Source organism: Pontibacter liquoris (assembly GCF_022758235.1).
GTDB classification, from domain to species: domain Bacteria; phylum Bacteroidota; class Bacteroidia; order Cytophagales; family Hymenobacteraceae; genus Pontibacter; species Pontibacter liquoris.
Window position 1 is genome coordinate 2707052 of the sequence record NZ_JALEBG010000001.1, and the last position, 57671, is coordinate 2764722.

Annotated in this window: 38 protein-coding genes (2 of these 38 running past the window's edge); 25 read left to right on the forward strand and 13 right to left on the reverse strand. The window is 52.6% G+C overall.

The features are described from left to right. Positions 1-258 carry the end of a penicillin-binding protein 1A gene (locus LWL52_RS11275; RefSeq protein ID WP_242919856.1) on the forward strand. 2220 nt of this gene lie to the left of the window's left edge, so 258 of the gene's 2478 nt are visible here — the last part of the coding sequence; the start codon falls outside the window, past its left edge; its stop codon occupies positions 256-258. A gap of 26 nt (positions 259-284) precedes the next feature. Here the strand turns inward: LWL52_RS11275 and LWL52_RS11280 are convergent, their stop codons facing one another. Then, a complete protein-coding gene (locus LWL52_RS11280; RefSeq protein ID WP_242919858.1) occupies positions 285-1619 on the reverse strand; it encodes an NAD(P)/FAD-dependent oxidoreductase in 1335 nt (444 codons plus the stop codon). 239 nt (positions 1620-1858) lie between these two features. Between LWL52_RS11280 and LWL52_RS11285 the strand changes: the two genes are divergently transcribed. The 5 genes from LWL52_RS11285 (at position 1859) to LWL52_RS11305 (ending at position 5734) form a co-directional block, all read left to right on the forward strand. Further along, entirely contained in the window at positions 1859-2425 is a 567-nt protein-coding gene (locus tag LWL52_RS11285; RefSeq protein WP_242919860.1) for an RNA polymerase sigma factor, read from the forward strand. After that, positions 2403-3704, forward strand: a complete 1302-nt coding sequence (locus tag LWL52_RS11290; RefSeq protein ID WP_242919862.1) for a hypothetical protein — start codon at positions 2403-2405, stop codon at positions 3702-3704. Before LWL52_RS11285 ends, LWL52_RS11290 begins: the two co-directional genes overlap by 23 nt. A 146-nt stretch (positions 3705-3850) precedes the next feature. After that, positions 3851-4246, forward strand: a complete 396-nt coding sequence (locus LWL52_RS11295) for a hypothetical protein (protein ID WP_242919864.1) — start codon at positions 3851-3853, stop codon at positions 4244-4246. Beyond that, positions 4224-4823 (forward strand): YceI family protein, encoded by a 600-nt coding sequence (locus LWL52_RS11300; protein WP_242919866.1) that lies wholly within the window; start codon positions 4224-4226, stop codon positions 4821-4823. The genes LWL52_RS11295 and LWL52_RS11300 overlap by 23 nt, the downstream gene beginning before the upstream one ends. A 2-nt stretch (positions 4824-4825) precedes the next feature. Continuing rightward, positions 4826-5734 carry a DUF5777 family beta-barrel protein gene (locus tag LWL52_RS11305; protein WP_242919869.1) on the forward strand — a complete coding sequence of 303 codons (909 nt, stop codon included), beginning with the start codon at positions 4826-4828 and terminating at the stop codon, positions 5732-5734. 17 nt (positions 5735-5751) lie between these two features. On the opposite strand, the gene LWL52_RS11310 is transcribed toward LWL52_RS11305, so the two are convergent. Next, on the reverse strand, positions 5752-6702 hold the full coding sequence (locus LWL52_RS11310) for an NADP-dependent oxidoreductase (RefSeq protein WP_242919871.1): 951 nt from the start codon (positions 6700-6702) through the stop codon (positions 5752-5754). A gap of 17 nt (positions 6703-6719) precedes the next feature. After that, on the reverse strand, positions 6720-6896 hold the full coding sequence (locus LWL52_RS11315) for a hypothetical protein (protein ID WP_242919873.1): 177 nt from the start codon (positions 6894-6896) through the stop codon (positions 6720-6722). Between the two features lie 43 nt (positions 6897-6939). On the opposite strand from LWL52_RS11315, the gene LWL52_RS11320 reads away from it, so the two are divergent. The 4 genes from LWL52_RS11320 (at position 6940) to LWL52_RS11335 (ending at position 11982) form a co-directional block, all read left to right on the forward strand. Beyond that, positions 6940-7866 carry a glycosyltransferase gene (locus tag LWL52_RS11320; RefSeq protein WP_242919875.1) on the forward strand — a complete coding sequence of 309 codons (927 nt, stop codon included), beginning with the start codon at positions 6940-6942 and terminating at the stop codon, positions 7864-7866. Between the two features lie 22 nt (positions 7867-7888). Next, positions 7889-8578, forward strand: coding sequence for a class I SAM-dependent methyltransferase (locus LWL52_RS11325; RefSeq protein WP_242919877.1), 690 nt, complete (start codon positions 7889-7891; stop codon positions 8576-8578). 22 nt (positions 8579-8600) lie between these two features. Next, the gene (locus LWL52_RS11330; protein ID WP_242919879.1) at positions 8601-10277 is read left to right on the forward strand and encodes a DUF6044 family protein; all 1677 of its coding nucleotides are present in this window, start codon (positions 8601-8603) and stop codon (positions 10275-10277) included. A 160-nt stretch (positions 10278-10437) separates the two neighbouring features. After that, positions 10438-11982, forward strand: a complete 1545-nt coding sequence (locus LWL52_RS11335; protein ID WP_367615711.1) for a malate:quinone oxidoreductase — start codon at positions 10438-10440, stop codon at positions 11980-11982. An 82-nt stretch (positions 11983-12064) separates the two neighbouring features. Here LWL52_RS11335 and LWL52_RS11340 read toward each other — a convergent pair whose 3' ends face one another. After that, entirely contained in the window at positions 12065-12862 is a 798-nt protein-coding gene (locus LWL52_RS11340) for a Mut7-C RNAse domain-containing protein (protein ID WP_242919883.1), read from the reverse strand. Positions 12863-12868: 6 nt separating this feature from the next. Further along, positions 12869-13633 carry an oxygenase MpaB family protein gene (locus LWL52_RS11345; RefSeq protein WP_242919885.1) on the reverse strand — a complete coding sequence of 255 codons (765 nt, stop codon included), beginning with the start codon at positions 13631-13633 and terminating at the stop codon, positions 12869-12871. A 350-nt stretch (positions 13634-13983) separates the two neighbouring features. On the opposite strand from LWL52_RS11345, the gene LWL52_RS11350 reads away from it, so the two are divergent. From LWL52_RS11350 to LWL52_RS11370, 5 genes are all read left to right on the forward strand, one after another. Beyond that, on the forward strand, positions 13984-14658 hold the full coding sequence (locus LWL52_RS11350; RefSeq protein WP_242919887.1) for a hypothetical protein: 675 nt from the start codon (positions 13984-13986) through the stop codon (positions 14656-14658). Between the two features lie 239 nt (positions 14659-14897). Next, entirely contained in the window at positions 14898-16202 is a 1305-nt protein-coding gene (locus LWL52_RS11355; protein WP_242919889.1) for an NCS2 family permease, read from the forward strand. Positions 16203-16616: 414 nt separating this feature from the next. Further along, positions 16617-17969, forward strand: a complete 1353-nt coding sequence (locus LWL52_RS11360) for an ammonium transporter (RefSeq protein WP_242919891.1) — start codon at positions 16617-16619, stop codon at positions 17967-17969. Next, on the forward strand, positions 17956-18294 hold the full coding sequence (locus LWL52_RS11365) for a hypothetical protein (RefSeq protein ID WP_242919893.1): 339 nt from the start codon (positions 17956-17958) through the stop codon (positions 18292-18294). Before LWL52_RS11360 ends, LWL52_RS11365 begins: the two co-directional genes overlap by 14 nt. Beyond that, entirely contained in the window at positions 18287-20863 is a 2577-nt protein-coding gene (locus tag LWL52_RS11370) for a phosphoenolpyruvate carboxylase (RefSeq protein ID WP_242919894.1), read from the forward strand. Before LWL52_RS11365 ends, LWL52_RS11370 begins: the two co-directional genes overlap by 8 nt. Before the next feature lie 108 nt (positions 20864-20971). Here LWL52_RS11370 and LWL52_RS11375 read toward each other — a convergent pair whose 3' ends face one another. From LWL52_RS11375 to LWL52_RS11395, 5 genes are all read right to left on the reverse strand, one after another. After that, on the reverse strand, positions 20972-21433 hold the full coding sequence (locus tag LWL52_RS11375) for a DUF4268 domain-containing protein (RefSeq protein ID WP_242919895.1): 462 nt from the start codon (positions 21431-21433) through the stop codon (positions 20972-20974). A gap of 80 nt (positions 21434-21513) precedes the next feature. Beyond that, positions 21514-22689, reverse strand: coding sequence for a hypothetical protein (locus LWL52_RS11380; protein WP_242919896.1), 1176 nt, complete (start codon positions 22687-22689; stop codon positions 21514-21516). A gap of 230 nt (positions 22690-22919) precedes the next feature. Then, the gene (locus LWL52_RS11385) at positions 22920-27488 is read right to left on the reverse strand and encodes an Ig-like domain-containing protein (protein ID WP_242919897.1); all 4569 of its coding nucleotides are present in this window, start codon (positions 27486-27488) and stop codon (positions 22920-22922) included. A gap of 970 nt (positions 27489-28458) precedes the next feature. Beyond that, positions 28459-32358, reverse strand: coding sequence for a malectin domain-containing carbohydrate-binding protein (locus tag LWL52_RS11390; protein ID WP_242919898.1), 3900 nt, complete (start codon positions 32356-32358; stop codon positions 28459-28461). A gap of 414 nt (positions 32359-32772) precedes the next feature. Further along, the gene (locus LWL52_RS11395; protein ID WP_242919899.1) at positions 32773-35604 is read right to left on the reverse strand and encodes a Kelch repeat-containing protein; all 2832 of its coding nucleotides are present in this window, start codon (positions 35602-35604) and stop codon (positions 32773-32775) included. Between the two features lie 745 nt (positions 35605-36349). On the opposite strand from LWL52_RS11395, the gene LWL52_RS11400 reads away from it, so the two are divergent. Next, positions 36350-36565 (forward strand): Sec-independent protein translocase subunit TatA/TatB, encoded by a 216-nt coding sequence (locus LWL52_RS11400; RefSeq protein WP_242919900.1) that lies wholly within the window; start codon positions 36350-36352, stop codon positions 36563-36565. 117 nt (positions 36566-36682) lie between these two features. Here LWL52_RS11400 and LWL52_RS11405 read toward each other — a convergent pair whose 3' ends face one another. Further along, a complete protein-coding gene (locus LWL52_RS11405) occupies positions 36683-39115 on the reverse strand; it encodes a TonB-dependent receptor (RefSeq protein ID WP_242919902.1) in 2433 nt (810 codons plus the stop codon). Positions 39116-39209: 94 nt separating this feature from the next. On the opposite strand from LWL52_RS11405, the gene LWL52_RS11410 reads away from it, so the two are divergent. The 5 genes from LWL52_RS11410 to LWL52_RS11430 all read left to right on the forward strand — a co-directional run bounded on the left by LWL52_RS11410 (position 39210) and on the right by LWL52_RS11430 (position 43325). Continuing rightward, positions 39210-39365: a hypothetical protein gene (locus LWL52_RS11410; RefSeq protein ID WP_242919904.1), complete on the forward strand. Its 156-nt coding sequence runs from the start codon at positions 39210-39212 to the stop codon at positions 39363-39365. A gap of 50 nt (positions 39366-39415) precedes the next feature. Continuing rightward, positions 39416-40450 carry a sensor histidine kinase gene (locus tag LWL52_RS11415; RefSeq protein ID WP_242919906.1) on the forward strand — a complete coding sequence of 345 codons (1035 nt, stop codon included), beginning with the start codon at positions 39416-39418 and terminating at the stop codon, positions 40448-40450. Positions 40451-40452: 2 nt separating this feature from the next. Next, the gene (locus tag LWL52_RS11420; protein ID WP_242919908.1) at positions 40453-41217 is read left to right on the forward strand and encodes a LytR/AlgR family response regulator transcription factor; all 765 of its coding nucleotides are present in this window, start codon (positions 40453-40455) and stop codon (positions 41215-41217) included. A gap of 256 nt (positions 41218-41473) precedes the next feature. Continuing rightward, positions 41474-42934, forward strand: coding sequence for a sensor histidine kinase (locus LWL52_RS11425; protein ID WP_242919910.1), 1461 nt, complete (start codon positions 41474-41476; stop codon positions 42932-42934). After that, the gene (locus tag LWL52_RS11430) at positions 42927-43325 is read left to right on the forward strand and encodes a response regulator (RefSeq protein ID WP_242919913.1); all 399 of its coding nucleotides are present in this window, start codon (positions 42927-42929) and stop codon (positions 43323-43325) included. The genes LWL52_RS11425 and LWL52_RS11430 overlap by 8 nt, the downstream gene beginning before the upstream one ends. Positions 43326-43371: 46 nt before the next feature. On the opposite strand, the gene LWL52_RS11435 is transcribed toward LWL52_RS11430, so the two are convergent. Both LWL52_RS11435 and ligD read right to left on the reverse strand, forming a co-directional pair. After that, positions 43372-45135 carry a chloride channel protein gene (locus LWL52_RS11435; protein ID WP_242919915.1) on the reverse strand — a complete coding sequence of 588 codons (1764 nt, stop codon included), beginning with the start codon at positions 45133-45135 and terminating at the stop codon, positions 43372-43374. A gap of 182 nt (positions 45136-45317) precedes the next feature. Further along, positions 45318-47864, reverse strand: coding sequence for a DNA ligase D (ligD, locus tag LWL52_RS11440; protein WP_242919917.1), 2547 nt, complete (start codon positions 47862-47864; stop codon positions 45318-45320). Positions 47865-48657: 793 nt separating this feature from the next. On the opposite strand from ligD, the gene LWL52_RS11445 reads away from it, so the two are divergent. The 4 genes from LWL52_RS11445 to LWL52_RS11460 all read left to right on the forward strand — a co-directional run. Further along, a complete protein-coding gene (locus LWL52_RS11445) occupies positions 48658-51465 on the forward strand; it encodes an alpha-amylase family glycosyl hydrolase (protein WP_242919918.1) in 2808 nt (935 codons plus the stop codon). 265 nt (positions 51466-51730) lie between these two features. Beyond that, positions 51731-54304, forward strand: coding sequence for a cellulase family glycosylhydrolase (locus LWL52_RS11450; RefSeq protein WP_242919919.1), 2574 nt, complete (start codon positions 51731-51733; stop codon positions 54302-54304). 204 nt (positions 54305-54508) lie between these two features. Further along, complete coding sequence (locus LWL52_RS11455) at positions 54509-56947, forward strand: glycoside hydrolase family 2 protein (protein WP_242919920.1); 2439 nt, start codon at positions 54509-54511, stop codon at positions 56945-56947. 186 nt (positions 56948-57133) lie between these two features. After that, positions 57134-57671, forward strand: the start of a protein-coding gene (locus tag LWL52_RS11460; RefSeq protein WP_242919921.1) for a galactokinase. It continues 614 nt past the right edge of the window; the window shows 538 of its 1152 coding nt (coding positions 1-538); it begins with the start codon at positions 57134-57136; its stop codon lies off the right edge, out of view.

The following is a 57671-nucleotide window of genomic DNA, read 5'->3' on the forward strand; positions in this document are numbered from 1 at the left end:
TTTACCCGTCGCATTGCTCTCGACCCGGCCTACACGGGCTATTACAACAGCCATTTTGAGCCGCTGCCGCCCAACCTGCAAGCCAACCTGAGTTGCGCTTCCTTCCGGGCCGAACCACCCCGCGAGAACTTCCTGGAGCGGGTTCTGGACAAGGTAGCTGGCAAAGCCGCTGAAACCTTTGAAGGCTGGAAAGAACGCTGGAAGCAGCGCCGCCAGGAAAAGAAACAAAAACAGAAACAAAGGCACCGTGGGGAATAACCGTTGTGGTATAAAGCCACCTTTTGCTATTCCACTGCTTTGTGGTCCATGGTTTCTTCCACGGGGATGTTCTCCCGCTTCTTGCCCAGTATCAGGCGGTTTCCGGTATCATAGGTAAAGTAGCTCCACATCCAGTTCAGCAGCACCATCAGGCGGTTGCGGAACCCCACGATTGAGATCAGGTGGATAAACATCCAGATCAGCCAGGCCCGGAAGCCCTGCGTCTTATACTCTTTGTGCAGCAGCTTCAGGTCGGCCACGGCATGGTTGCGCCCCACAGTAGCCATCGTGCCCCGGTCGGTATATTCAAAAGGCGCCAGCGGCTGGCCGGCGATCAGCTTTCCGAGATTTTTGCCCAGCTGCTGCCCCTGCTGCATGGCCGGCTGGGCCAGCATCGGGTAGCCCTGCGGGTTTTCTTCCGTCACCATGGCGGCAATATCGCCTATGGCAAAAATATTCGCATAGCCCGCCACGCGGTTAAATACGTCTACCTGGTAGCGGTTGTCGCGCAGCAGGCTTTCTTTCTTCAGGCCTTTAATGGGATCTCCGGTTACGCCGGCAGCCCAGACCAGGGTGCGTGTAAAAAGCGTTTCGCCCGTGTCCAGCGTTACGGTAAAGCCGTCGTAGGATTGCACCCGGCGGTTGAGCCATACTTTCACGCCGAAGCGCTCCAGGTATTCCTGCGACTTCTTAGAGGCTTCCTCCGACATGCCCTTGAGCAGCTGCCCTCCACTCTGGATCAGGTAAATGTCCATCTCCCGGAAATCGAGTTCGCGGTAATCTTTCGGGAAAACGTGCCGCCGCAGTTCGCTCAGAGCGCCGGCCAGCTCCACACCTGTGGGGCCACCGCCTACAATCACGTAGTCCATCAGGCTGTTCACCTGTACCTCATCGTCCAGCTGCAGCGCCTTTTCAAAATTATCGAGGATGGTGTTGCGGAGCTCCATGGCATCGGTCACGCTTTTCATGGTGATAGCTTTCTGCTCCATCAGCGTATTACCGAAAAAATTGGATGTGGCGCCCGTGGCGATCACCAGGTAATCGTAGCGGATCAGCCCGATGGAGGTCTCCACCAGCTGGCGCTCGCAGTCCACGTTCTCCACCTCGGCCATCCGGAAGTAAAAATTCTCCTGTTCCTCAAAAATCTTCCGGAAAGGATGGATAATGGAAACAGCTTCCACACCGGCCGTAGCGACCTGGTAGAGCAGCGGCTGGAAAGTATGGTAGTTGTTTTTGTCGATGAGCACCACCTGCACCTCTTCGTTGCGAAGGGCTTTTACCAGCTCCAGCCCGCCGAAGCCGCCGCCTACCACCACCACGCGGGGTTTTCCTGTGTCTGCAATCCTGGCGTAATTTTCCATAAACGTGCTTCTGTTTTGTTAAACTTCTTCCTCGTGCATGTCTTTGTACGCAAACCTTCCGGTAAATGCGCGCATCGGCCCTTGTTGTTATAGACAATCGTATAATAATACCTTATCTTACAGCTGATTGCAATGCATTTCTAAACCGTACAAAGCAGAAAAGCCAGCTGAAAAATATTTTCTGGGCCTGGCAACCAATTGCAAATTCACTGCGTGATGAGAGCGCAAAACCTGACAGAGTGAGCGACACAACAAGCAAAGAGGTAGAAGCACTGCTTCGTGGTTGTCTGAAACAAGAACGCGGAGCCCAGGAAAAGCTGTACAAGCAATTCTACGGCTACGCCATGAGCATTTGCGCCCGCTACTCCAAGGATTCGGAAGAGGCCAGGGATGTGCTCAACGATGGGTTTCTGAAAGTATTTACCAAGCTCGAGCTGTACGACTTTCACAAGCCTTTTAAGTTGTGGCTTCGGCGCATTATGATCAATACCGCGCTGGACAATTACCGCCACAACCTGAAACACTACCACCTGGCCGACCTGGAAACGGCTGCCCCTGCCCTCGACGCGTTTGATGTGCAGCAGCAGTTTAACTATGAGTTCCTCATCAGTTTGGTGCAGCAGCTTTCACCGGGCTACCGGGCAGTTTTTAATTTGTATGTGATCGACGGGTACACCCATGAGGAAATTGCGGAAACACTCGGAATTGCGGCCGGCACTTCCAAATCGAATCTGGCCAAGGCAAGGGCACATTTAAGAGACGCATTAAAAAAAAGCAGCGTAGATGAACGCAAACTATATGTCTGACGAAGAGCTCGACGACTTGTTCAGGAAGGCTGCTGATAACACACAGCCCCCCTTCGATCCGGAAGCCTGGGCAGCCATGAACCGGAAGCTCGACGAGGTGCAACCGCCGCCGCCGAAGGGATACAAGCGCCTGTTGCTGTTGCTGGCTGCGCTGCTTATCCCGACGCTGGCCATACTTTACCTGACCGACACGCCAAAGCAGCAAGATAAAACCAGCAGTATAAGAAAAGAAGTACAGGCTTTAACCATACCGCGCGCGGGAAAGAATCCGCAACAATACAAAGCCCGGCCCGCCACAAAACCGGCAACCGCGATAAGGAAGGAGCCTACTACCTCTGGCAACGCTGCTTCCGGGAAAACAATCCCGGGAGCGGTGTTATCAGAAAGGCCAAAGCAAACACGGCCTATACATACAGAAAGTATAAACACCGGACATGCCCCTTATACCGGGGCCATACCTGTAGCGGCAGCCTTAGTACCCGATGGCCGGCAGGAGAACAATGTTCCGGCTATAATGGAGATGCTTTCCACGCGGTTTCCGGGCGTCGAAAAAAATATAACAGCAGCTTTGGCGGCGCAACATGATAGCGTTCCGGTGCCCCACCTAACTGCCGTTATACCTGCGGCTGCTCCGGATAAAGTAGCTGAAAAAGACATCAGCCAGGAGCGTGTTTTTGGGCGTGCGCTGCAGATCGCACTGGTGGTTGCCCCGGATTTTACGACGGTAAAGTTCCGCAACCCCGAGGCTGTCAGCGCCAATGCAGGCATCAGCATCAGCCTGCCGCTGACCCGCAAACTCAGCCTGGTATCGGGCGCTATCTGGGCGCACAAAGTATATGCCGCTGCCCCAAAAGATTATGCCCCCATGCCTGATTTCTGGAAGGGGAAAGTGCTGCCCAACACCATCGATGCCCGTTGCCAGGTGCTGGATATTCCGCTCAACTTGCAATGGCAGTTGCTGGCCCGGGGCAAAAGCGCACTGGCCTTGCAGGCGGGGCTTTCAAGCTACCTGATGCTGCGCGAAAAGTATACGTACCAGTATGGCAGCTCGGGATATGGAGCTTATTACAAGACCCGCGAGGTAGCAAACCAGAACTACCACTGGTTTGGCGTTCAGAACCTGTCGGTGAGCTACAGCCATGCGTTGTCGCCTGCCTTCTCGGTGGGAGTAGAACCGTTTGTAAAGATACCGCTCACCAGCATTGGCGCCGGAAAAGTTAGCCTCACCAGCGCCGGAGTTTTCCTGAGCGCCGGCTATCGGTTTGCGCTGAAAAAGTAACACCGCCCTTTTATACTTCTATAACACAGCATGACCGAGGGTCATAAGCGATCGCTATGCCCTTGCCTTCGCTTTGCTGAATCAATACATAGCTTACCCTGGATCACCTGAAAGAACCTATAAACTCTCACTTAAAGTATAACAAAATGGCACGTTTAACTTTAGCAACAGGTATAATCGTCGCGGTGCTGGGCGCTACGCTCGCAGCCTGTACCAGCGACAACGCAGAAGACTCCGATCCGCAACCCAAGCCACAGCCGCAGCCACAGCAGTGCGACACCAGCAACGTAACCTTCTCGGCTACCCTGACGCCCATCTTTAAAGCCAACTGCTACAGCTGCCACAGCACGGCCATTGCCACACATGGTGTGGTGCTGGATACCTATGCAGGCGTGAAGCGGCAGGTAGATGACGGCAAGCTGCTCGGGGTCATTACGCATGCGCCGGGTTATCCGCCTATGCCGCAGGGCGGCGCAAAACTGTCGGATTGTACTATTGCGAAAATCAAAAAGTGGGTAGATGATGGCGCGCCGAATAACTAGGTATAGTCCCGTCCGGCACCTGCAAGGCTTGTTGCTGGTGCTCTGCCTGCTCTGCCTTGCCGGTCGCGCGCAGGCGCAGGACCGGTATTCCACCAAAACGGGTCATATCGCCTTTTTCTCGGAGGCTCCGCTGGAGAATATTGCTGCGCATAACGAGCAGGTGGTTTCTTTGATCGATACCCGGACCGGCGACATTGCTTTTTCAGTGAATATGAAAGGCTTCCAGTTCCGGAAATCGCTCATGCAGCACCACTTCAACGAAAACTATGTGGAGTCAGACAAATACCCGAAAGCAACGTTCAAGGGCAGGATCACCAACTTCCGGGCCGTTAACCTGACGCAGGACAACAGCTACAACGTGCAGGTAACCGGCGTGCTGATGCTGCATGGCGTGGAGAAGGAAATTACAACGCAGGCCACGCTGCAGGTGCAGGGTAACAAGCTACTGGGCAAATCCACGTTCTCGGTTTCGCCACAGGATTTTAACATCGAGATCCCGCTGCTAGTGCGTGAGCACATTGCCAAGCGCATCGATATTACCGTGGATATGCTTTATGAACCCTACAAGGCAAAATGACCATGTATAAAAAATACGTTTTCCTCATCCTTTCCCTGTTGCTTGGGCTGGCGCTGCGAGCACAGGCGCAGGATGACTTGCTCGCGCTGGCCCAGGCGCAGGACAGTCTCAAAGCGGACCAGGTAGCCAGTACGTTCAAAGGCACGCGCCTGGTAAACGGCCATACAGTTGAAACCGAAGGCAAAGGCGAGCTTCTTTTTTTGATCTCCCACCGCTTCGGTACGCTGAACAGTGGGTCCTATAACTTTTTCGGGCTGGACCAGGCTACCATCCGCCTGGGGCTGGAGTATGGTTTGACCGACCAGCTGACAGTGGGCATCGGGCGCAGCTCCCTGGAAAAAACCTACGATGGTTTCCTTAAATTCCGGCTGCTGCAGCAAAAGGCACCCGGTGGCGGCATGCCCCTTTCACTGACCCTGTTTACCAGCACAGCCATCAGAACCCTGAAAGGGCAAACAGCCGATACTCCCGACCCCTTCACCTCCAGGCTTACCTATACGCACCAGCTCCTGATGGCCCGCAGGTTTAATGAGAAATTCTCGCTGCAGCTTGCGCCTACGCTGGTGCACCGCAACCTGGTAGCTACCCGGGCGGAGGAGAATAATGTATACGCGCTGGGTGCCGGGGGCCGCTATAAGCTGACCAAACATACCTCCTTCAACGCCGAGTACTATTACCTGCTGCCCGGCCCGACAGCCGACAATTTCCGCAACACGCTCTCTTTGGGCTTTGATGTAGAGACCGGCGGCCACGTGTTTCAGCTCATCTTTACCAATGCGCAGGGGATGATCGAAAAACTCTTCATTCCGCAGACCACCGGATCCTGGTCGAACGGCGACATTTACTTTGGCTTTAATATTTCACGGAGCTTTAGCCTGGGCGGTAAGAAAAGCTGGGAAAAAACGCCTTGAAATAACCTTATACTCGCCTACGGAACGATCACCAGCTTGCCGCGGGTGTGCAGCGAATGGGCCTGTTCCAGCGCCTGGGCAGTTTCCTCCAGCGGAAAGGTTTGGCTGACGTGCACCTGCAGCTTGCCTGCTTCGGCCAACTGGCATAGAGCTTCTAACTGGCGAGCGTTCGGCTCCACAAATACATAGGTAAATTGGATCTTGGGGTCTAGTCCCTCGCCATGGTGAAGTATGGAGACCAGTTTGCCGGATGGCTTCAGGGCCTGCAGGCTTTGGGTGAGCGTTTCGCCGCTGGTGCAGTCAAAGATCAGGTCCACGCCGTCCGGGAAGAGCTTTTTTACAGCCTCTCCTACCTGGTTGTCCCGGTAATCGATGGTATGGTCGGCGCCCAGTTCCTGCATGTACGCGTGGTTCTTTTCGCTGGCCACACCGGCCACCTGGGCGCCTTTTGCTTTTGCCAGCTGGATGGCCATACTTCCCACACCGCCCGAAGCACCAAGTATCAGCACCGTTTGCCCGGCTTGCAGGTTCCCCGCATCAAACATCGACTGGTAGGCTGTGAGCCCGACCAGCGGAATGCCGGCTGCCTCCTCCCAGCTTATACTTTGTGGCCGCTTTGCCAGGTAGCTTTCGGGCAGCACAATATACTCGGCAAACGTGCCGTAATGCACCACCGGCCGCCGGGCATAGGCATATACTTCATCGCCCACCTCAAATCGTCTGGCGCTAAAGCCCCGGTCTTCCACCACGCCGGCCATATCCCAACCAGGTATAACCGGGAAGCTAGTGGGCAGATAATCCTTTAAATAACCTTCCCGCACAGCATGATCGACCGGGTTTACGCCGGCTCCTTTGATGCGCACCAGCACCTCTCCTTCCTGTATTTCGGGCACATCTATCGTAGCCAGGCGGATAGTGTCGGGGCCGCCAAACTGATCGTATAAAGCTGCTTTCATTTGCTTTGCCATAAGGTTCTGGGTTTAAATTATTCGGTAAGCGCCGTACTTGCCGGCGCTCCTATACTTACCCTCATGCAGTTCAAATGGTTCTGATGCAACTGCCCGTGGCCGCTAAGCGCATGATTCCGATCCGGTTGCGGATTGCAGCGGGCAGCATAGGTATTTTCCATACTTAGCCCAGCCAGAGCGGCTGTTTTGCGCATGAATAGTTTTGCATATCTTTGGCTTAAACTTCCAGGCACCTACATGCAACCGGAGCACCAGACAAGCTATAAGTATGTGATCGTATCGCCCTGTTTTAACGAGAACAGTACGGTCATTGCGTTCCTCAACAGCCTGGATCAGACCCTGAAAAGCAGCCCGCACCAATTCCTGGTAGTAGTGGTCGACGATGGCTCGACCGATAACACGCTGGCTTTATTGCAGCAATACCGCTTCACCACGCCCTATATCGCACTAAAGGTGCTGCCTTTGCGCTTTAATGTGGGCCACCAGAAAGCTATTTACCAGGGCCTGCTGTATGCCCGGCGTTTCCAGGCCGGTCGTTATATCGTGATGGATGCCGACGGCGAAGACGACCCGCGCGCCCTGCTGGAGCTGACCACCATACAGGATGCCGATATTGTGTTTGTGACTCGCGGAAAGCGGCAGGAAAGCCTGGGCTTTAAGCTCGGCTACTTTTTCTACCGGGTTCTGTTTGCCCTGGTCGCCAACTCGAAAGTGAACTTCGGCAATTACTCCATGATCAGCCACCGCGCACTGGAGGCCGTGCTGGGGCAGTCGTTCGTGCATTATTCCGCTTTCCTCTCGCGGCTCCGCCTCAGCCGGCGCGACATCAAGTATAACCGGCTCCGGCGGCTGGATGGTCAGTCGAAAATGAATTTCCAGAGTTTGGTGATGCACGGGCTTAAGTCGCTGATCGAGTACTCGGACAAAGTGTTGCTGTTCTTCATCAAGTTTTTTATTGTGGTGCTGCTGGGCTTGCTTGGCGTAGCCGGCTTCATACTATATGTAAAGCTCTTTACAGACAATGCCGTGCTGGGCTGGGCCAGCACACTGGGCACATCGCTTTTCAACGCCAGCCTCATCATACTGGGCATTATTGTGCTGGGCCTGCTCCTGCTCAACATCAACGATAAGAGCAAGCCCCATGAAGCCATTTTTACGGACTGATACCTTACACGCAAAAAGAGATATGGAATATATAGGCAGTGAGTTGGAGCTCTTTAGCCACGCGGTGAACTGGAAAAACTATTTTGCCCGCGCCATTACCCCCTACATTAAAGGCGATGTGCTGGAAGTGGGCGCCGGGCTGGGCGTGAACAGCCAGTTCCTGCAAAACCCGCACGTAGACTCCTGGCACTACCTGGAACCCGACGAGCGGCTCTGCAGCCAGATCGAACAGCACATGCCGCCGGCCCTGCCTCGGCATGCTATTACGTGCGGCACCATCGATGCCCTGGAGGGACTTACCTTCGACACCGTTTTGTATATTGATGTGCTGGAACATATTGCCCAGAGCAAGGAGGAACTCGAAAAGCTGCAACGCTTCGTAAAACCTGGTGGCCACCTGATCATCCTTATTCCGGCCTACAACTTCCTGTTCAGCGAGTTCGACAAATCCATTGGCCACTACCGGCGCTATAACAAACGGCTGCTGAAAAGCGAGGTGCCCGGCGGCTTTGCGCAGGTAAAACTGTTCTACCTCGATTCGCTGGGCGTGATCGCCTCTATTGCCAACAAGCTTTTGCTGCACCAGCAAAACCCTACCGCCAAACAGGTAGCGTTCTGGGACAAAGTGATCGTGCCGCTGAGCAAGTTGACGGACAAGGTCTTTTTCCACGCGTTTGGCAAGTCCCTGATCGGCATCTACAAACGAAAATAAGTATAAACAGCCTCGCTACGTTTTGAAGTTCAAGCACCTTTTCCTGCTCGTGCTGCTGCTGTCGGTGGTGTGCAATGTGGGGTATTTTCTGTTGGGCCCGGATGCCTTCGTTACCATCCACGATAACCTGGACTCCGAGCTCTCGTACCTGGCGCTGCTCAAAAATGCGGGCCAGCTGCTCACCTTCTCTGCTAACCCGGTTGTGCCCGGTGTGATGGAGGGTATTCCGCGGGCAGCTTTCCGCTCGCCCCTCAACGTGACGGTGTGGCTTTATGCTATACTTCCGCCGTTCTGGGTGTATGCCGTTAACAAGCTGCTGGTGCACCTGATTGGTTTTTTGGGCATGTACCTGCTCTTGCGCTGGCAGGTGCTGCGGGGGCACCGGTATACGGCGCTGGCCTGTGCCTTTGTCTTCAGCATGCTCTCCTATTATCACATCCAGTATGGCATTTCCATTAGCGGGCAGCCGCTGTTGCTGTGGGCGTTTTTAAGTATCCTGCGCCGGGAGCACCGGTTCTATCACTGGCTGGTGGTGGCCCTGTTCCCGTTCTACTCTTTTATGGTGGTCACGCTGCCCTTTTTTCTGCCTTTTTTGGCAGCGCTGGGCGCCTGGCATAGGTATAAAACCCGGCAATGGAATTATAGCTACTGGCTGGCACTGCTGCTTTACATCGGCGTAAGTGCCTTTGCCGAATTCCCGCTGCTGTATGCCACCCTGTTTGATCCGCAGTTTGTCTCGCACCGCGAAGTATGGAATCCCTTTATTATTGCCGGTCTGCCTACGCTTGCAGGCAATATCAAAGACATGATCCTGGATACCCTGGTGACGCCCTACCATGCCGGCAGTATGCTGACGTTGCCGGTGCTGGCAGCATTGGCCCTCTGCGTAAGCATAAAACACCGGATAACGGCGCTGCAAGGCGTGCTGCTGGCAAGTATAGCGGCCATTGTGCTGTGGGCGAGCCTGAATGACTGGCTGGTGCTGGCGCTGATGGACAAGGTAAAGCTCATCAAGATGCTCAATATCGACCGCTTCAACTTCCTGCTGCCCATGCTCTGGGTCCTGTTGCTGGCCACCAGCCTGGCTGCGCTGAACAGAACTAGGCGTTGGCAAAAAGTATGCGGCGGCAGTTTGCTCGTGCTGGTGCTGCTGGGTGCCGGTATTTACGACAAGGAACTGCGCAACAACGTGCAGCTGCTGGCTGGCCACCCGATAAAGAAACCTACCTTTGCGCAGTTTTATGCCCCGGAACTCTTTGCCCAACTAAAACAAACCATCGGTCAGCCTACAAACAAGTATAAAGTCGTGACGGTGGGCACCTATCCGAATATCGCCCTTTTTAACGGGCTGCAGACCCTGGATGGCTACCAGAATAATTACCCGCTGCCCTATAAGTATAAATTCCGGAAGATCATCGCCCCGGAACTGGCCAAGTCCACCGCGCTTCGCAACTACTTTGATTACTGGGGAAGCCGCTGCTACGTTTTTTCAACAGAGCTGGACCAGGGAAAGCTGTACCCGAAGCAAGATAAGACAGTTATCCGAAATTTGGCGATCGATACGGGTGCGCTAAAATCCCTGGGTGGTGAGTTCCTGATCTCGGCCGTACCCATCGCTCATGCGGCCCACCTGCAACTGCTAAAAACTTTTGTAAGCCCCCGCTCCTTCTGGAAACTATACCTCTACCAGGTGCGCTAAGCGCCGCCTGCCGCCCTCCTTTATACATCCGGCATACCTGTCATCCGCTCTGGTAGTCAGCTTATACTTCCGACAGTGTAGTTTCCGGGCGCTCCGGGCGGGATAACTGCTAATCAGAATTCGGGCAGCGCCAAATAGCCATACGCCCGGTTTTCCTCGTATTCCTTATTTAAACCTATGGAGTATGATGACACGATATAAAGGGACAGAGCAGAACCCGGATGTAGTTTTGATCGGCGCAGGCATTATGAGCGCCACGCTCGGGGTCTTATTAAAGGAGCTTCAGCCCGACCTGACAATAGAAATTTATGAACGCCTGGATGTGGTGGCTGCCGAAAGCACAGACGCCTGGAATAACGCCGGCACCGGCCACTCGGCCTTCTGCGAGCTCAACTATACCCCTGAGCGGCCGGATGGCTCCATCGATATTTCCAAAGCCATCAAGATTGCGGATTCCTTTGAGGTTTCGCGGCAGTTCTGGGCCTACCTGGTGCAGCAGGGCTATGTGGCCTCGCCTCACTCTTTTATCAACACGATTCCGCACCTGAGCTTTGTCTGGGGCCCGGAAAATGTGGAATTCTTACGCAAAAGGCACGAAGCGCTTACGCAGAACCCGCTGTTTGAAGGCATGACCTTTACCACCGACAAGACCCAGCTGCAGGAATGGATTCCGCTGATGATGGCCGGCCGGGACACCTCAGAGCAGTTGGCCGCCACGTGTATGAAGCTGGGAACCGACGTGAACTTTGGCTGCTTGACCCGTAATTTGTTTGATCGCTTACAGAAGATGGAAGGCGTTACGCTGCACCTGAACCACGAGGTGCGCAAACTGCGCCAGCAGCCGGATGCCAGCTGGCAGGTGAAGGTAAAAGATATTACGACAGGCGATAAACGCAAGATCAAGGCCAGGTTCGTCTTTATAGGCGCCGGCGGTGGCTCTTTGCCCCTGCTGCTGAAAACCGGCATTCCGGAGGGCAAAGGCTTTGGCGGTTTCCCGGTGAGCGGCCAATGGCTTGTGTGCCAGAACCCGGCGGTGATCGATCAGCACAATGCCAAAGTATACGGCAAGGCTTCGGTGGGTTCGCCGCCCATGTCGGTGCCCCACCTGGATACCCGCATCATCAGCGGCAAGAAAGCGCTGCTGTTTGGCCCCTATGCCGGCTTCTCGACCAAATTTCTGAAAAGAGGCTCTTTCATGGACCTGCCCCTGTCGATCAAGATCAACAACATCAAGCCCATGATTGAGGCGGGCCTGGATAACCTGCAGCTCACCAAATACCTGATCGACCAGGTGCGGCAGTCAACTGACGAGCGTATGGATGCGCTGCGCGCTTTTGTACCCGATGCCCTGGAGGCAGACTGGAAACTGGAAACAGCCGGCCAGCGCGTGCAGATCATCAAGCAGGACCCGGAAGAAGGCGGCATTTTGGAGTTTGGCACCGAGGTCGTCAGCTCTGCTGATGGAACCGTTTCCGCTTTGCTGGGCGCTTCGCCGGGGGCTTCCACGGCCGTTTCCATTATGCTGGGGCTGTTAAAGCGGTGTTTTGCAGAACAGTATTCGTCTGCGGCCTGGCAGGAAAAACTAAAGCAGATGATCCCCTCTTTCGGGCAGTCGCTGGCCGATGATGCGCAGCTTTGCAACGAGATACGGGCCTATACCAGCGAGGTGCTGGGGCTGGAATACTATAAGATGGAAAAGCAGTAACCCTGGCCGCGCTATAGCAAAACGGCCCCTGCTAAAGTATAGCAGGGGCCGTTTTGCTCTGTGGCAAGTATAACACTCTCAGTTAAAGCGGTCTTGCCAGCCTTGAAATAAAAGCCTGCATATGCGCATAATGCGAGCCTTTCCAGTAGACCTGCTGACAGGACGAGCATTGGAAAAACTCCTCGAAGTATAACTTTGTTTTAGGAGGAAGCTGGTCTGCGATGCGTTCTTTTGCCACCTGCTCGATCAGCCCGTTGCAAGCCAGGCACCGCGCAAAGGGCCTGAATGCTGGTGCCAGGTTAAAATAAGAAATGACTTCTGTTAGTTGCTCCTGCAGGTGCTGCGAGCGCAGCCAGTAGCCCCATGTAATGTTTTTTTGTTTCAGCAGGCCCACATCCCGCGTCAGCACAATGCGGTTTTGCTCGGAGGCAAGTTGCGCGATAGCCTGATCGGAGTAGTCGTTTTCATAGCAAGTATCAAAGCCCAGCAACCGCAATGCCCGGGCCAACTTGCCCAGGTGCACATCCAGCACAAAGGCAGTTGTGGGCGGGCGGCTGGCCCGCAGCGACCAGCTTTCGGGCAGGTTATAAGAAGAACCGGCAGGATATACTTCCACCCAATCGCAGGCGGCAAGCGGGTGCAGCAAAGGCACCGGCGCGCCATTTACCAGGAGCACGTTTACCTCGGGGTGCGGCACGCCCTGCGCTTCGATGGCATCCTTTACGGCTGGCAATCCGGTAAAGGCATAGCTTTGCCAACTCCCTTTTTTGGAGCGGGACAGAAAATCCTGCAATGGGCCATGAAAAAAGAAGCTTGCCGTATGGTGCATCCGGTATACTTGCCTGTTTATACTTGTTACGGATTTTGGAACAATAATCACGTTTGATCAGGAAGGCACCCGGTCCAGGGCGCTGATCTCTGCTTTATAGGCCGGCGGCAAAATGATCGCTTTCAGCAGCCATTCCAGCCGCAGCCTTCGGCTTAGTTTGTACACCCGGAGCACAGGGCCCAGGTACGAAAAGCGCCCGAAACCCAGCAGTTGTTTTACCCGGGCAGGCACGACCAGCGCCTGCGCCTGCAGCAGCAAGTGATACCTGACCAGACCCAGGTGCTTGCGGTACTGCCGGTACAGGTCCGTAGTATAGCCACTTTCGGCCAGGTTCTCCTGCAGGTGCTGCTGCCGCTGTTGTACCCAGGCTGGCCAGGTAGCCGGCAGTCCTTTGATGCCCATGCGGGTGCCCACGCGGATGAACACCGTAAAAACTTCTGCCTTTTCTGCCTCGGTCAGTTTTCGCTCCAGCAGCTCAAATGAGCGGATGGAATAATCGATGAGCATAAAAAGCACGTCGCGGTAGGCCCAGTCCGGGATGGCCATGCCGCGGCCGGCCTCCACCCCGGCGTGAATTTTAGCCATTTGATCAATGGCACGATGGGCGTCATCCAATCCCGAAAAAACGATCCGGCGGGCATAGCCGACCGTAGAAAAAAGCCGCCCTAGCGGATCGGCGGGCAGGCGCCCGGTAAAGTATAACCAGTCAACCGCCTTGTTGAGGGCAAATTCAGCAGCAGCGCCGGCAAAGATGAAGAGGATCGTATCGGCCTTTCCCCAGATCTGGCGTACAACGGAGCCTTTGTTCACAAAAAATTCCATACCTGGTAAACATGTTTTATGCCCGAAACGTGCAGCACACCGTGCGCCGCCACCATGGCAGTATACCTTTACTTTTGCATTTACGGGCACTTTGCTGGTTAAGAATCCGCGCTGTCCGGAATCATACGCGGCCTGCGGCTGTTGCTACCCATATCATTTTCAGATGTATACGCGCCCTTGGGCTAACTTCTATTTGCTGATTTTTTCGGAAGAATGACAATAAAGCCATACTTTAAAAGTTATTGGAGAAGGCTTGCCCTGTAAACCCACGATTTAGCGCAGCCTTTTGGCTAATCTGAACTGTTTTTACTATTTTACAAAAGTGAATTTCAAACTTTAATTTCAAAACCATGAAGGCACTCTTTCTACCCCTGTTCCTTGTGTTATTTTCCACCGCCGTGATGGCACAAGGCACACCGAAGGAAGGTTCACCTGCCGCTACGGCTTTATCCAACCAGTTCAACAAACTTAAAAGCAACTCTAACTCCTACCAGGAAAATAACCGGGAGTATAAAGTGGTGAATGTGGAAGCGCTTAATGCGTTCTGGACGAATGTACAGGCAACGCTGGCCGAACGCGAAAAGAAATTGCTCAATGCCAGCAAAGACACCCGCGAAGAACTTGCCCAGGCCCAGGCCACCATTGCGCAACAGAAAAAACAACTGCAGGCCCTGCGTGCGGATAATGTGAAGAAAGACCAGGAAGTGCAGAAAAGCGCCAGCGCCATTGCCAACATTTCGGTGCTTGGGCTTGACATGCCAAAGCAGTTCTACGTGATCCTGACGGGCATCATTATTATAGCGCTGCTGGTTGTGCTGGCTGTGGTGATGGCCGTATACCGCAAAAGCAAGATCGTGACCGACGAAAAGCAGCGGGCTTACAACGAAATGGAGGCTGAACTGAATGAAAGCAAAAAGAACGCCCGCGAAAAAGAGCTGAAGCTAAAAAGAGACCTGCAGACAGAAATGAATCGGGTAGAAGAACTGAACAAAGAGATCGCTTCCCTGCAACGCCAGCACCATTAGGCCAGCCCGTTCGGAAGTATAAGTATAACTAAAAAGCCGGCGCCGCTTTGCCAACAGGTAAAGCGGCGCCGGCTTTTTAGTTCAGGCAAGATGCGGTCGTAGCTCGAATTTCAGCTTTTACCGGCTGCGCCGGAAATACCGTACACCGGGGTATACTTGCTCCAACTGTTTTTTTCTTACTTTTAGGGCTGCTTTTGCGGACGCACCGGAAAGCAGGTAAACCTCTCAACGGCACACGTATGAATTCTTACTTTGAACTGAAGAAAAACGGCACTTCCTTCCAGACGGAGCTCATTGCCGGCATCTCTTCTTTCCTGGCTACTTCTTACATCATAGTGGTCAACCCCAACATTTTGAGCCAGGCGGGCATGCCTTTTGCCGGCGTGCTGACCGCAACCGTACTGGTGTGCTTTTTCAGTAGTGTGATGATGGGGCTTTATGCCAAAAACCCGATCCTGGTAGCGCCGGGCATGGGCCTCAATGCTTTTTTCACGTTTTCGGCGGTGCTGGGCATGAAAGTGCCCTGGCAGGTAGCACTGGGGGCGGTTTTCTGGTCGGGCATTGTCTTCCTGCTGCTTTCGGTCTTTAACATCCGGACCTATATTGTAAAAGCTATTCCGCGGCCTTTGCGATACGCCATTGCAGCAGGTATCGGGCTTTTTATCACCCTCATCGGCTTTGCCAATGCCAAATTCATTGTGGCAAATCCGGCAACCATCATCGGCGTGAGCCCGCTTACGCCTACCCTGCTTACCTTTTTAGCCGGCCTCCTGCTCACGGCCGTACTAGTGGTGCGGCAGGTAAAAGGCGGCATTCTCATTGGTATTCTGTTCACCACGCTGCTTTCTTACCCGCTTGGGCGCTGGTGGGCAACGGAGGCCACGCCGCTCATTAACTGGCAGGGTGTGTTTGCCGCGCCGGATTTCAGCCTGCTCTTCCAGCTCGACCTCATAAATTCGCTGCAGTGGGCAGTGCTGCCGGTCATTTTCGCGTTCGTTTTCACCGATTTGTTCGATAGCCTCTCTACGCTGGTCGGGCTGGCAGAAGCCGCCAACCTGGTAGATGAGGAAGGCGAGCCCCGAAACATTAAACAAGCCTTGCTCACCGATGCGGTGGCCACCACAATGGCCGGCCTGGTAGGTTGCAGCCCTGGAACGGCCTATATCGAATCAGCTGTAGGGATAGAAGCGGGCGGCCGCACGGGGCTTACAGCCGTAGTCGGCGGCTTGCTGTTTCTGCCCTTCCTATTCCTGGCTCCCCTGCTGTCCATGGTTCCGGCTATTGCCACGGCACCGGCGTTGGTGCTGGTAGGCGTGTTTATGGTGCGGCCCGTTACCAAAATAGACTGGGCCCAGTTAGATGAAGCCATACCTGCTTTCCTGGCCATGGTCCTGATTCCCTTCACCTACTCAATTTCTCAGGGCATCATCTGGGGCTTTCTCAGCTGGACTGCCCTCAAGCTTATATCCGGGAAGAAATCAGAAATCAGCCTGGCCCTCTGGATCATTGATATTTTCTGTATTCTGGCCCTGGTGCTGGCTTAAGTATACTTCTGCTACCCGGCTGGTTCAGCTGCGGTAGCTGGTTTATCGCGATCATCACCTAAAAGCCGCTCTCTAAATAAGGGAGCGGTTTTTTTATGCGCTTTTCTTTCCTCCTCCAGTTGTGCGAAATGTCTCATATAGTACGTCTCATTTAACCGGGAGGCAAATGGCTTTTTTCAGGCGTTGTAGGCTCAAGTCAGCATTTTACCTGCTTACACTTTTAACGAATTAACAATCTGTTTTGTATACATTTATCAATGTTTGCTAAATTTTATTTTATTTTTTTCAATATTTATGCTTTTTTGTTGATAATTTAATTTATTATTTAAAACCCAAAAGCCTTCTTTGGCCGTAAGCGAAACATCCTTAGAGTTGCTGCCAGGAAAAAGCAAGGCACACAAAAAAAGCATTAAGATGACTGTACTAACTACCCCACAACAAGTAAAACCGCTTGAGAAGGTTTTCTCCCGCGTGCCATTTATACTCCTGCTGCTGGTGGCGCTGCTGGCCCTGGCTGTTCCTTCCGTACCGGTAACCACCACGGCTGCTGCCAACATCAATGCAGCCGATACGGCCTGGATGCTGACTGCCACGGCCCTCGTGCTGATCATGACGCCTGGGTTGGCTTTCTTTTATGGGGGTATGGTCAGCCACAAGAACGTGCTCTCCACGATGCTGCAGAGCTTTATCTGCATGGCCATCGTCACGGTGCTTTGGGTGGTCTTCGGTTTTAGCCTGGCCTTCGGAGATTCGATCGGCGGCCTGGTAGGTGACCCGAGGACTTATTTTATGATGCGCGGTGTGATGGACGGTGCTCCCTGGCCCGCCGCTCCAACCATTCCGTTGCTGCTGTTTGCCATGTTCCAGTTAAAATTTGCCATCATCACGCCCGCCCTGATCACCGGTGCTTTTGCCGAACGCATCAATTTCAAGTCCTACATTCTGTTTATCTGTCTCTTTTTTATTTTCATCTATGCGCCCCTGGCACATGTTACCTGGCACCCCGACGGCCTGCTGCTGCAGTTGGGCGTTCTGGATTTTGCAGGCGGCACGGTTGTGCACATGTCGGCAGGGTGGGCAGCGCTGGCTTCTGCTTTATACTTAAAAAAACGCTATGACACCAATCACCGGCCTTCCCACGTTGTTTTTGTGCTGCTGGGCACCGGCCTGCTGTGGTTTGGCTGGTTTGGCTTTAATGCCGGTTCAGCCATGGGCGCCAGTGGGCTGGGGGTCATAGCGCTCGGCACCACCATGACGGCCTCGGCCGCGGCAGCCATGGCCTGGATATTTTTTGATTCCCTGAAAGGACGAAAGCCCTCGGCCATGGGAACCTGCATCGGAGCCGTAGTTGGCCTGGTGGCTATTACACCTGCCGCCGGTTTTGTCACGCTTCCGCACGCGCTGGTTATTGGCGTAGTAGCTGCCATTGTGAGCAACCTAGTGGTAGACTGGCGCACCCGCACGGCTATTGACGACACGTTGGACGTATTTCCGTGCCACGGTGTAGGCGGTATGGTGGGCATGCTATTAACCGGCGTTTTTGCCAGCCAGGCGGTAAACGAAGCTAACACCACAGGTAACGGGCTGATCTTTGGCGAAGTCAGGCTCTTTTTAGTGCAGTTGGCTGCCATGGTGGGCGTATCCGTCTTTGCATTCTGCGGCGCCTGGCTCCTGCTCAGACTGACAGACCTGATCATGCCGCTGCGCGTAACAGAAAAAGAAGAAACCGAAGGCCTCGACCTGAGCCAGCACGGTGAAACAGTATGAAGCAGCTATGCCTCAACCTTGGGAGGTATGCGCAAAGAAGAACATCCTATACTTACAGGCTACCGGCATCAGCCTGCGTGCTAACGGCTATTTGGGCTGGGTTAAAACGATAATAACAATAACTTTCATAGCGCTATACTTCTTAAAGGATACAAATCCGTACGGAGTAGTTAAACCTAAACAGGCAAGTATAAAAGGGCTTATTCCGACCCGTAGAATTGCTATTGTGCCACGCGCCGGCCTTAGGTTACAGGCTGTTTTCCTTGGCGGGGCTACGGAACTTGTTTTCAACTATTTAATTGCAGAAATTGATTTTTATGGATAACGTGGACGATAATATTCTGGAAGTATACCGGAAGGAAGTAGGCTTGAAGTTTCAGTTGTATAACAGTCTCTTCACCTCGCTGCCCTTTCACCGGGTAGAGAAAACGGGCGTGCTGCTCTCTATTTTTCTGCAGCATTGTGAGGAAGGCTACGACAAAAAACAAAGCCCTTCGGAAATTATCCGGAGTTTTATGCAGCAGTATACCTCCTACCAAACAGATCGGGAGCAGCTGGACCTGCTGTTCCGGTTTGTGCAGTATGCCGAAAGGCAGGTCGTATTGTTCGACGCCCTGGAAGATGCCGCTTATGCCGACACCCACGACATGAACGGCATCGGTACGCTCAAGCACCTGCAATCGCAGATATTGCACACGGGCATGGAGCCGCAGCTTGCCGAAAAGCTAAAAGACTTTTCAGTGCGGCTGGTGCTTACCGCGCACCCGACGCAGTTTTATCCCAGCGAAGTGCTGGGCATTATCAACGACCTGTCCAAAGCCCTTACCAGCGACAACACCGCCGAGGTAAACAGCTATCTGCAACAGCTTGGCAAAACCCCCTTTTTCAAAAAGCAGAAACCTACGCCGTATGACGAGGCGGTGAGTTTGATATGGTTTCTGGAAAACGTTTTTTATCAGTCTGCCGGGCATATCCTTTCCAGGCTTAAAAATCAGTTCCCGGAGCAGGTCACGGCCCAAACGCCCTTGATCCGCCTGGGCTTCTGGCCCGGCGGCGACCGGGACGGCAATCCGTTCGTGCTGGTAGATACAACCCGCAAAGTGGCCGGTGCGCTGCGGGCCGCCATTATCCGGTCCTACTACACCGATGTGCGCGACCTGAAGCGCCGCCTTACCTTCCGGGGCGTAGAAGACTTGGTGGCAGCACTCGAAAAAAAGCTCTACAACAACCTGTACGTGCCCGATTACAAGGCCGACATCACCAAAGCTGATATTATCCAGACGCTCGAGCAGATCCGGACCACCCTGGTGGAGCAACACAACGGCCTGTTTAGAAGCATGGTCGAAAACCTGCTCCGGAAAGTAGAATTGTTTGGTTTATACTTTGCCTCCCTCGACATCCGGCAGGACAGCTCGGTGCACACCGAAGTGCTGGAAGCGATCGCTGCCACAGCCTCCGTCCTCCCCGAAAATTACCAGGCGCTGCCGGATACGGAAAAGATCCGGGTGTTACTGCAAACAGAGCATCCGTTCGATGCTTCGCTGCTGGTAAACGAACTGCACCGCGACACACTCGAATCCATGGCGGCCATCCGGTCCATCCAGCAGCACAACGGCGAAGAAGGCTGTCACCGTTATATTATCAGCCACAGTACCAGCGCACTGGACGTAATAGCGGTTTACGGCCTTCTGCTGCTCAGTGGCTGGAAACGCGATGCGCTTTCAGTAGACATTGTGCCCCTTTTTGAAACCATTGCCGACCTGGAACAGGCTGGCCAGGTGATGCAGGCGCTCTATGAAAATGAAACCTACCGCCAGCACCTGCAAATACGAAACAACACCCAAACCATTATGCTGGGCTTTTCGGATGGCACCAAAGACGGCGGTTACTTGATGGCCAATTGGAGTATTTACAAAGCCAAAGAAGAGCTTAGCGCTCTGTCGAAGCAGTATGGCGTGCAGGTGGTCTTTTTTGACGGGCGAGGTGGCCCCACGGCGCGAGGTGGCGGCAAAACGCACCAGTTCTATGCCTCCATGGGCAGTAATATTTCCAACAAAGAAATCCAGCTGACCATCCAGGGGCAGACGATCAGCTCTAACTTTGGCACGCCCGCTGCCGCCCAGTATAACATGGAGCAACTGATCCATGCGGGCATCAGCAACGCCCTTTTTACTGCCCGCGAATCTACGCTTACCAAACAGGAAGAAGCTTTGTTGCAAGGGATGGCCGATGCCAGTTACCAGGCGTACAGCGACCTGAAAAACCACCCGGACTTTCTGGAGTACCTGACCTATGCGAGCCCCCTACGCTATTATGCCGAGGCCAACATTGGCAGCAGGCCAGCCAAACGCAAGCCAGGCAAACTGAACCTGAACGACCTGCGCGCCGTGCCGTATGTCGGCTCCTGGAGCCAGCTAAAGCAAAACCTGCCCGGCTATTACGGGGTAGGCACCGCATTCGAGCAGTATGAAAAGGCCGGCAGATGGTCAGAAATTGAGGAGCTCTACCATCATTCGATGTTCTTTAAAACGCTGCTGGATAATTGCGAAATGGCAATGAGCAAGTGCTTTTTCCCGCTCACGGCTTTTCTGGCTGATCATCCGACCTATGGCCACCTATGGCGCATGATCTACGAGGAATTTAACCGGACCAAAAGGTATGTGCTGCGCTTAGCCAATGTAGCGGAGCTGCTGGATGATAAATCGGTGAATCAGCTTTCCATCCAAATGCGCCAGCGGATCGAACTGCCCCTGCTCACAGTGCAGCAGTTTGCCCTTACCCGCATCCGGGAAATGGAAGAGCAGGATACAGCAGACACAAACAAGCCTTTGTATGAAAAACTGGTGATGCGCTGCTCTTTTGGCATCATCAACGCCGAACGGAATTCCGCCTAGCTATACTTCCAAAAAGAAGAAAGCCGGCAAGTATGGAGCCTTTCCACACTTGCCGGCTTTTGAATTTATACTGCTGCTCTTATACTTACTTTGGACCAGGAAACGAAGCTAGCGTAAGGCATCAAACGAATACTGAGCGTTGCTCCAGAATTCATCCAGCGCAATAATGCGCGGCTTAAAGAACGAGATCAGTGCAGGCCAGTCATTCTTGTCAAAGACATTGACCGGAGAAATTTCCGTGTAGATCCTGCTGATCACTTTATCGTCGTCGTTGGTTGTGTGCAGGGCCCACTGCCACTCCTCGCCCACCTGCTCGTGCAATACGTTCCGAAGGGCCTCGAACTGCTCAAAGAAAAGCTGCTGGATCTCCAGATCCGGGTGAGTCAGCTCGATGGCGATGGATGCGGTTTTTTTATCGGCCTGCATCCGGAAGTATACATCCTTTATGCCGGTGCGGTAATTCAGCCAGTTGGTTCGGTAACCTTCAGCAGAAAGATGCGGGGCAATATACTGTCCGAATGTGGTCCAGAAAGCCTGCCGGAGTTGGGAAGCTTGTTCGCGTGTATACATAGTGGCAAATTATGAAATTATGCCCGGAAGGCCAACTGGCGCCGGCCAGGTGCTGGCCGGCAAGTATAACTTCAAAATTTTTATTTAAGGCCAAGGGCGTGCATTTCCTGGTCAATGCGCTGGTTCCAGCGTTGCTGGGCGGCCTCGTCCAGGCCATGCTGCGTCTCGCCGTCGTATTGTTCCTGCAGGTGGTTCATCTCCCGGAACGATTCGATATACTGGTACTGAATGATGCTGTTGTAATCTTCGAGCGTCAGATTGTCGGGCTGCACTTTTTTCTTGAAGCGCTCAGCCACAATTTTGACGATATCAAAATGCCGTTGCTCATGATTCAGGCTGTAGGCGTTACGGGCCACATCCTTCACCCATGAGGATCTTTTTAAAACATACACTTTCATGGTCAGGTCCAGCTGGATGACCCCGTTAACCACGGTGCTTTTCCCCTCATAGGCAAACCCCGGGAAAACAGACGCGGCAAAGTGGCTCGTTTTACTCGGCGCAGCCAGAAAATCATTCCAGTTCAGGGGCCGGTCTAGCCTATAAAATACGGTATCATCCTTGCCGTTTTGGGTATAATCAATAAAGGAGACCTCTATACTTCGGGCCAGCTTTGCGTTACGGCCGGCTTCTTTGTCCATCCAGGTATTCAGGTAAGTAAGGGCGTCGGCCAGCGACTGCCGGAGCACCGGTTCTACATCAAAGCGCTGGCTTGCCGGGCGGTTATACCTGGCGCCACCTTTATAGGCCAGCAGTTCCACCGGGCCTTCTTCGCGCTGCAGATCGAAGGTCATGCCCACGGCAACATTTCCGTCCACACGGCCTTTCGCACCGGGCTTCTCCGTTACTTTAAACTCTTTCAGACGGATGATGATGGGTCGCAGCTTTTTATCAGCCGGCAAGCTCTTCTGAATGTATTGTCGGATCGCGGCCAGGCCACCTCCCTGCAGGTCGACCGGACGTGGGGTGCCAACCTGCGCGGTGGCAGCACTGGCTACAGGTAGCAAGTATGCAACAGCCGCTTTCTCGTCCCGCTCGTCTTGCACAGCAGCTACATAAAACTCTTTGGGGCTAAAAGGCAGCCGTTCTGCCCGCAGCGTAATAGTTTCCGTTTCCCATGCAGGATTAGCCGCGCCACCAAGCAGCAGCACAAGTATGCTTAGCAGCAGCCAGCGTTTTGTGTTCTGAAGGAAAACGGCTGTGCTTGCAGGCTGCGTTTCCTTCTTCTTAAAGCTTTTCAGGATATTTTTATCTGACATAACTTCCCATTCATCAAAAGGCGCCAAAATACGGCTTTATTAAGTATAAAGCTGCCTTTGTTGCTTTTGATGAACATACGCCAAGCCTTTTCGGTTCGCCCGGACAGCAACGGGTTCTACCGGCTTTCATCTTGCCACCAGCGTACCCTGTTTGTTCGCTTCTGGATGCAATAGGGCACAAAAAAGGGGGCTGATCTACATCAGCCCCCTTTTTTCATTACCGAAACAATTTAATGGGTAACCAGCAATTTGCCCTGCGCTTTACCCGAAGCAGAGGCTGCCCGGATCATGTAAACACCCTGGTTGGTGCCGCTTGGCACGGGGAGTTCGGTTGTAACAGCGCCTGTGCCGTCGGTCTGCACATTTCTGGACTGTACCTGCTGGCCGGTTATATCATACATCATCACCTTCACCGACTCGCCCGGGCCGAAACCTTTCAGCTCCACGTGCACCCGGTCGCCGGAGCTTGGATTTGGCCACACCCGTAGCTGGTAGCTTTCCGCCGACTTTGTTGCGTCAGCAGTAGTAGAGATACTCTGCAGTGCAGCACTTACAGTCTGGCTTGAAGATGCAGGCTGATCTGCTTTTAAGAGCGTGATGCGTGGCCGCCCGTCCCCGTTTCCATCGTAGTACTCTGACAAGTATAAATTGCCGGTAGCTACATCCTCGATCACGTCCAGTGGGTTGGCAAAAGGCCGGCGCAAACCGGGTATCTTTATACCTTCTGTCGCCCGAATAATATCCAGGTTTGACGTGCCCGGCTCCAGGGTAATAATGTCATCCCCGCCACTGAAGCGGCACACCATGATCTTGCCCTGCAGCTTGCCGCCAAATGCATTGCTCTTATATTCTATGGCCCCATTCGGGGAAATGTTCAGACCGAAATCATAAGCCCATCCGCGGTAGTTCGGTTCTGCCGGGGTACCCACCGCATAACCATAGTTTACGCCATCAATCGTCCACACAATTTCACCCGGGTCTTCGCGGGAGGTCGGGTTACCGCCATTCATGATGTATTCGTTGCGTAGCACGTTCGGATGACCATAATAGCCGCCTTTCTGCACCCGGAACAAGTAGTCGCCTTGCGTTTGTCTGACGTCTGTCAGCGCCGGGATATCCGGCCCGGTATATACCTGTCCGTTCGACCAGGTCATGCCGTTTTTTAGGGCCGGAATATTGCTGCCTGCCGCCGAGCCATTGGTAGGCACATACAGCTGCCCGTTCGAGTGCCACACCAGATCGTATGCATTCCGGACACCTGATGCATAAATGGTAAGCGGCGCACCGCTGGCATATGGATTATAGCTGCCACCATCGGCCGTTTTCACATCCACCGGCAACCCTACTACCTTTGCCCGGGCAATGTCGAGGCGCAACACAGCTGCGTTCAAAAGCTTTTCAGAACGGTTACCCCAGGCGGCATCGGGAGACCCCATACCAGAGTTACTTCCCTGCACAACATACAAGGCGCCATCAGGCCCGAAATCAATGCTGTTGGTGGAGTGGTCTTTGTAAGAGCGGGGCAGGTTGATGACATAATCAACGACCTGCGGACTTGCCGGCGTGGTTAAGTTAACCCGGGAGATCTTTCCTGACCATTCGGCTGCTCCTGTAAAATTAGGATCGGAATGGCTGATCCAGGCAATTAGGTTAGATGCAGTAGCTGCCGGGTCAAACCGCAGTCCGATCAGCAACCGTCTGTCTGTTCCGAACGGCGCAATGGTAACGTGGTTGTTGAAGGTGCCGTCCGCATTGATATCCCATCGTTCGATTTTACCTCCCGAAGTGGCCGCATACAGCCGGTGATCAGGCCCGATCGCCAGGCTGGTGAAGCCATCTGTTCCGAACGTATTATCGATCAACGTCGATTCTGTAAAAGACACCCCTGCCAGATCGGTTGGTGTTTCCGGGGTTGTACTTGTGGTAGTAAAGCGGGAAGTGAACGGAATCATCGGGTATCCGTTGCCATCTTTTACCTGATCCGTTATCTGGAATTCGTAGGTGGTGTTTGGCTTCAGCGTAGCAGATAGCGTGATCGCATCTCCTCCGCCTGTGGAGTTCACAGCAGTACCTGCTACCTCTGCACCGCCACCAACTGCCACCGTATATAGCTTCACGGTATTAGGGTTTACGGTGCTGCCGTTCAGCGACATGCCGCTTGGGAATTCCAGGTCTACCGAGATCGACTGGTCTAAAGGCACCAGCGTCGCATCGTCTGCCGGCCTTACCGCTGTTACGAATGGCCGCAGCAGCTCACTTTCGGGCACCTGCTTGACAATGGTATAATTCAGCTTTGTATTCAGGCCACCTGTGGCATCGAGGGTAAGCTTGCCGTCCTGCACCTTCACGGTAACAGTAGCTGACTTAGACCACTGTTCCTCGGTAGGCACAAAATCCTTAATGGCTGCTACCCCTTCTACATTGAGCTGGTGGCGGCTATTGAAGTAGCTGGGGTCACCAACGCTTACCGTCACACTATAAGCGCCGTTAGGCACTGCCAGCTCCCAGCTCCCCGGTGTTTCCCCGTTCGTGGAGACCTGCATCTGGGCTAAGGTGCGCAGGCGGATGTCGGCTGTACCGGAGCGCTGCCGCATGCTGGCTGTATGATCTTTTGGTTGCTTGGTGGAGGGATCTACCCAGCCAAAGCCTCTTGTGGCATCGTATGCCTGCCCGGCGTCCGCCGTATAGCCACTTGGTGTAGCAGAGCTGGCCAGCTGGAAATTGATCTTGATGTCCTGCGAAGAGGCAGGCTGCGTAACTGTGAGAGTTACCTGTACGCTGGCCGAAGTATACCCGTCAGCTGAAGCGGTAACAGTAGCCTGGTATGTGCCTGGAGTTTGATTAGTATTGATATTTGAAGCTCCGAAGGTAATGGTTCCCAAGTTGGCGGCAGGCAGTGTCAGCCAGTCTGCGCCTGCCGATTTGCTCAGTTTTACGGCCGGTGTGCCGGAAGAGGCAGACAGGGAAATGGATTTGGAAGACACACTATTGCCTTGCTCCGCTGTAAAGCTCAGCGTAGTAGGTGAAAAAGCAAGTGCCTTAGCTGTTTCCGTCGACGGGGCAATGATAGCATAGTTCAGCTTGGTATTGGTTCCACCGTTAGCATCGATCGTAAGTTTGCCATCAGATACTTCCACGATCACCGTACCGGAGCGGAATTTTTCTGTAGAAGTAGGTACAAAGCCCGAAATCGCCGCTACGCCTTCCACGTTCACCTGGTGCTTGCTGTCCAGATAGCTCGGGTCACCGGCGCTCACTGTCACACTATAAGTGCCATTGGCAACGGCCATTTCCCAGCTTCCCGGTGTTTCGCCTTTTGTATTGGTCTGCTGCATCTGCACCAGCGTGCGCAGGCGGATGTCGGTCGTGCCGGAGCGCTCGCGCATGCTGGCCGACTGGTCTTTGGGCTGCTTGGTAGAAGGGTCTACCCAGCCAAAGCCTCGCGTGGCATCAAACGCCTTGCCTGTATCAGCTGTATAATCCGTTGGTGTAGCCGAAGTTGAGGGCTGAAAGTTGATCCTGGCCGTCTGATCTGTTACAGGACTCACCAGCACATAATTCAGCTTAGTGTTGGTACCGCCATTGGCATCCAGGGTCAGCTTGCCGTCCTGCACCGTTACGGTTACCGTGCCGGAGCGGAATTTTTCTGTAGAAGTAGGTACAAAGCCCGAAATCGCCGCTACGCCTTCCACGTTCACCTGGTGCTTGCTGTCCAGATAGCTCGGGTCACCGGCGCTCACTGTCACACTATAAGTGCCATTGGCAACGGCCATTTCCCAGCTTCCCGGTGTTTCGCCTTTTGTATTGGTCTGCTGCATCTGCACCAGCGTGCGCAGGCGGATGTCGGTCGTGCCGGAGCGCTCGCGCATGCTGGCCGACTGGTCTTTGGGCTGCTTGGTAGAAGGGTCTACCCAGCCAAAGCCTCGCGTGGCATCAAACGCCTTGCCTGTATCAGCTGTATAATCCGTTGGTGTAGCCGAAGTTGAGGGCTGAAAGTTGATTTTCACGTCGCCGGTTGATGAAGAGGGCGCCGGTGTTTCAGCGTTTGCTTTTACCTGAAAGGAATCAAAGGCATATGTAACAGGCGTAGTGGCATTCCGGTGTGTTGCCAGAATACCACTCAGCACCGAAGATCCTGTAAGGCCCATCGCCGAAACATCCAGCCATGGTTGCGAATAACTTGCACCCACATTGGCGTAGGTGGTGCCATCTGTTGAGTAATAGCCCTGTGCACGGCCGGTGGAAGCATCGACAACCAGCCGGATCTGAACGGTCTTTGTATCGAGGCCGCTAATGATGCTGGACTGCCGCATATCTGCTGTTCCTCTTCCGTCCGATACATCATTTATCTCACGGCGAAGTTCCAGTCTGTTGCCAACTACTACCAGTTTGAGAAAAGTATGGTCGTTCAGGCCAAGCCATACCCCTGCCTGCTGTGCGTCGGTTCCATAAAAGGGCTGTACCAGTGTGGCCTCTACCACCAAGCCATTGCTACCGTTCACAGCCACAGCCAGGGCATTCAGCTGGTTGTTGTTGGTCTGGTATCCAATTCCCTTATTTGTAGTCAGGCGCAGGGCTCCTCCTGATATAGCTAATTTGCTTGCCTCATACCATGGCTTTGCAGGATCTGTAGGCGTGCCATCTGCGGAAAGGCGGGTTCCTGAAAAAGCAGCTACTTTCTCGAATCCCGTGCCAAGGCCGGCTTTATCGGCGACAGTACCAGCTACACCGGCGTTAAAATCCAGTCGATAAGGAAGCCCGGCGCCATAGCCCGGAATACCCGGATAAAACAAGCACAAAAGCAGTAATAAATAGGTATGTTTTAATAAGTGAAGCCGAGTAGGAACGTAATGGTTGATCATGAATTCTGTCACGTTTTGTAAAAAATTTTTCATAAACTCTTGTAAACTTTTTCTCCATCTTCTCTATTTGTCCCCTGTGCAAACAAGTACCTTCATCGGGTACTTCAACTGAAATGCCTTAAAAGAATAGCCGTACAAGTATACCTGCCCGTATCTGACCTGGATTATTGTTTGAATTTGAGAAGCTAACAGTAATAAGTTTCTGAGATACATTAGTAAGAAATGCAGTTACCCCTATCAACTTACTTATAGCTACATTCTATTATTTTAGTGCGGCTAACAGCTCAATTAGTATAAGACTGTAAGTTTACAATACGAACATTTTAGCGGAATGTGGTTTAATTTTATACAGTTATTTAAAATTTTATTTATAAATGCTCTTTAAGCTAACCGGGTGATTCAATCCCTCCTTTTTAGACAGTGGCCCGGGATATTCATAGATAATTATTCCAATATCTCATCCGCAATCATCCTTCTATATTGTTAGCCAAATATTTAAAATCACTAATTTTGAGTTACCTGTTTATCAGCGCTTTTAAGCCTGTTTTCGGGGTAACGCTACATTAACGATGTACAATTAAATGTTGTTGGCTAAAATTGTATTTTTATCTTAATAAAAATACAACAGACAGACAACCAACAGCTTATCAGCTATAATTACACGTATAACTTCGAAGTATAAACATAGATTGTTGGCGACAGCTGTTAAACAGGGAGCAGGGGAAAGCCGGAGAACAGAAAAAAGCCATCCGGCAGGCTTTGCCTTCTGTCAGGAAACAAGTAAAGTATAACAATGGGTCCCATACTCTCTGTTACCTAAAGTACACAAAATGAGAAAGGTAAATAGTGGCACAAATAAAAAAGGGGGCTCCAGCAATGGAGCCCCCTTTTTTATTTGTATCAAGCCTTAATGTGCTACTATCAGTTTGCCTTGCGCCTGCCCGGAAGCCGACGTCGCTTTTAACAAGTAGATACCACGCTGGATATTGCCTGTGATCGGCATTTCTATGGTAGCCACACCATTTGCATCCGTTTCTATACTTCGCACCTGTACCTGGCGCCCCGAAACATCATGCATGGATATTGAAACCATTTCATGAGGGCCAAAACCATGCAATTCTGCCATGACCTTGTCTCCTGTGTTGGGGTTTGGATAGAGGCGCAGCGAACGGCCATTCGCATCAAAGCCTGATTCCTGGGTCATCAACTGGCTCTGTGAAGTTGCCAGCGCGGAGGCAGCGGATGCTTTGAAGATCTCGACAGCAGCTACTGCTACCCGGTTTGCCGTTGGATTGAATTTGAAGTTAAGCACGCCGTCCGTTACACTCACATCGAAATCATGAACCAATGCAGCTCTATACCCTACTTCCCGGTAAATATCGAAGTTTGCCAGGCGCAGCGAATTTTCGATAGTAGTGTTGAACACGCGTGCGCCTGTGGAAGAGAAGAAATTTTCCACAAAGTGTACCCGCACCATATAGTTTCCATTAGGCAACGGAATATCGTAGCGTGTTTCTGCCAGATCGGTTGCTGCCGATAGATAGGTCTGGTATAACACATCGTCATCTGTGGCTGCTATCGGCGTTTTCACGACCTGCGCATCCAACTTAATAGAGCCTTTGCGGTAATCAATGTCGGCTTCCCATACTTTGCCCCCGATCGTCACACTGTTATCTGCAGCGCCTTTGATTCGTTTTATAGCAGAGATGGTCGTGCTGTTATCGTTGGCAATGCCGTAAAGCGGAATGCGGAGCGGCGAGGCGGCATTATCATAGTATACCAGCACGGCTGCATTCTTGATCCCCAAGCTTTTTGGAGTAAACTTAACGGACATGGTCGTTGAGGTCTGTACAGCGAGGGACGTTGTAGCAGGCATGGTAGCAGAGAACTCATTGGCATCAGGCCCTGCCAGTTCGATAGACTTGATCTGGATAGCCGGATCGCTGCCACTGACATACGTTTGCCCCAGGTTGCTCAGCTTCACGCTTAGAGTTTTGCTACTTCCTAGCAGCACCCCGGCAAAATCTACATCCGATGGCGCAGCTGCTAACTCTGAAGTATAGGCAGGCCCATCCGCCGGCTTCACATTGCTGATATAATAAATGTTATCCTGGTAATCATAGTTGGTGTAGGAAGTACCCAGGTAATCCCCTCCGATAATATATGCATTGGGGATGATGTTGCCTTTGTTATCGCGTGCCTTCCAGATACGCATGCCAATCTTGCCCTCCGAGTTCCTGGTTCTGTCAGAATAAGCCGATCCTACTTTCATTCCGAAACTGCCGGAAGGGCTAAAAGTCCCCTGCGCCAAAGCAGTAGTAGAGCCACTTTTACGCGGAAGCAAGGATTGCCCGTCCAGAGAGTTATGGGTAAAGAGCGTCACCAGGGTTGTGGAGCCTTTATCATACCACTGGAACCGCTCTGTATTGGAACAGCAGTTATGATAGGCGGCCATCTGCTTCACATCTACCGGTTTACTTGGGTCTACTCGCACAAAGAAGGAAGATAGGATTTCATCCGAATTGGGCACGATGGTTTCCCCGTCGATTGTACCGTCATCGTGGTTAAAGCCCGTCTTTGTTTTAAAGCCAAATGCATTGATGATCTCCTGCGCGTAAGGCTCACTATTACCCTCCCCTGCTTTCTGCCACAGGCCGCGCAATACTACCTTTTTGTAAGGGGCAAAATCATCATTCGAATAAATGGAAAGTGTATCTGTGAGCACCTTCACACGGGTAGCGGCATCTTTGGCAATAAATTCCACTACGGCCTCAGCATACGTGCCGGAGCTTACCGATACCGGCAAGGAAGAGGAGGCATTGTAGTCGGTGCTGTTAAGCGAGACGATCTTCCAGGCACTGCTGTTAGAGAGCACCAGGTTGCTAAGCACAAGGGTGCCTTTGCCTTTGTTATGGATCCGCAGTTTTACCTGATTGTGGTTGCTATTATACGGCGTATAGGTACCATCATCTTTTAAACGTCTCCAGGGCGTCTGGATAAGTGAAAAGGTCATTTCGTCCAGTCCGGGGAATTTATCATAGTTTTCGACGAACATATACGTGTTGGTCGTGGTCCCCTCGGCTACGCTGAAGTTATAGGTATCCGTTGTCGTTACATTGCCACTTCCGTCAGTTGCTCGGGCACGGACCGTATAGTTGCCGATCGTGCTGATCTTAATTGGGGAAGAATAAGTTGTATAGGAGCCACCGTTCAGGCTGTATTGTACCGAGGCCAGGCCAGAACCACCATTATCGGATGCCTCTACCGAAACCTGCACTTCGTCGCGGTACACGCCGGCAGACTGTTGTGTTCCCGTAAACTTAACCGAAACGACAGGCGGCGTCACATCGCCTGCTGCTGAAGAAGGGCTGATCAGGGCATAGTTCAGCTTGGTATTGGTTCCACCGTTTGCATCGATCGTCAGTTTGCCATCGGTCACTTCCACGATCACACTACCGGAGCGGAATTTCTCTGAAGAAGTAGGTACGAAGCCCGAGATCGCCGCTACGCCTTCCACGTTCACCTGGTGCTTGCTGTCCAGGTAACTGAGGTCGCCGGCGCTCACCGCTACACTATAATAGCCATTTGGCACGGCATATTCCCAAATTGACTGCCCGATTTTAGTATCCTGCATTTGGGCAAGTGTTCTGAGACGCACATCCGTTGTACCGGAGCGCTCGCGCATGCCGCTCGTCATATCTTTGGGCTGTTTGGTGGAAGCATCAATCCAGCCATATCCTCTACTTGTATCAAACGACTTGCCGATATCGGCTAGGTAGCCTGTTGGTGTTGCTGATGTGGATAGCTGGAAGTTTACCATCACATCTTGCGAGGTAGGCGGAGGTGTAGTAGTACTTTGCTTAGCTACAACGAGGTAATTTGTTTGAGCCCCGGCAGCCGGGCTGGCCAGGTTGCCACCCAGGGTGACTTTCCCAGCGGCAAAGCTCTTGCTGTACAGGTTCATGGCACTGATTTGCGAGTCCTCTACGCCCAGCTGGTCGGCAAGCTTTGTCCACCCCGAAAGCCAGGTAGGCAGCGCCGTTGCACGGGGATCATAGGCCACATACACCGTTGCTGCTTCAGAAAGATCAAAAGAGAGCAGCGAAGTGCTGGTGCTTTTCTTGTCGTCGTTGGCAGTCTGGATCAGCGTAGCGCCTGTTAAAGTAGAAGGCACCGACGTGATCTTGTAAGTACGGTCCGTGTACATCAGCGCGCCCACCGCCAGATCGGCAACCTTGTAGCTCTTGCCACTGGTCGCGGCTACATTCGAAATAAGGGTTGCAGCAGCAACCGGAGCTGGTTTGGCTACCACAAAGTAGTTGTTTTCAGCACCGGCCGCCGGGCTGGCCAGGTTGCCACCCAAGGTAACCTTGCCAGCTGCGAAGCTCTTGCTATAGAGATTCATCGCGCTGATCTTGGAATCATTGATCCCGATTTTATCCGCGAGCTTCGTCCAGCCGGAAAGCCAGGAAGGCAGCGCCGTGCCCCGCGGATCATATGCTACATAAATCGTAGCTGTTTCTGACAGGTCGAAGGTGAGCAAGGCAGAACTGGTGCTTTTCTTGTCATCGTTGGCCGTCTGCACCAGGGTGGCACCGGCAAAGGAAGAAGGCACCGAGGTAATAGTATAGGTGCGGTCGGTATACGGCAAGGCGCCCACCGCCAGATCAGCTATTTTATAGCTCCTGCCACTAGTGGCCGATACGTTCGAGACAAGCGTGGTCGTAGCGAAACGGGCAGCACTTACACTTCGTTTGGCTGCAAGGGCAGGTGAAGCGAAGGCAAGTGAAAATAGCTGGATACTCATGATAAAGCCTGCAAGTACCGCCATTAAGAACCTGAGCTTTATTGTACTAGTAGTATAATTATGTGACATAGGTAGTCATTTTGTTTTAGTGATTCCGAAATCCTGATGCAATGCTTGAACGAGGTATTCCCCCGTGTATTTTATCTGATGAAGTATAATTAGTGAGAGTGTGGTCTGAAATAAGGTTCTGCCTTGTTATACCCTTTTGATTCTGTTGGAACTGTACCTGTTGCGTATGCCGTCGGGCGACTTGTAAAGTTTATATACGCTAAATACAATCCGAAGACCTGTGATTTTTTAACTTTTGTTTCCGATCTGGCTTTATACGTAGTATCATGCTGTTCTATACTTAGCTTTATTTATATATTTAATTTCAGGAGAGGTACGTGTCATAGCCCTCTCCTGTTACCAAATTTATTGTACTATTATTTTTGATTGCAGATTGCCCGAAGCAGCCTGCGCGTTGATCAGGTAAATGCCCTGCTTCAGGGAGGTGCTCGTCAGGATTTCTGCTGTTGCCCTGCCCTGTGCATTGGCAATAATGGTCTGCGACAATAAAGAACGTCCGACTACGTCAACCAGGGTAACCACAATAGCCTCCTGTGCTGCGAAGTTTTCTAGTTCCACATAAAGCTTATCTCCGGCCGTCGGGTTAGGGAATACTTGCAGTTTTATGTCTGTATGCGGCTGCTCCCTTGCTATCGTTTGCGTTGCAGCAAGCCCCTGTGATGAAGCCTTTGCCACAACCAGGTAATTTGTTTGGGAACCGGCCGCCGGGCTAGCCAGGTTACCACCCAGGGTGACTTTACCAGCGGCAAAGCTCTTGCTATATAAGTTCATAGCACTGATCTGCGAATCATCTACGCCCAGTTTATCGGCAAGCTTTGTCCAGCCCGAAAGCCAGGTAGGCAGCGCTGTTGCGCGGGGATCATAGGCCACATACACCGTTGCTGCTTCAGAAAGATCAAAAGAGAGCAGCGAAGTGCTGGTGCTTTTCTTGTCGTCGTTGGCTGTCTGGATCAGCGTAGCACCTGTTAAAGTAGAAGGCACCGACGTGATCTTATAAGTACGGTCCGTGTACATCAGCGCGCCCACCGCCAGATCGGCTACCTTGTAGCTCTTACCGCTGGTCGCCGCTACATTCGAAATAAGGGTTGCAGCAGCAACCGGAGCTGGTTTGGCTACCACAAAGTAGTTGTTTTCAGCACCGGCCGCCGGGCTGGCCAGGTTGCCACCCAGCGTAACCTTGCCAGCTGCGAAGCTCTTGCTATAGAGATTCATGGCGCTGATCTTGGAATCATTGATCCCGATTTTATCTGAGAGCTTCGTCCAGCCCGAAAGCCAGGAAGGCAGCGCCGTGCCCCGCGGATCATAGGCTACATAAATTGTAGCTGTTTCTGACAGGTCGAAGGTGAGCAAGGCAGAACTGGTGCTTTTCTTGTCATCGTTGGCCGTCAGCACCAGGGTGGCGCCTGTTAAGGAAGAAGGCACCGAGGTAATAGTATAGGTGCGGTCGGTATACGGCAAGGCTCCCACCGCCAGATCAGCTACTTTATAGCTCCTGCCACTGCTGGCCGATACGTTCGAGACAAGCGCCGATGCCTGGTTCACTACCGAAAAGGTCACTGTCAGCGCGGTGCCTGCCGTTCCAGAGCCTTTTGAAGCAGTATAAGGCGTTGCTTTTATAGTATAGTTACCTAAGGCAGGCGTCCAGGCATAATAATCCCCGTTGTTGTCATCGCCATAGAAGGCATAAGGGGCAATACTTTCCGTCACGGACTTTGTTTGCGCACCGGATAGCTGGAAACTAACACTGCCCACAGTAGCCGGATTGGTGTTCGCCCGGATGTTAAAGTTCTTTGTTGGCAAGGTGGCCAGGTTCAGCGTGGCGCCGTTTGTCAGCGTTTGCAGGTCTTGGTTGTTATCGGCATTAATAAGCGTCAGGCTGGCCACCTGCTGGCTTGTCGTGGTTCCTGCCGGCTGGCCTTTGCGGTTTGTTTTGGAAAAATTTCCTCCAGTGTAATAAATAACCCCATTCACGGCAGCGGCCACACCGGCCGAAGTTGTGGCAGGGAGCGGTGTTAGCTTTGCCCAGGAGTTGCTGGCAGCAGAATATGCCAGCACCTGGCTAGTCTTCACGTTATGCGATGTTTCCCCACCCAGCACCAGAATGCGGTTTCCCAACACGATAACTGACGAGGAAATATGATCCAGCCCGGTCGGCATGGAAGCGACATACGTCCAGGAGTCTGTCTCCGGATCATACCTTTCCACCGTTGCCTGGGTCACGGTGTTGTCATCCTGGTGGTGTGCTCCGCCTATATAATACATCTTGCCTTCGAAAACCGCCGAGCCCGGGTGGTTACGGGGGTTAGCCAGGGGAGCAGCCGCTTTCCAGCCCGCTCCCAGGTTGTCGAGGTCCAGCACATAATGCTCTGCAATATCGCTGCGCGACAAATTGGCGCCGCCGGCATAATGCAGTTTGCCTTTCAGGTATTGCATCTGGCCGGCTGCCAGTTCTTTTGGCAGGTCAGGTAAGCGGGTATAGGTGTTGCTGCCTACATTGTAGCGGTAAACCTGTTTGGTACCAAATACCTGCCCTGTGCCGCTAGAATTGGAAGTATAGCCCCCGGCCAAATAAATATCAGTGCCATCGGTGGCCAGTCCTTCGTGGGTGATGCCTCCAAAATCGGTTCCTTTTGGCAAATGCGGCAAGTCCGCAATCGGGCTCCAGGTATTGGTGGCAGGATCATACACATACGCCCGCTTGGTAGGCGTCCAGCTGGGCTGTTTCAGCACATCATACCCGCCAAAGATGTAGAGCTTCCCATTCACCGTCTCGCCATGCACCTCGTGGGTACCAATGGGCTGACTGGCCGCCGTCCCCCACGTTATACTTGTGAAATCCGCTATCTGCGTTCCGGCAGTAACCGTGATCACAGCAGTTGCGGTGCTGGAAAGACCTTCGGCATCGGTTGCTTTTATCGTTAAAGAAAAGCGATCCTGGTAATGATGGTTCAGGCGCTTTGCCACCGCAAGGGTACCTGTACTGCTATTTAAATTAAAAGTGCTGTTGGTATTGCCGGCCGTGAGCGCATACGTTACCGCACTCCCGTCCGGGTCAGCGGCGGCTACTTTGCCCACGCTTGCCCCGATAGCGGCATTGTCGGAAATGCTCAGGATATAGGCGCTCTTCTCAAAAACGGGCGCAGTGCCTGCTACAGCGGTAACACTAATCAATGACAAAAAGGTAAAAAGTAGGAGTAAGAGCCGTACAGGGCGCTGTGTAGCTAAAAAGGAAGGCTTTCTGCTATCTGCTACACTTGTGTGCTGTCGTAAATTTTTTTTCATACGCTATTTTCACTCGTTATAAGGCAATGATGGATAAGCTTGAGAGTATTCTGTTTTATGTAATTATTTATACTTAAGACTGGTCTTAAATAATACGGCGTAAAACGCCAAAGGCGGCTTTTAACAATACTGTTTTAACATAAATGGCTGCTTTAATTCCCCGATATACCTTAGCTAAGGGTGAAAGGTTATTTTTTAAATGTGAACATCATTTTACGTTCAATTTGCTTTGCCTGCGCGCTGCATAATACCAGCTCATTTTAAAAACATTTAAGGATGCGGACGCTCGCCAGGCAGGACGAAAGAGGCTGCTTCTTTTCTATCTATAGCACCTGTTAGCAACCGCCGCACCGGCAACGAAACGATACCAGGTGCCAAGCCACTGAACTCAGAAGCCCGCACGGCTGTTATAGCGGCAAAGCTATGCCACCAAGTTTGGGGAGTATATCTAACTGGGGAGTAGGTTCAAAAAGATAAGCAGATGACTGCCAATAACATATCACATTCTTGACATTCCGGATTGGCAACCAGCACTCTTACTTTTTTCTTCTTCGGTCCTGAATTTAAAAGGTGATTTTTTTTGCAGCATTTCATTTTATTTCCACATACATTTGTAGCGGTTCATTTAAATTTTAAAGTCATGGTTATCACCAACATTCTAGCTTTTATAGGAGACCTGGGAGGTTCAGAGATTCTCTTAATCCTTGTCGTTATCCTGCTGCTCTTTGGAGCCAAGCGTATTCCTGAGCTGGCAAGAGGCTTAGGTAAGGGTATTAACGAGTTCAAAAATGCCGCCAAAGAGGTGTCGAGTGAGATCACGACTGCCGCCAAAGACGACGAGAAAACCGTAAAATAGATATTCCTTATTTTAGCTCTGCCTAAGATCAAAAAAGCCACTCTTCCGGAGTGGCTTTTTTGATGTACAGAATATTTCAAGTATGACAAAAAGGGCAATATAGCAGCACAGGCTAATTTACTTGCCGCTGGCCCGGTTCAACTCCTCTAAGCTCACGTCGCGCTTTCTGGCCTCAAACTGGCTGCCCCTGCTAAACTTATACCGAAGGCCCACCCTGAAACTCTGAGAACCGGTGTACTGGCTGGAAGTAATAGAGGTGCCGTTTACGGCCGTATCCCCTTTAACGCGCCTGGTACGGAAAATATCGGTTACGCTCAGGCTTACATCCAGTTTGTCCTGCATAAACGAGCGCTTCAGGCCCGCATCCAAGCTCCAGTTGCTTTGCATGCGGTACAAGCCGTACACAACGGGTCCCTGGTAAGCGGCTTTTAGCTCCAGCCGGACCTGGCTGGGTAGCTGCACCTGCTGGTTCGATTGTGCCATAAAAGTTACCTGCTCATTCTTCTGGCGCTGCCCGTCCAGCACATCTTCAAAACGCTGGTAAGAGACCGTGGCGTTGTTGTTCATCTGCCATTGCGGCAGCACGGTAATGGGCGCTACCAACGTTGCATACAGGCTGGTGGCATGATCGACGTTCTGCTGCTGGAACATGGTGGTATTCCTTGCCTTATCCTGTACCGGCACTTCAAATATAAAATCTTTGGTTGCCGCATAGCCCAGCGTTAGGTTGTAGGCCTGGTGCAGCACCTGCGTCACTTCGAGGGTAGTGGCATATTGCGGCTTTAACTGGGGGTTACCCACGGCTACGGTGTAGGGATCAAGGTAAAAGAAGAACGGGTTCAATGCCTCATACTGTGGGCGGTTGATCCGGCGGCTGTAGCTGTAACTGATCTGGTACGCCGCGCTTACTTGTTGCTGCAAAAACAGGCTGGGGAACAAATCCAGGTAGTTCCGTTCTGTTACCTGGTTCAGGGTAAGAGAATGGCCCCTTGTAGCCGTCTGCTCGGCACGCAGGCCTGCCTGCAGGCGCCATTTTTCACCAAGGCTTGCCGTGTAATTGGCATAGGCAGCCAGAATGTTCTCTTTATAGATAAAGTGGTTACTACGGCGCTCATCCAGCTGTCGCGATGCATCCGCCACTTCATAGAACCGTACTTCGTTATCCGAGATCACCCGGCTTGCCTTTGCGCCCAGTTCCAGTTTGCTGGCCCGGCCAAGGGCTTTGGTAAAATCTGTTTTGGCAGCGTAAATGTCGTAGCTGGTGGGGTTGAGCGTAAGTAACCGGGCAAGTATAACCGGCGATGCATTGCCCAAGCTATCGTACTGGTTTTCAAAACTCGATTCATCGTAGCTGCTGAGCCGCACGTAATCCAGGTCTGCCGAAAGCAAAGTCCCCACCGTGTCCAGCTTGCCCAGGTAATGCAGGTTCAGGGTGCCATTTTTATACTTTGCTTCGGAGGTATTCCTGGCTTTAACAAATAGATCGGTCGCGGGCTGGTTGCTGCGCAGGTAAGAAGCTGTCCGGATGTTATCGCGGTTGCGGGCATCAGACAGGTTGACCATCACCCCGAAACTGTGCTTGCTGTTTGCTTCGTAATCAGTGCCCAGTCGAAGCGTAGGCACCAGGCGCGTGCCTTCCTGGTGTATGTCCTGTATCAGGTGGCTTTCTTCACTATCGTGAAACAGGCGCTGCATGTCGTTTAGGCGATACTGGGTGCGTTTTGCCAGGTCCAGGCTGCCAGAGGAGCTCCATTTCCCGTGCTGATAGTTCAGGTCTGCCCCGGCAGTATAGCCGTGCAGCTCGCTGTACTGGTATCCGACGCGTACGCTGCCATTCATACCGGGCAGGGCATTCTTTTTAAGGTTGATATTGATCATACCCGAAGCGCCTTCAGCGTCATACCGGGCCGAGGGATTGGCAATGATCTCGAGGTCTTTCACATTTTCGGCTGACATGCTCTGCAGCAGGTTCTGCAGTTCCTTACCCGACAGGTAGGTGCTTTTGCCGTCGATCATGAGCTGCACACCGGCTTTGCCATTCAGTTTGATGTTGCCCTCCTGGTCCACCCACACGCCCGGCGCTTTGGTGAGTACTTCCAAAGCCGTGCTTCCGCCTGCCAGCGCCGTGCCTTCCACGCTCACCACTGTTTTACCAGCTTCGGTTACAACCGTGGGGCGCATGGCCTGCACCGTTACTTCCTGCAATACCTGCGCGTCCTCCTGAAGCACCAGGGTACCGAAGTCTTTGCTATCCTTATCCCCAGCTACCTCAAAAGGGGCTGTCTGCAAAGGCGAATAGCCCAGGAATGTTAATTTTAGCAGGTACTTGCCCGGCGTCGGGGTTTTGATCTGAAACTGGCCTTCCAGGTCGGCAATCGTTCCGGTAATAACCGCAGCGGAGGCGGCATCCACCACCGCCACATTTACAAAGCCCAGTGGCTGGCCCTTTGTATCGGTAATGGCACCGGTCAGCATGCCGGTGGTTTGCGCAAAAGCTGTACCGGTCCAACCAGTCAGCATTACGATCAGAAGTAAACAATATAATTTCATAGGATCATGGTTTAAATATGGTTGTTTTGGTTAGTTGCGCTGCTTGCGTGAAACAAAGGTGCCATGCGCTGAAAGCCTATGAAATGAAGTTCTGATGAAGCGGGACCTGCGTGCCGTGAACCGGGATAAAAGCAGGATGAAAAAGAAAGAGAAAGACAGGAGCTTACCTGGCGAGCGGCTCTCCTGCCGGTACGAGGCAGCCCCGGAACATTATACTACTCCTGATGAAGACAATTACTATATTGCATAGCTGGTAGCTTACAGCAAGTATAAACCGATGGCAAGCCCACATACCCGGAAATGAAAGCTTTTCATACTACTTTCCTAAAAAAGATAGCGTTGGCGGCTATCATGGCCATCTTCTTTTACTATACTTTCGTTTTCATCAATCTGGGTACCATCTGGCTGATGAACACGGGTATTGTGAAAGAGCTGCTGTTGGTTTTCCTATTTCTGCTGACTACGTTCTGGCTGCACGAAAAAATTTCCCGCTTCTTTAGCGCCAACCCTTTCCCGAAGTTGCCCGCATTTGCCAACCCGCTTGCCGAGGCCGCCACGGTGATTGTGCTGAGCCTGCTTCTTTGCCTTTTATGCGTTTATCTCCCTACTTTCCTGGTGATGCCCAATGTAGAGATCCTGCCGCTCCGGGCACGGCTTGGCTTTGTGGTAGGGGCCATTATTTCCTTGTTCTTCTATTATTTTGTGGAGCGCCAACGCCAGCAAAAGCAGCTGCAGGAAGAGTTTCTGCGAACGGAGCAGTTGCAGAAAGAGAACTTTAAAGCCCAGCTCGAAGCTCTTAAAAGCCAGGTAAACCCGCATTTTCTCTTCAACAGCCTCAACATCCTGAGCTCGCTCATTTACAAGAACCAAGACCTGGCTGCCCGGTTTCTGGGCCAGTTGGCCGATGTATACCGTGCTCTGCTCGATAGTGGCGGCAAAGAACTGGTGCCCCTGCAAAAAGAACTGGAACTGGCAAACGCCTACCTTTACCTGATAAAAACCCGCTTTGGCGAAAGTATAGCCTTTGAGGTAACCGTACCGCCCGAAGTGCTTTCGTTGCAGCTGGTCCCCACCGCCGTGCAGATGCTGCTCGAAAATGCCGTAAAGCACAACGGCGCTACGACCACCCGGCCGTTGAAGATCCGGATCTATACCGCCGCAGATTACCTGGTGGTAGAAAACACCCTGCAGCCGCGCCTCCACCCTGAAAGCACTACAAAAATCGGTTTGCAGAATATCGCCAACAGGTATAAGTTCCTGACTGACCAGCAGGTACAGGTCGAGCAAACGGATGCTGCCTTTATCGTGCGCCTGCCTTTACTAAAAGTTGAATAAGTATGAAAATTGTCGTAATCGAAGATGAGCAGCTGGCTGCCGAAGCGCTGGCGGAAATGGTAAAAAAGCTGCGCCCGGCTACTGAGCTGCTGGCCATACTTGGGTCGGTGGAAGAGGCTGCCACCTGGCTCCTGCTAAACCAGACGCCCGATCTGATCTTCTGCGACATCCATCTATCGGACGGCAACAGCTTTGAGATCTTCCGCCAGGTAGCAGTCAAATGTCCCGTTATTTTTACCACCGCCTATAACCAGTATGCCATCGAGGCTTTCAGGGTACACAGTGTGGATTATTTGCTGAAACCTACCAAACCAGAAGAAGTAGCCCGGGCCATCCAGAAGTATGAGGACCTCAAAAGCCTGCATGTGGCGCAAGAGCTCGGAAACCTGCAGCACCTGGTGCAGGCTGTGCGGCCCGCACACTCCGACTACCGCTCCCGTTTTATGGTCAAAAGTGGCCATTCTATCAAAGCCATACCAGTAAAAGAGGTGGCTTACTTTTGGGCAGAGGAGGGCGTGGTATTTCTGGTAACCTTTGATAAAAAGCGCTTTATCATTAACCAGACACTCGACCAACTGGAGGGGCAATTAGACCCCGCTGCTTTTTTCAGGGCAAACCGCCAGCTAATGGTGCACATTGATGCAGTGCAGGACGTTCGCACATACTTTAAAGGCAGGCTTTGGCTGGGACTAACCCCTTCTGTAACAGAGGATGTCATCGTTAGCAGCAGCCGGGCGGCCCTGTTCAAGCAGTGGCTGGACAGGTAGTACCTGACTTAACCAGGACATAATCTTTCTCCAGACCCGAACTTTTTTGTATTATCGAAGGTTGCCCCTCCTACAAAACCAACAACTTTTGGTTTCTTTTCCATAATCTGCCGTATATGTTCTTATTCCTGTATATTGGGGTTCTGATCAGCGTTTCCACTGATTAGAATAATGCTGGTTTAGTACTTATTTCTAACATTACATGGAGATGCTTTAGCATTGTTCAGCTTGCTGATCGTGCCACACGTTAAGGTTTATGACCCTACTTTCGCCAAAATTTTACAGTTCTATCGTCCGCAACAGCAACGACATGTTTTCAGTAATCGGTTGCGATGGCGTATACCGCTATGTCGGGAACTCCGTGAAAGCCATATTGGGCTTTGATGCTGAAGAGCTGCTGGGTAAAAGCGCTTTTGATTACATCCACCCCGACGATATTGCCCCGGCAATGGCTGCTTTTGAATCCGTTAGCGGCGAAAAACCCTTGCAGATCCCTCCTTTCCGTTTCCGGAACAAAGCAGGCAACTGGCGCTGGCTGCAGTGTTCCATCACGTATCTGGTGGATGATGAAGATGTGCAGGGTATTGTGAGCAATGCAAAGGATATTACGGAAAAGATCGAAGCTGAATTTGTGAAAGAACATCAGCAGGCCTATTACCAGTCGCTGTTCTTTGAACACCCGGATACTGTTTTCACCTTACAACCTGACGGCTGCTTTCAGCGGGTAAACAAACATATCTCCAAGCTTACAGGATACCCGGAGGAGGCGGTTATCGGCAGCTCTTTTACCCGCTTCCTGCTCCCGCAGGATCTTCAGGGAGCTGAAGAGGCATTTACAAAAGCCCTGTCCGGAGAAGCAAATAACCTGGAAACCAGGATCATAGATGCGAAGGGCATAAAAAAATACATATCCGTTTCGTTGATGCCGGTATACTTCCGTGGAGTTGTGGAAGGCGTGCAGGGCATAGCCAAAGACATCACAGAAAAGAAAGCGGCCGCGGCTGAGCAGAAAAAACTGGCCGAAGAACTGCTCAAGCAAAACATTGACCTGCAGCAGTTTACTTATGTCATTTCGCATAACCTGCGGGCACCTGTCGCCAATGCCCTAGGCTTGGCCCGACTGCTAAAGAAACTCGACAAGCAGGCGCCTGTTTATGACCAATGCCTTGCCAAGGTGGAAACGTCCATCCAGCAGCTCGATACGGTCATCAAAGACCTTAACCAGGTTCTTTCGCTTCGCGATAATAATTGCCACCCCTCCCAGGAAGACGTAAATCTGTTGCAGGTGTGCCAGGAAGTGCTGTATAGTTTCGAGTCCAGGCTCCAGGCGCTGCAGGCACAGGTAACCCTGGCAGTGGCCCCCACCCTGGCGCTGCCTTCCAGCAAGGCGTATCTCTACAGTATCCTGTATAATCTGGTTTCCAATGCTATAAAATTCCGCTCCCCTGATCGGCCGCTGCAACTCATTCTTTCCGCTGAAAAAGACTCCCAAGGCTACGTATTAACCGTGAGCGACAATGGGCTGGGTATGGAGATGGCAGCAGTGGAGGATCAGCTTTTTAAGTTATATAAGCGGTTTCATCTGCACACCCCGGGGAAAGGCATTGGTCTTTTTATGGTTAAAACACAGGCAGAGGCACTAGGCGGCAACGTATCAGTCGAAAGCGCCCTGCATGTAGGCACCACCTTCAGCGTATACTTGCCGGCGCATGTTTAAGAAGATCTTTATAGTAGATGACGATGCGGTGAGCATCTTTCTGACAGAAGCGATCCTGGCCATGGAGCAAATTGCCTCCGAATATAGCACCTTCAGTAGTGCCAAAGAGGCCCTTATGGTGCTTACCCAAAGTATGGACGGCACGTCGGCGGAGCCCTTGCCCCAGCTTATTTTACTTGACCTGAACATGCCCGTTATGAGTGGCTGGGATATGCTGGAAGCGCTCCTGCCCTACGAACAACAGCTGCTGGGCCAGGTGGAGGTGCTTATCCTGACTTCGTCGGTAGACGAACAGGAAATTAAACGAGCGACAGAGTATAAACTGGTCACCGATTTTCTGCAAAAGCCCTTAGACGAGGGAGCGATCCGGAAACTTAAAAAGCTAGACTGAGTTGTAGCCTGCAGCAGGTTTATACCTGCGCGGCCACCGTTTCACTTTAAAAGAAGCGGTTCACGCGGGTCAGCTCGGTGCGGTATTGTGTCAGGAGCCTGTTTTTGGAGATAAAGCCTTTAAACTTATTTCCCTGCACTACCGGCAGGGTCCACAGCTTGTATTCATCGAACTTATCAAGCACTTCTGCTGCAGGCTCATCCAGGCCTACCGTTACAGGGGCGGGCTGCATCAGGTCGCGGGCATGGATCACATCATAATCTGACGTCTTTCCCAGGCGCTTGCGGATATCATTGAGTGAAATAATCCCTTTTAAATTACCTGCTCCATCGAGTACCTGCAACACATCCTTGTCGGAACGGGAGAAATGCTCCACCACGGAGCGAAATGTGGCGTCTATCGTAACCGGCTCGTTATCACCATCCACCAGCTGCCGGATACTAAGCTGGTTAAGCAGGATGCGATCTACCCGGAAAGCCTTGCCCTGGGCTTTAGGCTGCTCCACGTTGCGCAGGTTCTCGATGTAATATTTGAGGAAGTATGAAACAGCGCAAACCAGCATCAGCGGTACAAACAGCTGGTAACTCTGGGTGATCTCGGCTACAAGGAATATCGCCGTTACCGGGGCATTCATAATGCAGGCAAAGATGCTGGCCATGCCCAGGAACATGTAGGTAGCCTGGTTTAACCCGTAGAATGGGAAGAGCAGCACCATCACTTTGTAAAAGAAGTACCCCAGAAAGCCGCCCGTAATGATGGAAGGCGCAAAATAGCCCCCTTCGCCGCCGGAGTTTACGCAAATGCCCGTGCTCAGCGGCTTTGCCAGCGTGATCAGCAGAAAAAAGGTCAGGTTAAGCCACACCGTGCTGGGCAGGGCCGCCAACGGGGAATTAAAGAACAACGACTGCTCCTCTGAATTGAGCAGCGCATCAATGCTTACATACCCTTCGCCATACATGGGCGGCAGCAGAAAGATGATGCTGCCCAGTGCCAGTCCGCCCGCCAGCGCACGCAGGTAATCGTTTTTGATCTTGGAAAAATAACGGAAGCAAAAACTATAGGTGCGCAGCAGGTAATTTGAAACGAGCATGCCCAGCACGCCGAGCAGAATCACGAGCGGAATCTGCTCATAGGCAAAGTCGGTGAGCGGCACCTGGAAGCGCAGGTGCGAGCCCATGATGAACTCGAAGAGGATCTTACCCGTGGCCGCGGCGACCAGCAGCGGGATGAGCAAGGTAGGCGTGAACTCCGGAAGGATGGTTTCGAGCGCGAAGATAAAGCCTCCCATCGGCGCGTTATAGACCGCCGAGATGCCAGCCGCCACGCCGCAGCCAATAAGCAGGGTCCGCAGCCGGTAGCCCAGCCCCAAAAAGCGACCCAGGTTGGAGCCCACGGCAGCCCCGTTGGTGATAATGGCCGCCTCCACACCCGAGCTACCGCCAAAGCCAATGGTGAGCCCCGTAGTGATGAACTTGGAGTAGATCAGCCTGAACTTAATGACAGACGATTTCTTTTCGATCGCCTCGATCACATTGCGGGTACCGCTGAAATAAGCCGTTTTGCTGAAAACCGTCCGGTTAAGAAACGTCACCAGCAGAAAGCCGATCAGGGGCAGCAGGAAGTATAACAGCTTGGGCGCAAAGTATACGGCGTACTGCTCAAAGTAAAAGATGATCGTTTTGATCAGGATAGCCGAAAGCCCGACAACGATGCCCACCACCACACTTAGCCCAAACGGTAAAATGCGGTTATTACTCTGCCGCCGGCGCCATTTAAAAAAAGCAAGTTGGTATCGGTTTAGTCTGCTCATAAGGCCTCTGCAGAGAATGCTATTGCTATCGTCAGGCGAATGTAATGATTTTTACTTTGGGCCAGGCGCTAAACGCCTGAAACTAATTTATTAAAATATAATCATACTTAGATATAAAAAATTGCAGCGGCCCTGGCGGCTTACTAATTGTAAGCCGCCAGGTGCTTCGTAGTTATTCCGCATCAGGCTTGCAGCTTTTGCTGGCAGGCGGTCAGGTCGATCCCTTTCCCCAGAACATCCTTAAAAATATCGCCCAGCTTCTTGAGGCGGGCCGGCACGTTCTTTATCGTAAAATCCTTTGGATCAAGGCCTGGCTTTACTTCTTTCCACTGCAATGGCGTGGACACAGTGGCGCCCGGCCGGGGCCGCACACAATAGGGCGCTGCCACCGTCTGCCCAATGGAGTTCTGCAGATAATCGAGGTATACCTGTTTGCGGCGCTCTTTGGGGCTGCGCTCCAGACTTGTAAGCTGGGGCAACTGCGCATGCACCTGCTGCACTACCAGGTGGGCAAAGTTCCGCACCTGCTCAAACGGGTATTTAGCCCCGAGCGGCACATAAAGGTGCATGCCCGTAGCGCCGGAGGTTTTACAGAAGCAGCTTGCGCCGGCTTTGTCGAGCACCGCTTTGGTAGCCAGCGCCGTTTCCACCACTTCATCGTAGGTGTTCTCGCCGGGGTCCAGGTCGATGACCATATAATCGGGGTGCTCCAGGTTAGCTACCCGCGAGTTCCAGGGGTTGAGCTGGATGCAGCCCAGGTTGTTAAGGTAGGCCAGCGTCGCCTTATTATCGCAGACAATGTATTCCACTTCCTCGCCCGTCGATTCGGCCCGCAAGGGCACTTTCCGTACCCAGTCGGGCGTGTGGATGGCGTTTTTCTGGAAAAAGCCTGCCTGGTCAATACCATTGGGGTGGCGCAGCAGCGACTCCGGCCGGTCCTTTAAATAAGGCAGCAACGTGTCGGCTATACTTTGGTAATAGGTGATCAGGTCCTGCTTGGTATAACCCTCCTCAGGCCAGTAAAGCTTATCCAGGCTGGTAAGTGGCACCTGCTGGCCGTCCAGTTCCAGTACATTTTCAGGCGCATCCTCCTGCTTTTTCGCTTTTGCCATTGTGCTGTTTTTTGCTTTTTTTGGTGTAACAGGTGCTTTCGTGGCTTCTGCCATAGCCTGTTCAGTATGTTCGGCAGTTTCGCGCACCACGTCCCGAGCCTTTTTATCTTCGCGCAAGCCTTCGAAAATTGCCTGCCGCATCAGCCCGTCCGAGGTCCATTCGGCAAAGGAGATCTCGGCTACCAGCTGTGGTTTTACCCAGGTAGCCGGCGCATTTGGTTTCACCTTGCCTGAAAAGGGCGAATCCTGCTGCACGAGCGGGTCCAGCTTTGCCTTTAGCGCCGCCAGGGATTTCGTGTTAAAGCCGCTTCCGCTCTGCCCCACGTACGTGAACTTTCCTTTTTCGTATACACCCAGGATCAGGGCGCCGATATGCTTGCGTTTGCCTTTGGGCTCGGTAAACCCGCCGATCACGACTTCCTGCCGCAGGTGGGTTTTTATTTTGAGCCACTCCGTGCTGCGCTTGCCTGTGCGGTAGGGGCTGGTAGCCAGCTTGGCCATAATGCCCTCGATATTCTTGTGCTGCGCCTCTTTAAAGAACGCGACGCCCCGCGCCTCCACATGCTCAGAGTAGCGGACGGCAGGCAGATCTACCAGAATTTGCTGCAGGCGTTTTTTACGCTCACGCAAAGGCAGTTCGCGCAAATCCTCGCCATCCAGGAACAGCAGATCGAACACATAGTAGTATAGATGCTCGGTGGGCGTGTTCTGGTAGTTTTGCAACTGCTGGAACGTGGCATAACCTTCCTTGTTCAGCACCACAATTTCGCCATCCAGCACCGCATCGTGCCCCAGCTGCGCCAGTCCATCTGTCACGGGCTTATACTTGTCTTCATAGGATTTGCCGCTGCGCGAATACAGGTCCACTTTGCCGCCCTGCACTTCGGCCACCGCCCGGTAGCCGTCCCATTTTATTTCAAACAGCCAGTCTTCGTTGTCAAAAGGGGCATCGGTGAGCTTGGCCATCATAGGCTTGATATGATGAGGCATCTTATCCGGAGCTGACCGGGTCTTATTCTTTTCAGAGGCCGTGGCCGTTTTTTTTGCCGGCTTGTCTTTCTTCTTGCCTGTCTTTATTTTTCCCAGATGTTCTTCGCTGTCGTAGTGGTCGTGCACGGCCGCCGCATCATCTTTCTTCAGCAGCAGCCAGGCATCCTCCTGCCGCCCTTTCATTTTGATGAGCGCGAACTCGCCCTGCAGCTTGTTGCCCTGCAGTACAAACTTTATACTTCCCTCTTCCAGACCTTGCAGCAGCAGTTTCTCCTCTTCTATCCGGTTATCGGTCTCAGCGGCATAGTAGGTACCTTCGTCCCAGATGTCGACGTGGCCGGCGCCATAGTTGCCTTCCGGAATATCGCCTTCAAAGGTACGATAAGCATAAGGATGATCTTCCACGGCTACCGCCAGGCGCTTATCCGAGGGGTTCAGGGAAGGACCTTTGGGCACAGCCCAGCTTTTGAGCACGCCGGCCATTTCCAGCCTGAAGTCATAGTGCAGTTTGCTGGCCTGGTGGCGGTGCACCACAAAGCGCAGTTTTCCGGGCGAAGGCGTTTCTTTTCCTTGCGGCTCGGGCGTCTGGTTGAAATTGCGTTTCTGGTTATACTTCTCTAAGGTCATAGTTTCTGCTTTTTTCTACGTATCACGTAGCACGACATCCTAGCACGAGGGATGCATAGAATGGGCTGAAATAGAACTGATTTATACTTGTTCAGGACGCCGGTTTATACTTGCCTGTGCTATTTTCAGCCTTTCCCGGCACCGGAAATCCATCACATAAAACCTGTTTTATGTCCTCTGTCCTGATACGTGCTACCTGATCCGCACGGAGTACTACAATTCAGAAGGCGTGCAGGGGGCACTGCCGGGTAGCGCTATACATTTTAAGGTGGATGTTTAGCAGGCCGAAGCCCATGGCTGCGTTCCAAATTATTTTCATCGTTTTACCGGTTTTGCGTCAGATAATTCTAAAACGAAATAGTGCCTACTTCGTTTGACTTCGCCCTGCCTGAAAGCATAGGAGCACAAAAATGCCCGGCTCACCAGGTAAGCCGGGCATGTAAGTTTGGGTTGAACATACTTCCAACCTGAAATATGGTTTGTTTCCAGACATACAGCGTTTTTTAAATAGGAGTCGGAAAGGATATCATAACCCCGACTGCCTATTAGGTAAACGGCTGGCTTTGTTAAGTACAGGCGGTGGTAAATTTTGTAGGGCCGCAAAACTTTCTTCCCGTTTTTGGATTTAAAGCCGCTTGTGAGAAGTATAAAATGCGTGATCCCGAGAGCTATTTTCTGGCGAAGCGTGTGGTATAACCGCAGGAAATTGTAGTACCTTTCGCCTTTCTTTCGTCAGGTTCATTTCAGCTATTTTTATACCTGAGCAGCACCCGCTTTTTACGGATTTCGTTCTATGCAAAAACTTTACACCCTGTTCCTGTTTCTCCTGATCGCGCTTCCCTCCTACGTGTCGGCGCAGGTGGTGGCTACTGACCCGGCCTTTGTGACGGCCGACAAGGAGGTTACCCTTATTTTTGACGTGTCGCAGGCCAAAGATGCCCGCGCCAAGGGCCTGTTGGGCAAAACCGATGATGTATACTTGTGGTCAGGTGCGGGGACAACGGCTACCGGCGATGCATTCACATACCAGCCTGCCGGCCAGACGAACTTTAATGCTCCCTTTACACCGGGCAAAATGACCTCGCTGGGTAACAACCGCTGGCAAATAAAACTGGTGCCCCGTACATATTTTGGCGTACCGGCCGGCACTCCCATCCGGCGGCTGGGCCTGCTGCTGAAAAGCGGGGACGGCAAAGCCCAAACCGAAGATCTTTTTGTGAGCGTGTACGAGGATAAACTGAGCGTAAGCTTTAAGAAACCGGCCGAAACTTCATTTTTTGTAGATGCCAACAGCGCGATTGCCATCGAAGCCGTTGCCTCTGCCAAAGCCACCCTGACGCTGAAAAACGGTACCACCGTGTTGCAAACCCTGCCCGATGCTGATGCCCTGACTTATACTTTAAATACCGGCACTGCGGCCGGCGTGAAGCAGGTTATAACGCTGGAAGCCAAAACAGCAACCGAGACCGCGACAACCAGCTTTGCTTATACAGTAAAACCGCAGCCCGCTGTGGCTGACCTTCCGGCCGGAGTGAAGGATGGCATCAACTACATCAACCCGAGCACAGTGATCTTGTCGCTGTTCGCGCCGGAGAAAAGCTTTGTGTACGCCATTGGTGAGTTTAACAACTGGACGCCCTCCGCCCCTTACCTGATGAACCGCACGCCCGATGGCAAGCATTACTGGCTGCAAGTGGACGGCCTGTTGGCAGGACAGGAAACGGCTTTCCAGTACCTGGTGGATGGAACCCTGTCCGTAGCCGACCCCTACGCTCAGAAGATCCTGGACCCCAACAACGACCAGTACATCACGGCCACCTCCTACCCCAACCTGAAACCTTACCCGACCGGGGCCAGCGGCATTGTCTCTATCCTGCAAACAAATCAGACAACTTATACCTGGAAGGTAACCGACTTTAAGCGCCCTGACGTGAGCAAGATGGTGGTATACGAGCTGCTGGTGCGCGATTTTGTAGCTACCCAGAATTATACGACCCTGGCTGATACGCTCTCTTACCTGAAGCGCCTGGGCGTGAATGCCATCGAGCTGATGCCGGTGACCGAATTTACCGGTAACGACTCCTGGGGCTACAACCCTACCTTTTACTTTGCCCCCGACAAAGCTTACGGCACGGCCAATAACCTGAAAGCCTTTATCGATAAATGCCACGAGTATGGCATGGCCGTGATTTTGGATATGGTGCTGAATCAGGCCGATTACGAATTCCCATATGTAAAAATGTACTGGGACGGCAACAAACCCGCCGCCAACAACCCCTACTTTAACCAGCAGGCCACACACCCGTACAGTGTCTTCTTCGATTTTAACCACGAAAGCCCCGCTACCCAGGCTTTTGTAGACCGCGTGGCCGCTTTCTGGCTGCAGGAGTATAACATCGACGGCTACCGCTTTGACCTTTCAAAAGGCTTTACCCAGAAGAACAGCGGCAACGATGTGGGTGCCTGGAGCGCCTATGATGCCAGCCGCGTGGCTACCTGGAAGCGCATTTACGACAACATCCGCCAAGTGGACCCGACCGCTTATGTGATACTGGAGCACTTTGCCGATAATACGGAAGAGAAAGAGCTGGCTAATTACGGCATGCTGTTCTGGGGCAACCACAACTACGATTACCGCTCCATGGCCAAGGGCAACAATGCCAATCCGGAATGGATCTCGTACAAAAAACGCGAATGGCAGCACCCGAATGTAGTAGGTTACATGGAAAGCCATGACGAGGAACGCATCGTGTATGATGTACTGCAGAATGGCCGCTCCGGAAACACGTATACGACCCGCGTGTTGGCCGCAGCCCTTAACCGCGACAAACTGGCCGCCGCTTTCTTTTTGCCGGTTCCCGGCCCAAAGCTGATCTGGCAATTCGGGGAACTGGGTTATGATGTGTCGATAGACCAGGGAGGCCGCACCGCCCGCAAGCCGCTGCGCTGGGAATACCAGAAAAACACGGAGCGCCAGAAACTGTATGATGTTTATGCCGCTCTGATCAACTTAAAGGTAACGCAGCCTGTGTTCCAGACCACGGATTTTACGCTAGCGCTGGATGGAATTGTAAAGCGCATCACCCTGAACGATGCGGACATCACAGTATTCCTCATCGGTAACTTTGATGTGCATAACCAATCGGTACCGGCCAACTTCCCCGCAGCAGGCACTTGGTACGACTACTTTACGGGCCAGCAACTAAGCGTTACCAGCCCTGCCGAAACTATTATGCTTCAGCCGGGCGAGTTCCGCCTCTACTCGACCAAAGCCCTGCCTGCCCCCAAACCAAACCTGGTGCCCTGGCAAAACGTGGTGCTGGCGGCCAAAGACGAACTGATGAACAGCGATAACCTGCTTATCTACCCGAACCCGGCAAACGGCGCTACAATGGTGGAGCTGTCTGATCCGTATCGGGGCGAGGTGACCCTGCAACTCTCCAACATGACCGGTGCCGTGTTACGCACCGTGAAGACTCGCAAAAGCCAGCAGACCTTCAGTCAACCGCTCAACCTGCAGGGCATTGCTGCCGGTACTTATTTCCTGCAGATCCAGACGGGCACCAAGCGCATGGTAAAGAAGGTGGTGAAACTGCCCTAGCCAATAGTATAGTATAGTATAGTATAGTATAGTATAGTATAGTATAAAAACGCCTGCGGCTACCATACCGCAGGCGTTTCTTTTTAAAACCTGCTACAAGGCTAACCTGCTTATTGCTTGTTTCTTGGATCTTTAATGCACGTATTCTTCAACTTATACTACCCTGCTCCCGTTTTCAGACCTTGGAAAGATTTTATACCTTGAGAGCTGCTTTGAGCCCATTAATCGGTCACTTTGCCCGTAAGCCATACCTTGTCGTTACCTTATGAACCACGCATTGAAGAACTGCATCCTTCCCGCCCTTCTGCTTTTGCTCTTTCTATTTGCCTGCCTGCCAGGCTACAGCCAGCAAAAGGGCAATGTATACGTGGACAAGCAAGGCGTGCTGCGCTGGGAGAAAGGCAACAAGGAAGCCGCTTTTTTCGGGGTGAACTACACCGTGCCTTTTGCCTATGGCTACCGCTCGCACAAAGCCCTTAGCCTTGACCCGGAGAAAGCCATCGACCAGGATGTCTACCACCTGGCGCGCCTGGGGCTGGATGCTTTCCGGGTACACGTCTGGGATACCGAAATATCGGACTCCACAGGAAATTTGCTTGAAAATGAGCACCTGCGTCTCTTCGATTTCCTGGTCTACAAGCTCAAGCAGCGTAACATCAAGGTGCTTGTAACGCCTATTGCCTTCTGGGGCAGCGGCTACCCTGAGACGGATATCAAAACAGCGGGCTTCTCGAGCAAGTATAACAAGCAGCAGGCGCTGGTAACGGAGGCAGCGATAAAGGCGCAGGAAAATTACCTCCGGCAGTTCTTCCGCCACGTCAATCCTTATACTAAGCTCACCTACGGAAAGGACCCCGACGTGATTGCCGCCGAAGTGAACAACGAGCCGCACCATTCCGGCCCTAAAGAAAAGACCACCGAATACGTGAACCGCATGGTGCAGGCCATCCGGAGCACCGGCTGGAGCAAACCTGTTTTTTATAATATCAGCGAGTCGCCGACCTATGCCGATGCAGTGGCAAAGGCCAATGTGAACGGCTTCAGCTTCCAGTGGTACCCTACCGGGCTGGTAGCCGGCCATACCTTGCAGGGCAACTTCCTACCCAACGTGGATACTTACCGTATTCCGTTTGATACGATTCCGCAATTTGCCGGCAAGGCCCGCATGGTGTATGAGTTTGATGCCGGCGATGTGCTGCAATCCAACATGTACCCGGCTATGGTGCGAAGTTACCGCAAAGCGGGCTTTCAGTGGGCCACGCAATTTGCCTACGACCCGTTGGCCACCGCTTACGGCAACACCGAGTACCAGACCCATTACCTGAACCTGGCCTATACACCTCGCAAAGCCATCAGCCTGCTCATCGCTTCCAAAGCCTTTCATAAACTGCCGCGCCTCAAAACGTATGGCACCTTCCCGCAGGATACTGTTTTTGATGTGTTTCGGGTGAGCTACAAAGAGCAGCTGAGCGAGATGAACACGCCGGAAGAATTTTATTACTCTAACACGACCCGCACTAAACCGGCCAGCGCTAAAAAACTGGTGCATGTGGCAGGTGTGGGCAGCTCGGCCGTAGTGCAGTACCAGGGCACCGGCGCCTATTTTATCGACAAAGTGGGCAAAGGCCTCTGGCGCCTGGAAGTGATGCCGGACGCCATCCACATCCGCGATCCGTTTGCGAAAGCATCCCCGCGAAAAGAAGTGACCCGCATTCAGTGGCAGGCGCAGCAAATGCAGCTGCAGTTGCCCGACCTGGGCCATGACTTCGGCATAAAAGGTATAAACGAAGGCAACAGCTATACTTCCAGCGCTAAGGATGGCCGCTTTACCATCAAACCGGGCACCTACCTGCTCGCGGCAAAAGGAAAAAGCACAAAAGGCACACCGCAACAGCTGGGCACACTGGGCCTGCGGGAATTTGAAGCGCCCCAGCCGCGCGACACGGCACCGTTTGTAGCGCATAACCCGTTTGCCGGCGTCACTGCCGGAAAGCCTTTTACTATCGCCGCGCAGGTGGTGGGCACTGCTGCCGATGCCAAAGTCTCCGTGCTGCTGACCAACACCAGCGCCGCCTGGAAAGCGATACCGATGGTGCAAACGGCTGCTTATACCTTTGAAGCGGAAGTGCCTGCCGAGATCGCAACGCCCGGCCTGGTAAACTACCGCATTCTGGTACAGCAGGGCGATAGCGCCTTTTATACTTTCCCTGGCAACGTTAAAGGCGATCCTTTTGCCTGGGACAACTACCAAACAGAAAGTTGGCAAACGTATGTGGCGTCGCCGCAGGCTGTGCTGCCGCTTTTTAATGCCACCACCGACCGTAACGTGTCTGTATACCCGAATTTGTGGCGCGCAGAAGAGCGGCAACTGACCTCTTCTGCCCAACCAGAGCAGTTGCGTCTACGGCTGGCTGTAAAAGAACTCACGGACGAACATGTTTTTGGCTTCCAGACCTACTTTGGCTATAAGATAGCCGGCCGCAAAGTTGAGTTACCAACCTTTGAAAAGCTGGTGGTGCGGGGCCGCAGCGATGCGCCGGTCAAAGTAAAGATAACGCTCATCACCCGCGATGCCGCTGCCTATGCCGCCTATATCACGCTCACACCCGACCTGCAGGAGGTTGCCATTCCGCTGAGCAGCTTGCAGCCGACCTCGTTTATCCTGATGCCCCGCCCCTATCCGGGTTTTCAGCCATTCCGGTTTAAACCGGGCAGCGTAAAGCCCTTTGATCTTAAACAGATCGAAAAGCTGGAGATCACCGTAGGCGATGACGTAGACAAAGCGGCCTATGGCAAGCCTTATAGTATGGAAGTAGAGTCGGTGTGGCTGGCGAAATAGTATGGGAAAGCCATTCCATTTACTACCCTGCGCTGGTGCGAGCTTGCAGCGCAGGTAATTACAAGTATAACATCCTGCTAATCCTTCCATCCTGTAAATCCTGATTCAGACAAAGCTTCAGGAACGATTTGACAGATCGCGACCAGTGGCCCATAAGCGCAAACTGATTTCTTATTCAACAACGCAACGCACAAACCTAACAGAATGCATCTACAAACACCCCTCTATAAATCTTTTGCAGCACTGCTGCTGGCCGGTGGTCTTCTTTCCGGCTGCGCAATTTCAGAAAAAGCATCACCAGGTATGGCTACTGAGAAAACGGCAATCGTCAGCAATTTCAACGATGGCTGGCAGTTTATCAAAGACATTGATACCACGGGTGCCATCCCAAAGCTCACCTTAAGTGCCCGGCAGGTACAATGGGAACAGGTATCGCTGCCACACACGGCCCGGCTCGAGGCCATCGAGAAAAAAGAGCAGCAATGGCAGGGCACCGCTTTTTACCGCAAAACATTCATGGTGCCTGCCGCCGACCAGGGCAAGTATGTGGCCCTAAAGTTTGAGGCAGCCATGCAGGTAGCTGATGTATACCTGAACGGGCAGCACGTGTTCCGCCACCTGGGTGGCTACCTGCCCTTCACCATCGATCTTTCGGACAAGGTGAAGTATGGCCAGGAGAACGTTATACTTGTAAAGCTCAACAACGAAGATAACCCCGAAGTGCCGCCGGGCAAGCCCCTGGCCGACCTGGATTTCAATTACTACAACGGGCTGTACCGCAACGCTTATCTCATCACCAAAGACAAGCTCTACATCTCTGATCCGGTGGCAGCCAACCGCGTGGCCGGAGGCGGCGTGCGGCTGCATTATGAGGCCGTGAGTCCGCAGCAAGCCACGTTGCAGGTGCAAACGGAGGTAAAGAACGATCATCCCGGAGCAAGAGAGGCTCAAATCCGAATCGTACTCAGAGACAAGCAGGGCCAGGTACTAGCCGAAGCGCTTTCGCCAGCAACTACGGTGGCAGCCGGCTCTTTTGGCACGATCAAACAGCAGCTCACTATCCCTAACCCTACAATGTGGTCGCCGGACCAGCCTTATTTGTATGATCTCACGGTGGAACTGGTGCAGAAGGGGAAAGCAATTGATCAGCTGGCGCTGCAAACCGGTGTCCGCAGCTTTCAGATCGCCGCCGACGGCTTTTACCTAAATGGCGAAAAGCTGTTTTTACGCGGCACCAACCGCCACCAGGAATATCCTTATATCGGGTACGCCCTCTCGGATAACGCCCAGTACCGCGATGCTTATAAAATAAAGGAGGCCGGTTTTAATTTTGTGCGCTCCTCTCATTACCCGCAGTCGCCTGCTTTTCTGGCTGCCTGCGATGAACTGGGGCTGCTGGTGATGGATGCCATTCCGGGCTGGCAGTTCTTTGGAAACGAGGCATTTCAGAAAAACAGCCTGCAGGACGTGCGCGACATGGTGCGCCGCGACCGCAACCACACTTCCATCATCCTTTGGGAAGCGTCGCTGAACGAATCCGACATGTCTAAAGCTTACATGGAAGCCTCTGACAAAGCCGTGCACGAGGAGTTGCCGTTCGAAAACATATACTCCACTGGCTGGATGGATTATGCCTATGATGTGTTTAACCCGGCCCGCCAGCATGCCAAAGCCCCCGATTACTGGAACAAGTATGGCAGGCAAAAGCCGCTGCTGATAGCCGAATATGGCGACTGGGAGTACTATGCGCAGAATGCCGGCTTCAACCAGAAAGAATATGCCGACCTGGCTGAGGAGGCGCGTACCTCGCGGCAACTGCGGGGTGGCGGACAGAAACGCCTGCTGCAACAGGCCCTCAACTACCAGGAAGCGCACAACAGCAACTTGCAGGGCCCTGCTTTCGGGGATGCCAACTGGCTCATGTATGATTATAAGCGCGGCTATGCCCCGGACATTGAATCATCGGGCATTATGGACATTGTGCGCCTGCCCAAGTTTGCTTACTACTTTTACCAGAGCCAGGCCGACTCGAAAACCAGTAGTTTGTTTGGTAAACCCATGCTCTTTATTGCCAACTACTGGAATGATCCTGCTCTAAAGACCGTGAAAGTATACAGTAATGCGGACGAAGTGGAACTGCAACTGAACGGGAAGGTCATTGCCCGGCAGAAACCGGATCAGAACAAATTCTCCTCGCACCTGAACCACCCGCCCTTTACGTTCGAAGTTGCGGAATACATGCCCGGAACGCTTACCGCCATTGGCTATACAAATGGCAAACCATCGGTTGAGGCCACGCAGCGTACACCCGGAAAAGCAGCCAAGCTGACCCTGAACGTTGATGAAAGCGGCAAAGCGGCCGCTGCCGGTCAGAATGATGTGCTCTTCGTATACGCCCGCCTGCAGGATGCCAGCGGCACTACGGTTCCCGACGCCGTTACGCCAGTAACGTTTCGGGTAGAAGGCGATGCCACGATCGTATACTCGAACACAGTAGCTGCGGAAGCGGGCATTGCGGCCATACTTGTAAAGATCGGTAATACGCCAGGGTCCGTAAAAGTAACGGCCAGCGCCGAGGGTCTGCAAAGCGGCACGGCCACGATTCCTGTCGGCCCAAAAGAAGCAACGGCCGCCAAGCCCTAACACTGGTAAAGGCCGTTATTTTGGATACAGCGAGCCACTGCCACTATAGTGTACAAAAGAAGAATTGTGGTGCAGCATGCCGCATTGTAGCATTTCGTTTTTATATTGCTTCCTGTTAATGCGCGTAGCTGAACTGCTGCAGGGAGCGCTGCTACGCGTAAACTAACCTATTTAAAATTACATCTGATGATAGACGATATACAAGCAAAGTTCAGGGAGCTCTACCAGCAGGAGCCTCTGCTGGTGCGCTCGCCGGGCCGGGTAAACCTGATCGGGGAACACACGGATTATAATGACGGCTTTGTGTTACCGGCGGCCATTAACAAGGAGATCTTCTTTGCTATCGCCCCAAACAACACCAATCAGGTACGTATGTACGCGTTCGACCTGCAGGAAAGCGCTACGTTTGACGTAAACCACATTCAGCGCTCTAAGACAAGCTGGCACAATTACCTGCTGGGCGTTATTGCCCAGTTCCAGAAAGGCAAGTATAAGGTGCCGGGCTTCGATGTGGTGTTTGGTGGCAATGTGCCCATCGGGGCCGGACTATCGTCTTCTGCCGCTGTTGAGTGCGGGCTGGCCTTTGGCCTCAACCACCTCTTTGATTTTGGCCTGGAAAAACTATCACTGGTAAAAATGGCTCAGCTGGCCGAGCACGAGTATGCCGGCGTAATGAGCGGCATCATGGACCAGTTTGCCAGCATGTTCGGAAAAAAGAACCACG

Coding starts and splice junctions, on each gene's coding strand:
- LWL52_RS11380 (WP_242919896.1), bottom strand. CDS start 22,689: ATGTCAGATAAAAATATCCTGAAAAGCTTTAAGAAGAAGGAAACGCAG.
- ligD (WP_242919917.1), bottom strand. CDS start 47,864: ATGACCTTAGAGAAGTATAACCAGAAACGCAATTTCAACCAGACGCCC.
- LWL52_RS11315 (WP_242919873.1), bottom strand. CDS start 6,896: ATGCGCAAAACAGCCGCTCTGGCTGGGCTAAGTATGGAAAATACCTAT.
- LWL52_RS11425 (WP_242919910.1), top strand. CDS start 41,474: ATGACCCTACTTTCGCCAAAATTTTACAGTTCTATCGTCCGCAACAGC.
- LWL52_RS11310 (WP_242919871.1), bottom strand. CDS start 6,702: ATGGCAAAGCAAATGAAAGCAGCTTTATACGATCAGTTTGGCGGCCCC.
- LWL52_RS11420 (WP_242919908.1), top strand. CDS start 40,453: ATGAAAATTGTCGTAATCGAAGATGAGCAGCTGGCTGCCGAAGCGCTG.
- LWL52_RS11305 (WP_242919869.1), top strand. CDS start 4,826: ATGTATAAAAAATACGTTTTCCTCATCCTTTCCCTGTTGCTTGGGCTG.
- LWL52_RS11370 (WP_242919894.1), top strand. CDS start 18,287: ATGGATAACGTGGACGATAATATTCTGGAAGTATACCGGAAGGAAGTA.
- LWL52_RS11455 (WP_242919920.1), top strand. CDS start 54,509: ATGCATCTACAAACACCCCTCTATAAATCTTTTGCAGCACTGCTGCTG.
- LWL52_RS11435 (WP_242919915.1), bottom strand. CDS start 45,135: ATGAGCAGACTAAACCGATACCAACTTGCTTTTTTTAAATGGCGCCGG.
- LWL52_RS11400 (WP_242919900.1), top strand. CDS start 36,350: ATGGTTATCACCAACATTCTAGCTTTTATAGGAGACCTGGGAGGTTCA.
- LWL52_RS11415 (WP_242919906.1), top strand. CDS start 39,416: ATGAAAGCTTTTCATACTACTTTCCTAAAAAAGATAGCGTTGGCGGCT.
- LWL52_RS11390 (WP_242919898.1), bottom strand. CDS start 32,358: ATGAGTATCCAGCTATTTTCACTTGCCTTCGCTTCACCTGCCCTTGCA.
- LWL52_RS11320 (WP_242919875.1), top strand. CDS start 6,940: ATGCAACCGGAGCACCAGACAAGCTATAAGTATGTGATCGTATCGCCC.
- LWL52_RS11405 (WP_242919902.1), bottom strand. CDS start 39,115: ATGAAATTATATTGTTTACTTCTGATCGTAATGCTGACTGGTTGGACC.
- LWL52_RS11325 (WP_242919877.1), top strand. CDS start 7,889: ATGGAATATATAGGCAGTGAGTTGGAGCTCTTTAGCCACGCGGTGAAC.
- LWL52_RS11300 (WP_242919866.1), top strand. CDS start 4,224: ATGATGGCGCGCCGAATAACTAGGTATAGTCCCGTCCGGCACCTGCAA.
- LWL52_RS11290 (WP_242919862.1), top strand. CDS start 2,403: ATGAACGCAAACTATATGTCTGACGAAGAGCTCGACGACTTGTTCAGG.
- LWL52_RS11410 (WP_242919904.1), top strand. CDS start 39,210: ATGAAGCGGGACCTGCGTGCCGTGAACCGGGATAAAAGCAGGATGAAA.
- LWL52_RS11345 (WP_242919885.1), bottom strand. CDS start 13,633: ATGGAATTTTTTGTGAACAAAGGCTCCGTTGTACGCCAGATCTGGGGA.
- LWL52_RS11280 (WP_242919858.1), bottom strand. CDS start 1,619: ATGGAAAATTACGCCAGGATTGCAGACACAGGAAAACCCCGCGTGGTG.
- LWL52_RS11350 (WP_242919887.1), top strand. CDS start 13,984: ATGAAGGCACTCTTTCTACCCCTGTTCCTTGTGTTATTTTCCACCGCC.
- LWL52_RS11375 (WP_242919895.1), bottom strand. CDS start 21,433: ATGTATACACGCGAACAAGCTTCCCAACTCCGGCAGGCTTTCTGGACC.
- LWL52_RS11445 (WP_242919918.1), top strand. CDS start 48,658: ATGCAAAAACTTTACACCCTGTTCCTGTTTCTCCTGATCGCGCTTCCC.
- LWL52_RS11355 (WP_242919889.1), top strand. CDS start 14,898: ATGAATTCTTACTTTGAACTGAAGAAAAACGGCACTTCCTTCCAGACG.
- LWL52_RS11295 (WP_242919864.1), top strand. CDS start 3,851: ATGGCACGTTTAACTTTAGCAACAGGTATAATCGTCGCGGTGCTGGGC.
- LWL52_RS11360 (WP_242919891.1), top strand. CDS start 16,617: ATGACTGTACTAACTACCCCACAACAAGTAAAACCGCTTGAGAAGGTT.
- LWL52_RS11450 (WP_242919919.1), top strand. CDS start 51,731: ATGAACCACGCATTGAAGAACTGCATCCTTCCCGCCCTTCTGCTTTTG.
- LWL52_RS11430 (WP_242919913.1), top strand. CDS start 42,927: ATGTTTAAGAAGATCTTTATAGTAGATGACGATGCGGTGAGCATCTTT.